Origin of the sequence: Streptomyces sp. NP-1717 (assembly GCF_022695985.1) — a bacterium.
Classification (GTDB): Bacteria; Actinomycetota; Actinomycetes; order Streptomycetales; family Streptomycetaceae; genus Streptomyces.
The window spans coordinates 1-57,671 of sequence record NZ_JAAPBF010000024.1; the positions used below are offsets into that span (position 1 = coordinate 1).

General features: G+C 71.8%; 47 protein-coding genes and 1 pseudogene (1 of these 48 running past the window's edge). 16 read left to right on the forward strand and 32 right to left on the reverse strand.

Annotated features, from left to right (window positions below):
• A partial coding sequence (locus GXP76_RS07895) for an SDR family NAD(P)-dependent oxidoreductase (RefSeq protein ID WP_242570716.1) occupies nt 1-735 on the forward strand: 735 nt, incomplete at its 5' end.
• Nucleotides 736-944: 209 nt separating this feature from the next.
• Here the strand turns inward: GXP76_RS07895 and GXP76_RS07900 are convergent.
• Nucleotides 945-2,504: a hypothetical protein gene (locus tag GXP76_RS07900; protein WP_242570717.1), complete on the reverse strand. Its 1,560-nt coding sequence runs from the start codon at nt 2,502-2,504 to the stop codon at nt 945-947.
• 221 nt (nt 2,505-2,725) lie between these two features.
• Here GXP76_RS07900 and GXP76_RS07905 point away from each other — a divergent pair, with 221 nt between their 5' ends.
• Entirely contained in the window at nt 2,726-4,552 is a 1,827-nt protein-coding gene (locus GXP76_RS07905; protein WP_242570718.1) for an endonuclease/exonuclease/phosphatase family protein, read from the forward strand.
• Between the two features lie 114 nt (nt 4,553-4,666).
• Here GXP76_RS07905 and GXP76_RS07910 read toward each other — a convergent pair whose 3' ends face one another.
• From GXP76_RS07910 to GXP76_RS07940, 7 genes are all read right to left on the reverse strand, one after another.
• A complete protein-coding gene (locus GXP76_RS07910) occupies nt 4,667-5,371 on the reverse strand; it encodes an antibiotic biosynthesis monooxygenase (protein ID WP_242570719.1) in 705 nt (234 codons plus the stop codon).
• Between the two features lie 75 nt (nt 5,372-5,446).
• Nucleotides 5,447-5,968 carry an SMI1/KNR4 family protein gene (locus GXP76_RS07915; protein WP_242570720.1) on the reverse strand — a complete coding sequence of 174 codons (522 nt, stop codon included), beginning with the start codon at nt 5,966-5,968 and terminating at the stop codon, nt 5,447-5,449.
• Nucleotides 5,969-5,981: 13 nt separating this feature from the next.
• Nucleotides 5,982-6,632 carry a DUF4232 domain-containing protein gene (locus tag GXP76_RS07920; protein ID WP_242570721.1) on the reverse strand — a complete coding sequence of 217 codons (651 nt, stop codon included), beginning with the start codon at nt 6,630-6,632 and terminating at the stop codon, nt 5,982-5,984.
• A 60-nt stretch (nt 6,633-6,692) separates the two neighbouring features.
• The gene (dapD, locus tag GXP76_RS07925; protein ID WP_242570722.1) at nt 6,693-7,682 is read right to left on the reverse strand and encodes a 2,3,4,5-tetrahydropyridine-2,6-dicarboxylate N-succinyltransferase; all 990 of its coding nucleotides are present in this window, start codon (nt 7,680-7,682) and stop codon (nt 6,693-6,695) included.
• Between the two features lie 92 nt (nt 7,683-7,774).
• Nucleotides 7,775-8,020 (reverse strand): hypothetical protein, encoded by a 246-nt coding sequence (locus GXP76_RS07930; RefSeq protein WP_242570723.1) that lies wholly within the window; start codon nt 8,018-8,020, stop codon nt 7,775-7,777.
• Nucleotides 8,021-8,024: 4 nt separating this feature from the next.
• The gene (locus GXP76_RS07935; protein WP_242570724.1) at nt 8,025-8,627 is read right to left on the reverse strand and encodes a TetR/AcrR family transcriptional regulator; all 603 of its coding nucleotides are present in this window, start codon (nt 8,625-8,627) and stop codon (nt 8,025-8,027) included.
• Nucleotides 8,627-8,953, reverse strand: coding sequence for a multidrug efflux SMR transporter (locus GXP76_RS07940; RefSeq protein ID WP_242570725.1), 327 nt, complete (start codon nt 8,951-8,953; stop codon nt 8,627-8,629). Before GXP76_RS07940 ends, GXP76_RS07935 begins: the two co-directional genes overlap by 1 nt.
• Before the next feature lie 311 nt (nt 8,954-9,264).
• Here GXP76_RS07940 and GXP76_RS07945 point away from each other — a divergent pair, with 311 nt between their 5' ends.
• Nucleotides 9,265-10,275 (forward strand): oxidoreductase, encoded by a 1,011-nt coding sequence (locus GXP76_RS07945; RefSeq protein ID WP_242570726.1) that lies wholly within the window; start codon nt 9,265-9,267, stop codon nt 10,273-10,275.
• 78 nt (nt 10,276-10,353) lie between these two features.
• Here the strand turns inward: GXP76_RS07945 and GXP76_RS07950 are convergent, their stop codons facing one another.
• The 8 genes from GXP76_RS07950 to GXP76_RS07985 form a co-directional block, all read right to left on the reverse strand.
• A complete protein-coding gene (locus GXP76_RS07950; protein WP_078077928.1) occupies nt 10,354-10,692 on the reverse strand; it encodes a metal-sulfur cluster assembly factor in 339 nt (112 codons plus the stop codon).
• Entirely contained in the window at nt 10,689-11,153 is a 465-nt protein-coding gene (gene sufU, locus GXP76_RS07955) for a Fe-S cluster assembly sulfur transfer protein SufU (RefSeq protein WP_023542536.1), read from the reverse strand. The genes GXP76_RS07950 and sufU overlap by 4 nt, the downstream gene beginning before the upstream one ends.
• Before the next feature lie 11 nt (nt 11,154-11,164).
• On the reverse strand, nt 11,165-12,439 hold the full coding sequence (locus GXP76_RS07960) for a cysteine desulfurase (protein WP_374360151.1): 1,275 nt from the start codon (nt 12,437-12,439) through the stop codon (nt 11,165-11,167).
• On the reverse strand, nt 12,436-13,200 hold the full coding sequence (sufC, locus tag GXP76_RS07965; protein WP_242570727.1) for a Fe-S cluster assembly ATPase SufC: 765 nt from the start codon (nt 13,198-13,200) through the stop codon (nt 12,436-12,438). The genes GXP76_RS07960 and sufC overlap by 4 nt, the downstream gene beginning before the upstream one ends.
• A gap of 4 nt (nt 13,201-13,204) precedes the next feature.
• Nucleotides 13,205-13,522 carry a bifunctional 3-phenylpropionate/cinnamic acid dioxygenase ferredoxin subunit gene (locus GXP76_RS07970; RefSeq protein WP_242570728.1) on the reverse strand — a complete coding sequence of 106 codons (318 nt, stop codon included), beginning with the start codon at nt 13,520-13,522 and terminating at the stop codon, nt 13,205-13,207.
• Complete coding sequence (gene sufD, locus GXP76_RS07975) at nt 13,522-14,700, reverse strand: Fe-S cluster assembly protein SufD (protein WP_242570729.1); 1,179 nt, start codon at nt 14,698-14,700, stop codon at nt 13,522-13,524. The genes GXP76_RS07970 and sufD overlap by 1 nt, the downstream gene beginning before the upstream one ends.
• A gap of 69 nt (nt 14,701-14,769) precedes the next feature.
• Nucleotides 14,770-16,191 (reverse strand): Fe-S cluster assembly protein SufB, encoded by a 1,422-nt coding sequence (sufB, locus tag GXP76_RS07980; RefSeq protein ID WP_147872166.1) that lies wholly within the window; start codon nt 16,189-16,191, stop codon nt 14,770-14,772.
• Nucleotides 16,188-17,015, reverse strand: a complete 828-nt coding sequence (locus tag GXP76_RS07985) for a metalloregulator ArsR/SmtB family transcription factor (protein WP_242570730.1) — start codon at nt 17,013-17,015, stop codon at nt 16,188-16,190. Before GXP76_RS07985 ends, sufB begins: the two co-directional genes overlap by 4 nt.
• A gap of 136 nt (nt 17,016-17,151) precedes the next feature.
• Here GXP76_RS07985 and GXP76_RS07990 point away from each other — a divergent pair, with 136 nt between their 5' ends.
• The 3 genes from GXP76_RS07990 to GXP76_RS08000 all read left to right on the forward strand — a co-directional run bounded on the left by GXP76_RS07990 (nt 17,152) and on the right by GXP76_RS08000 (nt 20,107).
• Nucleotides 17,152-18,087, forward strand: coding sequence for an ABC transporter ATP-binding protein (locus GXP76_RS07990; RefSeq protein ID WP_242570731.1), 936 nt, complete (start codon nt 17,152-17,154; stop codon nt 18,085-18,087).
• A complete protein-coding gene (locus tag GXP76_RS07995; protein ID WP_242570732.1) occupies nt 18,084-18,899 on the forward strand; it encodes an ABC transporter permease in 816 nt (271 codons plus the stop codon). Before GXP76_RS07990 ends, GXP76_RS07995 begins: the two co-directional genes overlap by 4 nt.
• Before the next feature lie 230 nt (nt 18,900-19,129).
• Complete coding sequence (locus tag GXP76_RS08000) at nt 19,130-20,107, forward strand: heme A synthase (protein ID WP_242570733.1); 978 nt, start codon at nt 19,130-19,132, stop codon at nt 20,105-20,107.
• Nucleotides 20,108-20,158: 51 nt separating this feature from the next.
• On the opposite strand, the gene GXP76_RS08005 is transcribed toward GXP76_RS08000, so the two are convergent.
• From GXP76_RS08005 to GXP76_RS08015, 3 genes are all read right to left on the reverse strand, one after another.
• A complete protein-coding gene (locus GXP76_RS08005; protein WP_242570734.1) occupies nt 20,159-21,274 on the reverse strand; it encodes an amidohydrolase family protein in 1,116 nt (371 codons plus the stop codon).
• A gap of 139 nt (nt 21,275-21,413) precedes the next feature.
• Complete coding sequence (locus GXP76_RS08010) at nt 21,414-21,803, reverse strand: hypothetical protein (RefSeq protein ID WP_242570735.1); 390 nt, start codon at nt 21,801-21,803, stop codon at nt 21,414-21,416.
• Between the two features lie 29 nt (nt 21,804-21,832).
• Entirely contained in the window at nt 21,833-22,780 is a 948-nt protein-coding gene (locus GXP76_RS08015) for a heme o synthase (RefSeq protein ID WP_242570736.1), read from the reverse strand.
• A gap of 348 nt (nt 22,781-23,128) precedes the next feature.
• Here GXP76_RS08015 and tkt point away from each other — a divergent pair, with 348 nt between their 5' ends.
• The 10 genes from tkt to GXP76_RS08065 all read left to right on the forward strand — a co-directional run bounded on the left by tkt (nt 23,129) and on the right by GXP76_RS08065 (nt 42,945).
• Nucleotides 23,129-25,207, forward strand: coding sequence for a transketolase (gene tkt / locus GXP76_RS08020; protein ID WP_242570737.1), 2,079 nt, complete (start codon nt 23,129-23,131; stop codon nt 25,205-25,207).
• A 34-nt stretch (nt 25,208-25,241) separates the two neighbouring features.
• Entirely contained in the window at nt 25,242-26,360 is a 1,119-nt protein-coding gene (gene tal / locus GXP76_RS08025; RefSeq protein WP_242570738.1) for a transaldolase, read from the forward strand.
• 4 nt (nt 26,361-26,364) lie between these two features.
• Entirely contained in the window at nt 26,365-27,897 is a 1,533-nt protein-coding gene (gene zwf, locus GXP76_RS08030; protein ID WP_242570739.1) for a glucose-6-phosphate dehydrogenase, read from the forward strand.
• Nucleotides 27,894-28,931 (forward strand): glucose-6-phosphate dehydrogenase assembly protein OpcA, encoded by a 1,038-nt coding sequence (gene opcA / locus GXP76_RS08035; RefSeq protein ID WP_242570740.1) that lies wholly within the window; start codon nt 27,894-27,896, stop codon nt 28,929-28,931. Before zwf ends, opcA begins: the two co-directional genes overlap by 4 nt.
• Complete coding sequence (gene pgl, locus GXP76_RS08040; protein WP_242570741.1) at nt 28,928-29,710, forward strand: 6-phosphogluconolactonase; 783 nt, start codon at nt 28,928-28,930, stop codon at nt 29,708-29,710. Before opcA ends, pgl begins: the two co-directional genes overlap by 4 nt.
• Before the next feature lie 209 nt (nt 29,711-29,919).
• The gene (locus GXP76_RS08045) at nt 29,920-30,786 is read left to right on the forward strand and encodes a DUF4132 domain-containing protein (protein WP_242570742.1); all 867 of its coding nucleotides are present in this window, start codon (nt 29,920-29,922) and stop codon (nt 30,784-30,786) included.
• Nucleotides 30,783-35,900 (forward strand): DNA-binding protein, encoded by a 5,118-nt coding sequence (locus GXP76_RS08050; RefSeq protein WP_308354110.1) that lies wholly within the window; start codon nt 30,783-30,785, stop codon nt 35,898-35,900. The genes GXP76_RS08045 and GXP76_RS08050 overlap by 4 nt, the downstream gene beginning before the upstream one ends.
• A gap of 186 nt (nt 35,901-36,086) precedes the next feature.
• Nucleotides 36,087-37,265 (forward strand): AAA family ATPase, encoded by a 1,179-nt coding sequence (locus GXP76_RS08055; protein WP_242570743.1) that lies wholly within the window; start codon nt 36,087-36,089, stop codon nt 37,263-37,265.
• Between the two features lie 14 nt (nt 37,266-37,279).
• On the forward strand, nt 37,280-41,020 hold the full coding sequence (locus GXP76_RS08060) for a DUF5682 family protein (protein WP_374360175.1): 3,741 nt from the start codon (nt 37,280-37,282) through the stop codon (nt 41,018-41,020).
• Entirely contained in the window at nt 41,017-42,945 is a 1,929-nt protein-coding gene (locus tag GXP76_RS08065; protein ID WP_242570744.1) for an SWIM zinc finger family protein, read from the forward strand. The genes GXP76_RS08060 and GXP76_RS08065 overlap by 4 nt, the downstream gene beginning before the upstream one ends.
• 71 nt (nt 42,946-43,016) lie before the next feature.
• On the opposite strand, the gene GXP76_RS08070 is transcribed toward GXP76_RS08065, so the two are convergent.
• The 13 genes and pseudogenes from GXP76_RS08070 to rapZ form a co-directional block, all read right to left on the reverse strand.
• Nucleotides 43,017-44,528, reverse strand: a complete 1,512-nt coding sequence (locus tag GXP76_RS08070; RefSeq protein WP_242570745.1) for a PH domain-containing protein — start codon at nt 44,526-44,528, stop codon at nt 43,017-43,019.
• On the reverse strand, nt 44,525-45,022 hold the full coding sequence (locus tag GXP76_RS08075; protein WP_242570746.1) for a PH domain-containing protein: 498 nt from the start codon (nt 45,020-45,022) through the stop codon (nt 44,525-44,527). The genes GXP76_RS08070 and GXP76_RS08075 overlap by 4 nt, the downstream gene beginning before the upstream one ends.
• Before the next feature lie 4 nt (nt 45,023-45,026).
• Nucleotides 45,027-46,706 (reverse strand): glucose-6-phosphate isomerase, encoded by a 1,680-nt coding sequence (gene pgi, locus GXP76_RS08080; protein ID WP_242570747.1) that lies wholly within the window; start codon nt 46,704-46,706, stop codon nt 45,027-45,029.
• Between the two features lie 68 nt (nt 46,707-46,774).
• Nucleotides 46,775-48,016 (reverse strand): MFS transporter, encoded by a 1,242-nt coding sequence (locus GXP76_RS08085; protein ID WP_374360178.1) that lies wholly within the window; start codon nt 48,014-48,016, stop codon nt 46,775-46,777.
• Between the two features lie 135 nt (nt 48,017-48,151).
• Nucleotides 48,152-48,487, reverse strand: coding sequence for an RNA polymerase-binding protein RbpA (locus GXP76_RS08090; protein WP_078077905.1), 336 nt, complete (start codon nt 48,485-48,487; stop codon nt 48,152-48,154).
• 180 nt (nt 48,488-48,667) lie between these two features.
• Nucleotides 48,668-48,904, reverse strand: a complete 237-nt coding sequence (secG, locus tag GXP76_RS08095; protein WP_063889525.1) for a preprotein translocase subunit SecG — start codon at nt 48,902-48,904, stop codon at nt 48,668-48,670.
• Nucleotides 48,905-49,059: 155 nt separating this feature from the next.
• Nucleotides 49,060-49,860 (reverse strand): triose-phosphate isomerase, encoded by an 801-nt coding sequence (gene tpiA / locus GXP76_RS08100; protein ID WP_242570748.1) that lies wholly within the window; start codon nt 49,858-49,860, stop codon nt 49,060-49,062.
• A 7-nt stretch (nt 49,861-49,867) separates the two neighbouring features.
• Entirely contained in the window at nt 49,868-51,079 is a 1,212-nt protein-coding gene (gene pgk / locus GXP76_RS08105) for a phosphoglycerate kinase (protein WP_242570749.1), read from the reverse strand.
• A gap of 158 nt (nt 51,080-51,237) precedes the next feature.
• Entirely contained in the window at nt 51,238-52,242 is a 1,005-nt protein-coding gene (gap, locus tag GXP76_RS08110) for a type I glyceraldehyde-3-phosphate dehydrogenase (RefSeq protein ID WP_242570750.1), read from the reverse strand.
• A gap of 306 nt (nt 52,243-52,548) precedes the next feature.
• Nucleotides 52,549-54,744, reverse strand: a pseudogene (locus GXP76_RS08115) (M14 family metallopeptidase); the annotation flags it as partial.
• Nucleotides 54,745-54,931: 187 nt separating this feature from the next.
• Entirely contained in the window at nt 54,932-55,921 is a 990-nt protein-coding gene (whiA, locus tag GXP76_RS08120; RefSeq protein WP_023542507.1) for a DNA-binding protein WhiA, read from the reverse strand.
• On the reverse strand, nt 55,912-56,946 hold the full coding sequence (gene yvcK / locus GXP76_RS08125; protein WP_242570751.1) for a uridine diphosphate-N-acetylglucosamine-binding protein YvcK: 1,035 nt from the start codon (nt 56,944-56,946) through the stop codon (nt 55,912-55,914). The genes whiA and yvcK overlap by 10 nt, the downstream gene beginning before the upstream one ends.
• Nucleotides 56,943-57,671, reverse strand: partial view of an RNase adapter RapZ gene (gene rapZ / locus GXP76_RS08130; RefSeq protein WP_374360171.1) — the 3' portion only. Its footprint extends 312 nt past the window's final position; 729 of the gene's 1,041 nt are visible here — the last part of the coding sequence; the start codon falls outside the window, past its right edge; it ends in the stop codon at nt 56,943-56,945. The genes yvcK and rapZ overlap by 4 nt, the downstream gene beginning before the upstream one ends.

The window sequence follows — 57,671 nt, forward strand, 5'->3', positions numbered from 1 at the left end:
GTCACCGGTGCCTCGCGCGGTCTCGGCCGCGCCGTCTCCCGCGCGTTCGCCGCAAACGGCGACCGTGTCGCCGTGCACTACGGCACCCGCGAGGACGACGCGCGCCACACGCTGGACTCGCTCGACGGCACCGGCCACGTACTGCTGGGCGGTGACCTGTCGGACCCCGAGGGCGCGGCACGGATCGCCGACGCGGCGCGGGAGACGCTGGGCGGTATCGACGTACTCGTGAACAACGCGGCGGTGAACGAGCGTCATCCGCTCGCCACCACCACGTACGAGGACTGGGCGGCGGCGTGGCAGCGCCATCTGTCGGTGAATGTGCTCGGCACGGCGCTGCTCAGCCATCGCGCGGCCCGGTCCATGATCGACCGCGGAATGGGCGGCCGCATCGTCAACATCGGTTCACGCGGCGCGTTCCGGGGCGAGCCGGACCACCCCGCGTACGGCGCCACGAAAGCGGCGGTGCACGCGCTGGGGCAGTCGCTGGCGGTGTCGCTCGCTCCGTACGGCATCGGTGTCGCCTCCGTCGCGCCGGGCTTCTTCGACACGGAACGGGTGGCGGCCCGGCTGGCCGGGGCGGAGGGAGAGGCGATCCGGGCGCAGAGCCCGTTCGGCCGGGTGGCGAGCGCGGAGGAGGTCGCGGCGGCCGTCCTGTGGCTGGCCTCGCCCGAGGCGCAGTGGTCGTCGGGCGCGGTGCTGGACCTCAACGGCGCTTCCCATCTGCGGAGTTGAGGCCCGGCACCGGGCAGACACCCGGGGACGGCTGGCCCTGTCCGGCAGATCTTCGCGGGCCCGGAACGCCTGGCACGGCACCTCGCCACGTCGTCGGACTCGTCCACGTAGGTCCAGTACGAGCACGAACTTCCGCCTAGCGACGCACCGCACCGAAGGCCCCGGACTTTCCACGAAGATCCGCCGGACAGGGCCCAGCCCCCGCTTCCTCAGCCCCCGTTGCGCGACCGCGCCTTGAACGCCGCCTTGCGGGCGTCCTTCGCCGCCTTGCGGTCCCGGTGCAGCCGGCCCATCGCCTCCAGCACGTCCGCCGTCGCCGGGTGGTCCACCCGCCACGCCGCGTCGAAGAAGCCGCTGTGCTGGCCGACCAGCCCCTCGACCAGCTCCTGGAGCTCCAGGGGCTCGCCCTCCGCGTCGAGTTGGGCCGCGATCGTGTCGATCGCCAACCAGAAGATCATCGACTCGGACGGCGGCGGCACGTCGGCGGCCCCCAGCTCCGCGAGCCACACGCGGGCGAGCCCGCCCAGCTCCGCGTCGTCCAGGACCTCGCGCACCGCGGGCTCGGCCTCGGCGCCGACGAGCGCGAGGGACTGCTGGCAGTGCAGCCGGCGCAGCGGGGCGCCGGGGTCGGTGCCCTTGGCAGCGGCGAGCAGTTCGCTTGCCGCCGCGGCTGGTTCGCGGCGGGCCAGCCACTGTTCGGTCTCGGCGCGCGCGGCCGGCTCTGGGAAGTGCGCGACGCCGTCGAGGAGCGCGTCGGCGCCCTTGTCGGCGAGGTCGCCGACGGCGGGCGCCTCGACGCCCGCGTCCCGCATCCGGGACCTGATCCCGTGCAGACCGAGCGGGGTCAGCGTGACCACGCCGTACCGGGACACGTCCTCGTCGTCGCCGGACGGTACGGATTCGGCCTCGGCGTCGTCGACCATCAGCGCCTCGTCCACGGGTACGTACGTGACGAGCCCGATCGGCTCCAGCAGGGCGAACTGGTCGTCCAGCCGCATCATCGCGTCCGACACCTGCTCCAGCACGTCGTCGGTGGGCTCGCCCATGTCGTCGGGCACGATCATCGACGCGGCGAGGACCGGCAGAGGTACGGGGACGGGGTCGGTCCCGCCCTCGCCGGCGGTGAGCAGATAGAGGTTCCCGAGGACGCCCTCCAGGAACTCGGCCTCCGCCTCGGGGTCCCAGTCCAGGGCGTCGAGGTCGATCTCCCCGTCGTCGCCGATGGCACCGGCCAGATCCTCCAGGACGGGCGCGGTCGCGTCGGCGAAGACGACGTCCAGGGCGTCCAGCCAGAGGGAGAGGACGTCCTGCGGGCTGCCGGACGCGATGAGTTGGAGGGCGGCTCCGGCGCTCACGGTGCCGTCTCCGTCGCCTCCGGCGCCCACGCCTCCCGCACCGCCCGCTCCGTCCGCCCCGTCCATGGATTTCGCGTCGTCGGAGGGGTCCTCGACCTCGACCAGCCCGGTGTCGACGGCCACCCGCCACGCCTCGCTCGCCGCGGCCTCGGCCTCCGCCCGGGCCTGCGCCGCCAGCGCCTCGTCGCTCTCCGTCGGTTCGGGGCTCTCGGTCCCGAGGAGTCCCAGCACCTCGGCCGCCGCGGGCAGTTGCTCCTCGACGAGCTCACCACCCGCACCGACGCGCGTCCCCGGCCCGGCCCAGCGGGCGAGACGCACGGCCCTGGCCAGCAGCGGTACGGCGAGCGCGTCCCGCGCCAGCTCCGCGTCCGAGGGCAGCCGCACCGGCGGCAGGGTGGGGCGGTCTCCGGACATCTGGTGATTCTCCTTGCGCCTTACGGGGTCCAGGGCGCCCAAGCGTAGACGTATTTCACCCCATCCCACCCGGTTCACTTGGCCGACAACGGGTGTACACCCGCACACCCTTGACAACACATGGGCCCACGCAAGAGATTGACGCGCGTAGAACTACACGTGGAACCACGTGTGGGACCACGTTCCACTCCGTCACCCTTTCTCACTTCCGGAGTCCCGTAATGCCTTCATCCGTACCGAGAACGGCCGCCGTCTCGGCCCTCGTCGCCACCGCACTGGCAGCCGGCCTGCTCGCCGGATCCTCCTCGGCGTCCGCCGCCGAGGTCAGGATCAGCGGCATCCAGGGCAGTGGCCGGATATCGCCGCTCGTGGGTACCCCCGTGGCCGACGTGCCCGGCATCGTCACCGGCGTACGGACCTACGGCTCCCGGGGCTTCTGGTTCCAGGACCCGAACCCCGACAGGGACGCGGCGACGAGCGAGGGCATCTTCGTCTTCACCAACGCCGTTCCGGCGGTCGCCGTGGGCGACTCGGTCAAGGTGTCCGGCACGGTCACCGAGTACGTCCCCGGCGGCGCCGCCTCCGGGAACCAGTCCCTCACCCAGATCTCGTCGCCGAAGATCACGGTCGTCTCCTCCGGCAACGAGCTCCCCGCGCCGGTGACGATCTCGGCGAAGTCCGTACCGGCCGCGTACGCCCCCAAGGGCACCGCCGCGACGGGCAACAGCATCAACGGCCTTCAGCTGAAGCCCCGCAGCTACGCGCTCGACTACTACGAGTCGCTGGAGGGCATGAACGTCCGCGTCGGCACCTCGCGCGTGGTCGGCGCCACCGACCCGTACTCGGAGCTGTGGGTGACGGTCAAGCCGAGCGAGAACGCCAACCGCCGCGGCGGCACGGTCTACGGCGGTTACGACGACCAGAACACCGGCAGGATCCAGATCCAGCAGCTGGCCCCGGTCGCCGAGCGGCCGTTCCCGAAGGCCGACGTCGGGGACGTGCTGTCGGGCAGCACCGAAGGCCCGCTGGACTTCAACCAGTTCGGCGGCTACACGCTGACCGCCCGCACTCTCGGCGAGGTCACCGGCGACGGCGCGAAGCCCGAGACGACCCGCGCGCAGCGCCGCGACGAGCTGGCCGTGGCGACGTACAACGTCGAGAACCTCGACCCGTCCGACCCGCAGGAGAAGTTCGACGCGCTCGCCGGCGCCGTCGTGAACAACCTGTCGTCGCCGGACATCCTGGCGCTGGAGGAGATCCAGGACGACAACGGCGCGACGGACGACGGCACCGTCTCCGCCGACGCGACCATCGCCAAGTTCACGGCGGCGATCGTGGCGGCCGGCGGCCCGGCGTACGAGGCGCGCACCGTCGACCCGGAGAACAAGACGGACGGCGGCGAGCCCGGCGGCAACATCCGCCAGGTCTTCCTCTTCAACCCCGAGCGGGTCTCCTTCACCGACCGCGCGGGCGGCGACGCCACGACGGCGACCGAGGCCGTGAGCGAGGGCGGCCACGCCGCGCTGAGCCTGTCCCCCGGCCGGATCGACCCGGCGAACGCCGCCTGGAAGGACAGCCGCAAGCCGCTGGCCGGTGAGTTCACCTTCCGCGGCGAGCCGGTCATCGTGATCGCCAACCACTTCGCCTCCAAGGGCGGCGACGAGAGCCTGGTCTCGCACCACCAGCCGCCGACCCGGATCTCCGAGGCGCAGCGGCACCTCCAGGCGAAGTCCGTCAACGCGTTCGTGAAGGACCTCCTGGCGGTCCAGAAGAAGGCCAACGTGCTGGTGGTGGGTGACATCAACGACTTCGAGTTCTCCACGACCACGAAGACGCTCACCGCGGGCGGCGCGCTGTACCCGGCGATCAAGTCCCTGCCTGCGCCGGAGCGTTACTCCTACGTCTACCAGGGCAACAGCCAGGTCCTCGACCAGATCCTGACGAGCCCGGCGGTCGACGACTTCGACTACGACAGCGTCCACATCAACGCCGAGTTCGCCGACCAGAACAGCGACCACGACCCGCAGGTGCTGCGTTTCCGGCCGTGACCGGGGCCGCGTCTGCCTGAACGGCGGTGGTCCGGCCGTACCCCACATACGGCCGGACCACCGCGCTCTCCGCCGCCACGGCGCCCCGCGCCCGGTCCGGCCGCCCTGTGCCCCTCAGGCCGCGCTGAGACTGATCGCGGGCGTGTACCGGTGCACCGTGCTGCCCGCGAGGCCGGGGAAGGTCCGCACCTTCTCCCACTGCTCCGAGCCCGAACCGACGCCGTCCCCCGGGGCGTTGAGCGCGACGATGTGGCCCTCCGCGTTCTCCCACTCCGCGTAGTTGAGCACCCGTGTCCCGTCCGTGCTGGCGTGGAAGTACGCGGCGATCCCGGCCGACTGCTCGTAGCGGTCGCTGTCGAGGGCCGCGAAGACGGTGTCGGTCCACTCCCGCTGTCGTGCGGGGTCCGGCCCGTCGAACTCGACGTCCACGATCACGACGCAGCCGGGCACCCGGGTGTCGCCCTCGGCCGGCTCCCCGCTCCGGTACAGCTCGTACGAGCCGAGGCCGAGCCGCTCGATCCCCGGCACGGCAGCGTCGATCTCCGCGTTGCGCTCGTCGCGCCCCGTGCGGACGAAGTCCTGGTAGGCGGCCTCGTCGCGCCACTGCGAGTAGTGCAGCAGCGTCCTGCCGTCCTCGCCGACCATGACGCTGTACGACAGGAGGCCGCCGTCCGGCCACTCCCGGCGCGCCCACGCCTCACCGATCGCCTCCACCGCCGCGCGCTGCCGCTCGGGCGTACCGACGCGCCAGGTGCTGACCTTGACGACGCCGACGCCGGGACGGCCGATCTCGGGGACGGTGGTGACTCGCACGGACATGGTGATACCTCCTCGTCGCCGCACCACCGTGGTGCGGCGTCGCTCACCATGCTCAAATATGAAGTGTGGTTGAGGTCAACGTGACTTCGCCCAGCGCGCCACCCAGTCGGCGAACCCGGGTTCCTCCTCGGCGGGCGCCGCGCCCACATCGCTGACGGCCCATATCCGGCCGCGCTGGGCGCCGGTGACGACCAGATGCCAGTACAGCCCGCAGCCGTCGGTGCCCAGCACGATGCTGCCGTCGTTGCCGACCTCGTCGATCAGCGGCTCCAGCTCCTCGTACGGCCTCGGGTCGTCCTCCCACACCCACGCCTCGGTGAGCGGGAACGGCTTCGCGGGCGCCCGCTGGCCGTTGTCGAGGCCCCAGTCCGCGGGCAGGCGCCTCAGCGGGATCAGCCCGTCGACGTCCGCGGGCCCCTCACCGCTGCCGTCGCATATCTCGGCGACCAGCGTGCGGTAGGGCTCCGGTAGCACGACGCCCTGCTCGGACTCGAAGGCGTGGACGGCGGCCCAGCCCAGCGGGGGTCTGCGCAGCTCGGGCGGGAAGGCGGCGCGCAGCGCGTCGAGGTCGGCGGGATCGGCGCGTTCGGTGTCCATACGGCCCATTGGATCACCGACCACTGACAGGGTCGGCGGCCCAGGAGGTCACGTCCAGGGTGCCGTCCGTGCCGAGGTCGACCGGGAGCGGCAGGGAGACGGGCTCCTCGCCGGGGGCGGGCGTGACGAGGACGTGCGCACCGGGGGTGGGCGCTCCGTCCAGGGAGGTGACGCGGTTGTTCCAGTGCAGTACCGCGCTCGCCGTGGCGTTGGGCGCGAGCGTCACCTGCCGGGGCCGGTCGTCGCGCCGGCCGGTGTAGGAGTAGTCGCTCTTGTGGGTGACCTCGACGTCGATCGGCTCACGGGCCTCGTCGAGGAGTTCGAGGCCCGGATGCCCCTTGACCCGGTAGGTCCTGTCGCCGCAGTTCCAGAGCTTGAGGGTGACCACGCGGTGGCCCATCGCGGCGTCCTCGCCGCCGATCACGACGTCCAGGCCCGACGCCGGGCACCCCGGCGGCGTCGCCCCGGTCGGCGAGGACGACGGCAGTGCCAGCGGCGAGGGCGGGACGGCGGACCCCGGAGGGGAGTGCGCCGGCGCGGTCGGCGCGGCGCCGGTGCCGGTCTCCGCCTCGATCTCACTCCTGAGGTCCGAACAGCCCGCCACCGTCAGCAGCAGGACGGACACCCCGGCCGACAGCACGGCCGGGCGGTGTCGCCTCGTCATCGGATCCCCGTTCCCCCGTGGTGTGCGCGGGGGCGTACGCGTGCGCGCCCCCGCGCGCCGTCAGTTGTGGCTGTGCAGGACGTCGTTCAGACCGCCCCAGACCGCGTTGTTCGGCCGGGCCTCGACCTTGCCGGTGACCGAGTTGCGGCGGAAGAGGATGTTCGAGGCGCCGGACAGGCCACGGGCCTTGACGATCTCCCCGTCGGGCAGCGTCACGCGCGTACCGGCCGTGATGTAGAGACCCGCCTCGACCACGCACTCGTCGCCGAGCGGGATGCCGACGCCCGCCTCGGCACCGATGAGGCAGCGCTCGCCGATGACGATGCGCTCCGTGCCGCCGCCGGAGAGGGTGCCCATGGTGGAGGCGCCGCCGCCGATGTCCGAGCCGTCGCCGACGACGACGCCGGCCGAGATCCGGCCCTCGACCATGGAGGTGCCGAGCGTGCCGGCGTTGAAGTTGACGAAGCCCTCGTGCATCACGGTGGTGCCCTCGGCGAGGTGCGCGCCGAGGCGGACCCGGTCGGCGTCGCCGATCCGGACGCCCTTGGGGGCGACGTAGTCCGTCATGCGCGGGAACTTGTCGACCGAGGTGACCTGGAGGTGCAGGCCCTCCGCGCGGGCGTTGAGGCGCACCGTCTCCAGCGCGTCGACGGCGACCGGGCCGAGCGAGGTCCAGGCGACGTTGGCGAGCAGGCCGAAGAGGCCGTCGAGGCTCTGCCCGTGCGGCTTCACCAGACGGTGGCTGAGCAGGTGCAGACGCAGGTACGCGTCATGGGCGTCCAGCGGCTTGTCGTCGAGCGAGGCGATGACCGTACGGACGGCGACGACCTCGACCCCGCGGCGCGGATCGGGTCCGACCGCCTTGCGCGCGGTGTCACCGAGCAGTTCGGCGGCGCGGTCGGCGCTCAGCCGCTCGGTACCGGCGGGGCCCGGCTCGTCGAAGAGCGCGGGGGCGGGGTACCAGGTGTCGAGGACGGTGCCGTCCTCGGTGAGGGTGGCGAGCCCGGCGGCGACGGCGCCGGTGGTGCGAGTAGCAGTCGTGTCGGTCATGAGCGAAACCTAACGGGCGCCCGTACGCGGAGGCCAACCGGTCTCGGCGTACGGGCACCGGGCCGTGGGAGCGGCGGCGGGTCCGCGGCGGTTCAGCCGAGCCGGTTACCGTCCGTGTCGCCCGCCGCCCGGTTGGTGTCGTCCTCGGCGCGCGGGAGGATCCGGTGTCCCTCGGAGTGGTGGTTCACCCAGCCGCAGACTCCGCAGCTGTAGCGGCCGTCGAGCCCGGCGATGAGCGTGCCGCACTGCCGGCACTCCGCGTAGGTGATCTCGGGGCCTATGACGGCCGCGTGCTGCGGTTCGGACTCCGGCGCGGGCGTGGCGGGCGGAATGCTCATGCGGTCAATCTACCGAAGCCCGCGCACCGCCCGCCGGCGTCGGACCGGACGGAGCCGACGACCCGGCGAGGATCCTGCCGAGCATCTCCCGTGCGTAGTCGATGTCGTACTCGCCGCCGGTGAGCAGCACTTGGAGGCAGATGCCGTCGAGGAGCGCGACCAGCGCGCAGGCGGTGACCGTGTCGACCCGGCCGGCGAGGATCTTCATGACCCCGTCGCACCACTCGGCGGCCACCGGGCGCAGCGCGGGGCGGCGCAGGGCGGCGAGGTAGAGCTCGTACTCCAGCTCGACGCCGGTGCCGCCGGTGCGGTCCCCCGTCAGCCACCGCCCGGTGATGCGGGCCAGCTCGTCCGCGATGTCGCAGTCGGGGCGGGCAAGGGCGCCGCTCTCCCTGACGGCGGAGGCGAAGCCCTCGTTGGCCTGCCGCAGCGCGGCGACCAACAGCTCGTCCAGGGAGGCGAAGTGGTACGTCGTGGAGCCGAGCGGCACATCGGCCTCGGCGGCGACGGTGCGGTGGCTCAGCCCCGCGATCCCGTTCCGCCCGACGACCCGGATCGCCGCGTCGATGATGCGCTGCCGCCTCTCGGGGTCGTACCGCCTGACCATCAGTGGGCCCCGCCGACGTTGAGAAGCACGACACCGGCGATGACGAGCGCGATGCCGGCGAGCTTCGCCGGGGTGGCCGCCTCGCTCAGGAACACCATGCCGATGGCGGCGACGGCGGCGGTGCCGACGCCGGCCCAGATCGCGTACGCGGTGCCGACGGAGAGGGTCTTCAGCGTCTGGGCGAGCAGCGCGAAGGCCAGCACGTACCCGATGACGGCCGCCAGTGAGGGCCAGAGCCGGGTGAAGCCGTCGCTGTACTTCATGGCCGTCGTGGCGGCCACCTCCGCCGCGATCGCGACGGCGAGCATTCCGTATCCGAGTCCCATGTGTACGAGTGTACGTATGGTTGCGTACGCCCGTACACAGAATTGCTGGAGTCCTGGTGGAGCCCTGGAGCGGCTACCGTGTCCCGGCCGGAGTCGGCGACACACATCGGAGCTGAGCAGTGACGCAGGACCAGGGGTGGGGCGGCGGCGCGCGGGACGGCGGACCGCCGGGCGGACACGGCCCGTACGGCGGTGGTGGTCCGCCTCCGTACGGAGGTCAGCCGCCACCCGGCTGGGGTCCGCCTCCGTACGGAAACGGTCCGCCGCCCGGCTGGGGCGGCCGGCCGCGCCCCCGGGGGCCGAAGCCGGGCGTGATACCGCTCAGCCCCCTCGATCTCGGCGAGATACTCGGGGGCGCGTTCGCCACGCTGGGCCGCTACTGGCGGCAACTGCTCGGCACAGCCGTGACCGTGTACGGCGTCGCGCTCCTGGTGGCCGGCGGGGCGCTGACCGTCGCGTACGCCGCCGTCGGCGACCATCTGTCCTCCGTCGTCGACACTCCCGCGCGTTCCTCACCCTCCTGGGACGACATACGGCCGCTGATCATCACCTTCGCCGTCGTGTGGGTCGTGGTGACGGCCGTGCTGCTGCTGGCCAACGCGATGATGAAGGCCTGCTGCCCGGCGATCGTCCAGGAGGCGGTGCTCGGCAGGCCGGTCAGGGTCGGCACGGTCCTGCTGCGGGCGCTGTCCCGGGTACCCGCCGTCATCGGAACGGCCTTCCTGAGCGGGCTGATCATGATCGTTCCGGTGCTGCTGTTCATCACCGGCATCGTGTCCACGATGGTCACGGTCGTCGCCACGGGCGGCTGGGACCCGGCCGGATGGCTGATCCCGCTCGCCTTCGCGGGAGCTCTGGTCCTCGGGCCCCTGGCGGTCTGGCTGTGGGTGCTGTTCAGTCTCGCCCCGGCGGCCGTCGTCATCGAGTCGCGGGGACCGGTCGGCGCGCTGCGCCGCTCGGCCGAGCTGGTCCGCGGCTCGTGGTGGCGGATCTGCGGCATCTCGCTGCTGGCCTTCGTGATCGCCTCCGTCGCCGGCCTGGCGCTCCAGCAGCTGTTCAGCGTGACGAGGCTCTTCCCCGGCGCGTTCGACGCGGGAGAGTTCGGTTACGAGCCGACCCTCGGCCAGATCTTCGTCGCCGTGAGCGGCTATCTGGTCCTGGCCCTCGTCGGCCAGCTGGTCGGCCAGATCTTCTCCACGACCTTCCCCCAGCTGGTGCTGGGCCTCCTCTACATCGATCAGCGCATCCGTAAGGAGGATCTGGCCCCGGCACTGATCTCGGCGGCGTCGGCCGCGCCCGCCGCTCCTCCCGCCGGCCCCTGAAGCCCCGCACACGACGAGCGGGCCCCACGATCGCCAGGATCGTGGGGCCCGCTCGCGCCGTCCGGTGAGGCAGTCGCCTCAGACGTTGAAGCCCAGCGCGCGCAGCTGCTCGCGGCCGTCGTCCGTGATCTTGTCGGGACCCCACGGGGGCATCCAGACCCAGTTGATCTTCAGCTCGTTGACGATGCCCTCCGTCGCCGACTTCGCCTGGTCCTCGATCACGTCGGTCAGCGGACAGGCCGCCGACGTCAGTGTCATGTCGAGGGTGGCGACGTTGGACTCGTCGATGTGGACGCCGTAGATCAGGCCCAGATTGACGACGTCAATCCCCAGCTCGGGGTCGACGACGTCGTACAGCGCCTCGCGGACCTCCTCCTCGGAGGCCGGCTTCATCGTCACGGTCTCGTTCTCGCTCATGCCGTCTCCTTCTGCGCGGTGTCGCCCAAAGCCTGGGCCGTCGCGTCCTTCCACGCCATCCAGCTCAGCAGCGCGCACTTCACACGGGCGGGGTACTTGGAAACGCCGGCGAACGCCACGGCGTCCTCCAGCACCTCCTCCATGGCATCGTCCGGCTCGATCTTGCCCTTGGACTGCATCAGTTCCAGGAAGGTGCTCTGGATCTTCTGCGCGTCCGCCAGCTCCTTGCCGACCAGAAGGTCGTTCAGCACGGACGCGCTGGCCTGGCTGATGGAGCAGCCCTGGCCCTCGTACGACACGTCGGCGACACGCGAGCCGTCGTACTTCACGCGCAGCGTGATCTCGTCACCGCACGTCGGATTGACGTGGTGCACCTCCGCGTCGCCGTCCCGCAGACCGCGCCCGTGGGGGTGCTTGTAGTGATCCAGGATGACTTCCTGGTACATGGAATCCAGCTTCACCGGTCAATCCCTCATCCGAAGAAATTACGGACGTGCTCCAGCCCGTCGACCAGTGCGTCGACCTCCGACTGCGTGGAGTACAGATAGAACGACGCTCGCGTGGTCGCCGGAATTCCGTACCGCAGGCAGACCGGCCGCGCGCAGTGGTGACCGACCCGGACGGCGATGCCCTGCTCGTCCAGCACCTGCCCCACGTCGTGCGGGTGGATGTCTCCGAGTGTGAAGGAGATCGTGGCACCGCGCTCCTCGGCCGTGGACGGGCCGATGATCCGCAGGGAGGGGACCTCCAGCAGCCGCCGCACCGCGTACTCGGTGATGGCGTGCTCGTGCGCGGCGATCTTGTCCATGCCGATCGCGCTCAGATAGTCCACGGCCGCGCCGAGGCCGACGGCCTGGGCGATCGGGGGCGTACCCGCCTCGAACTTGTGCGGCGCCGGGGCGTACGTGGAGGAGTGCATCGACACGGTCTCGATCATCTCGCCGCCGCCGAGGAACGGCGGCAGGTCCTCCAGCAGCTCCTGGCGGCCCCACAGGACGCCGATACCGGTCGGGCCGCACATCTTGTGGCCCGTGAAGGCCACGAAGTCGGCCTGGAGCGCCTGCACGTCGACCGCGACGTGCGGTGCCGCCTGCGAGGCGTCGATCAGCACCAGCGCGCCGACCTCCTGCGCGCGGCGGACGATCGCCTCGACCGGGTTGACCGTGCCCAGGATGTTCGAGATCAGCACGAAGGAGACGATCTTCGTCTTCTCGGTGATGACCTCGTTGATGTTCGACAGGTCGAGCCGGCCGTCGTCGGTGAGACCGAACCACTTCAGCTTCGCCCCGGTCCGCTGCGCGAGCAGCTGCCACGGCACGATGTTGGAGTGGTGCTCCATCTCCGTGATGACGATCTCGGTCTCGTGGTCCACCCGGTAGGGCTCGTCGGCCCAGCCCAGCATGTTCGCCACGAGGTTGAGCGACTCGGAGGCGTTCTTGGTGAAGATCACCTCGTCGCGGCTCGGCGCGTTGATGAAGGCGGCGACCTTGTCGCGCGCCCCTTCGTAGAGCGCCGTGGCCTCCTCGGCGAGCACGTGGACGCCGCGGTGCACGTTGGCGTTGTGCTGCTCGTAGTACTCGCTGAGGGCGTCGAGGACCTGGCGCGGTTTCTGCGACGTCGCCGCGTTGTCCAGGTACACGATCTTCTTCCCGTCGTGGACCAGCCGGTCCAGCAGCGGGAAGTCCTTGCGAACCGCCTCGTCGAGCAGTCGGTCCGGCCCGGTGAGGAGGCCTGACGGCTGTGTCACGCGGATACGCCACCCTTCACGTACGCCTCGTAGCCCTCGTTCTCCAGCTTGTCCGCGAGCTCGGCACCGCCGGACTCGGCGATACGGCCCTGAGCGAAAACATGCACGAAGTCGGGCTTGATGTAGCGGAGGATCCGCGTGTAGTGCGTGATCAGCAGCGTGCCGACCTCTCCGCTCTCCCGGACGCGGTTGACGCCCTCGGAGACCACCCGCAGCGCGTCGACGTCCAGACCGGAGTCCGTCTCGTCGAGGATCGCGACCTTGGGCTTGAGCAGTTCGAGCTGAAGGATCTCGTGGCGCTTCTTCTCACCGCCGGAGAAGCCTTCGTTGACGTTGCGCTCCGCGAACGCGGGGTCCATCTGGAGCTGTTCCATCGCGCCCTTGACCTCCTTCACCCACGTACGCAGCTTGGGTGCCTCGCCGCGCATGGCGGTGGCGGAGGTGCGCAGGAAGTTGGAGACCGAGACGCCGGGGACCTCGACGGGGTACTGCATCGCGAGGAAGAGCCCGGCGCGGGCGCGCTCGTCGACGGTCATGTCCAGGACGTCCTCGCCGTCCAGCGTCACGGTGCCACCGGTGATCGTGTACTTGGGGTGGCCCGCGATGGAGTACGCGAGGGTCGACTTGCCGGAGCCGTTGGGGCCCATGATGGCGTGCGTCTCGCCCTGCTTGACGGTCAGGTCGACGCCCCTGAGGATCTCGCGGGCACCGCCCTCCGCCTCGACAGTGACGTGCAGGTCGTTGATTTCAAGGGTTGCCATGGACTCAGGACTCCTGGGTGACGGAGACGAGCACATCGTCCCCTTGGATCTGTACGGGGTATACGGGGACGGGGCGCGTCGCGGGCAGGGCGTTCGGCTTGCCGGTACGCAGGTCGAAGCTGGAGCCGTGCAGCCAGCACTCGATCGAGCAGTCCTCGACCTCGCCCTCGGAGAGGGAGACGTTGGCGTGCGAGCAGATGTCGTTGATCGCGAACACCTCGCCCTCGGTACGGACGACGGAGACCGGTACGCCGTCGAGCTCCACCCGCTTGGGGGTGCCGTCCTCCAGCTCGGCCAGTCCACAGACTCGGACGAAGTTCATCAAACCGATGCCTCCAGCTCCGCCTCGATCTTGGCGATCAGGCGCTCCTCGACATCGGGCAGTCCGATCTGCTGGACCAGCTCGGCGAAGAAGCCGCGGATGACCAGGCGGCGGGCCTCGACCTGCGGGATACCGCGCGACATCAGGTAGAAGAGCTGCTCGTCGTCGAACCGGCCGGTGGCCGAGGCGTGACCGGCGCCGGCGATCTCGCCGGTCTCGATCTCCAGGTTCGGCACGGAGTCGACCCGGGCGCCGTCCGTGAGGACCAGGTTCCGGTTCATCTCGTAGGTGTCGGTGCCCTCGGCGACGGCGCGGATGATCACGTCACCGATCCAGACGGCGTGCGCGTCGTCGCCCTGGAGCGCGCCCTTGTAGACGGCGTTGGACTTGCAGTGCGGGGCGTTGTGGTCGACCAGGAGGCGGTGCTCCTGGTGCTGGCCCTTGTCGGTGAAGTACAGGCCGAACAGCTCGGCCTCGCCGCCGGGGCCCGCGTACCGCACGCGCGGGTGGAGCCGTACGACGTCGCCGCCGAAGGTCACCACGATCGACTTGAACGAGGCGTCCCGGCCGACCAGCGCGTTGTGCTGGGAGACGTGGACGGCCTCGTCGTCCCAGTCCTGCACGGACACCACGGTCAGCTTGGCGCCGTCACCGACGAGGAAGTCGACATTGGAGGCGACCACCGCGTCACCGGTGTGGTCGATGACCACGACCGCCTCGGCGAAGGCGCCCAGTTCGATCACCTGGTGCACGAACGCGGTACCGCCCTGGCCGTGCACGGTGATCCGGATCGGCTCGGTGAGCACGGCCTCCTTGGGAACGGAGACGACCGACGCCTTCTCGAACGAGGTGAACGCCTGCGCGGCGACCCGGTCCACCGGCGTACCGGCCCTGCCCACGCGCGGGTCGTCGCGGCCGACTGTCTCCTGGACGACGCCCGCGGGGGCGGACACCTCCGTACGGATACGGCCGTCGGCGACGGCCGTACCGTCCTGGAGACCGCGCAGCCGCTCCAGCGGCGTGAACCGCCACTCCTCCTCGCGACCGTGCGGAACGGGGAAGTCCGCGACGTCGTAGGACGGCGGCGCGCTCATGCGCGTGGCGACGGTCGACTCGGCGGCCACCGCGATCGAACCGGCGGTGGTGGAACCCACCGGAATGTTCTGAGCCTCAGCCATGGCTGTCGTCGTGCTCTCTCTCTGCCTCTTGGGGAATCGGTCGCTGCTGCGGACTGGCGCTCGGAAGCGTCAGCCGACGGAGCCTTCCATCTGGAGCTCGATGAGCCGGTTGAGCTCCAGGGCGTACTCCATGGGCAGTTCCTTGGCGATCGGCTCCACGAAGCCGCGCACGATCATCGCCATCGCCTCGAACTCGGTCATACCGCGGCTCATCAGGTAGAAGAGCTGGTCCTCGGAGACCTTGGAGACGGTCGCCTCGTGCCCCATCGACACGTCGTCCTCACGGACGTCGACGTACGGGTAGGTGTCGGAACGCGAGACGGTGTCGACCAGCAGCGCGTCACAGAGCACGTTGGACTTCGATCCGGGCGCGCCCTCACCGATCTCGATGAGACCTCGGTAGGAGGTACGGCCGCCGCCTCGCGCCACCGACTTGGAGACGATGTTGGACGAGGTGTTCGGAGCCATGTGGACCATCTTGGCGCCGGCGTCCTGGTGCTGGCCCTCGCCCGCGAAGGCGATGGACAGGGTCTCGCCCTTGGCGTGCTCGCCCATCAGGTAGACGGCCGGGTACTTCATGGTGACCTTGGAGCCGATGTTGCCGTCGACCCACTCCATGGTCGCGCCCTCGTAGGCCACGGCACGCTTGGTGACGAGGTTGTAGACGTTGTTCGACCAGTTCTGGATGGTCGTGTAACGGCAGCGGCCACCCTTCTTGACGATGATCTCGACGACGGCGCTGTGCAGCGAGTCCGAGGAGTAGATCGGGGCGGTGCAGCCCTCGACGTAGTGGACGTAGGCGTCCTCGTCGACGATGATCAGCGTCCGCTCGAACTGGCCCATGTTCTCCGTGTTGATACGGAAGTACGCCTGGAGCGGGATCTCGACGTGCACGCCCTTCGGCACGTAGATGAACGAACCGCCGGACCACACGGCCGAGTTCAGCGAGGCGAACTTGTTGTCGCCGACCGGGATGACCGTGCCGAAGTACTCCTGGAAGAGCTCCGGGTGCTCCTTGAGCGCGGTGTCGGTGTCCTGGAAGATGACGCCCTGCTCCTCCAGGTCCTCGCGGATCTGGTGGTAGACGACCTCGGACTCGTACTGGGCCGCGACACCGGCGACGAGGCGCTGCTTCTCCGCCTCGGGGATGCCGAGCTTGTCGTAGGTGTTCTTGATGTCCTCGGGCAGGTCCTCCCAGGACTCCGCCTGCTTCTCCGTCGACCGGACGAAGTACTTGATGTTGTCGAAGTCGATGCCCGACAGGTCGGAGCCCCAGCTCGGCATGGGCTTCTTGCCGAAGAGCTTGAGTCCCTTGAGGCGGAGCTTCAGCATCCACTCGGGCTCGTTCTTCTTCGACGAGATGTCGCGCACGACCTCTTCGGAGAGACCGCGCTTCGCGGTGGCGCCTGCCGTGTCGGAGTCGGCCCAGCCGTATTCGTACTTGCCCAGTCCGTCGAGCTCAGGATGGGCGGTCTCCGTGGGGAGCGTCATGCGGGGTTCCTCCCGGCCGTGCTTTCGGATGCGTGATGTTCGGTCTGCTGGTTGATCTGCGGTGGATCGGTCTGTGTGGTGCCGGCCCCCGGCGTTCCGCCGGCGCGCGGCGTCCCCGGTGGCGCGCCGTGCCCGGCGCCGTGGGGGATGAACGTGGTGCACACCCCGTCACCGTGGGCGATGGTCGCCAGCCGCTGCACATGGGTGCCCAGCAGCTCGGAGAAGAACTCCGTCTCCGCCTCGCACAACTGCGGATACTTCTCGGCCACGTGGGCCACCGGGCAGTGGTGCTGGCACAGCTGCTCGCCCTGCTGGTTCGGAGCGCTACGAGCCGTAGCAGCGTACCCGTCGGCGCTCAGCGCCTTGGCGAGTGCCTCCGTGCGCTTCTCGGGGGCGGCGTCCTCGACCGCTTCCCGGTACGCCCCCGCCTGGGTGGCGATCCGGTCGCGCGCGAAGGCGGTGACGGCCGCGTCGCCCCGGGCGCCGCCGCCCGCGCCGCGGGCGATCCACTCGATGGCGTCGGCGGCGAGCTTGTCGTACGACTGGTCGAAGGCGTCCCGGCCGCAGTCGGTCAGGGCGAACACCTTGGCGGGCCTGCCACGCCCTCGCGAGCCGTAGACTCGCTGGTCACGCGGTTCCACGACGGCGTCGGCGACCAGCGCGTCGAGATGGCGGCGGACGGCGGCCTGGGTGAGCTTCAGGCGCCCCGCGAGGTCGGAGACGGTGGACGGGCCGTGGTCCAGGATGGAGCGCGCGACCCGGTTGCGCGTCGAGCGCTCACCGGTCGCGAGTTCCTCCTGCGGAGCCTCGCCAACGTATTTCACAACGCCATTGTTGCGTAATTCCTTCGGGAGTGACAACAGCCGTCCGGTACGACGAGTGGTGCCCTACGTCACTTAGGGTCACCTAAGAAGCGGCCCCGGACCCGGGGCGCGCGGGGCCGCTGCCTAGACTCACGGCATGCGCAGCGTCGTCGGAGAGCCGGTGGTCCAGGTCCGGGGCCTGGTCAAGCGGTACGGGGCCAGGGCCGCGGTGAACGGCCTGGATCTGACGTTCCGGGCGGGCACGGTCTCCGCCCTCCTCGGCCCCAACGGAGCCGGCAAGACCACCACGATCGAGACCTGCGAGGGCTATCGCAGGCCGGACGAGGGCACGGTGCGCGTTCTCGGACTCGACCCCGTGGCCGACGCGGCGCGGCTGCGCCCCCGCGTCGGGGTGATGCTCCAGTCCGGCGGCGTGTACTCCGGCGCCCGCGCCGAGGAGATGCTGCGCCACATGGCCACCCTGCACGCGAACCCGCTGGACGTGACCGGACTGATCGAGCGTCTCGGGCTCGGCGGCTGCGGACGTACGGCCTACCGGCGGCTCTCCGGCGGCCAGCAGCAGCGGCTGTCGCTCGCCATGGCCGTCGTGGGCCGGCCCGAGCTGGTGTTCCTGGACGAGCCGACGGCCGGGCTCGACCCGCAGGCCCGCCGGTCCACCTGGGACCTGGTGCGCGAGCTGCGCGCCGACGGAGTGACCACCGTGCTGACCACGCACTTCATGGACGAGGCCGAGGAGCTGGCCGACGACGTCGCCATCGTCGACGCGGGCCGGGTGGTGGCGCACGGCACCACCGAGGAGCTGTGCCGGGGCGGCGCCGAGAACACCCTGCGCTTCACCGGCCGCCCCGGACTCGACCTCGGCTCGCTGCTCAAGGCACTGCCCGACGGGTCGGCCGCCGACGAGCCGGCGCCGGGCGCCTACCGGATCGGCGGCACGATCGACCCGCAGCTGCTCGCGACGGTGACGTCCTGGTGCGCGCAGCACGGCGTGATGCCCGACAAGATCTCGGTCGAGCGGCACACGCTGGAGGACGTCTTCCTGGAACTGACCGGCAAGGAGCTGCGGCCATGAGCGCCGGTACGGACACGGGTACGGGCGCCATCCAGGGCGAGGGCACGAGTGCCGGCAGGTACACGCCCGCGCCGGGCGCGGCGCCGCTGCCGCGGATGATCGCCGCGCAGACCGTCTTCGAGACGAAGATGCTGCTGCGCAACAGCGAGCAACTGCTGCTGACCGTGATCATCCCGAGTCTGCTGCTGGTGCTGTTCTCGACGGTCGACATCATCGACACGGGCTCGGGCGCGTCGGTCGACTTCCTGACGCCCGGCGTCCTCGCGCTGGCCGTGATGTCGACGGCCTTCACCGGGCAGGCCATCGCGACCGGCTTCGAGCGCCGTTACGGGGTGCTGAAGCGGCTCGGCGCCTCGCCGCTGCCGCGCTGGGCGCTGATGACCGCCAAGACGCTCTCAGTCCTGGTCACCGAAGTGCTCCAGATCGTGCTGCTGACGGTCATCGCGTTCGCGCTGGGCTGGTCGCCGGAGGGCAGCCCCCTCGCCGTACTCCTGCTGCTCGTCCTCGGTACGGCGGCGTTCTCCGGGCTCGGCCTGCTGATGGCGGGCACGCTCAAGGCCGAGGCGACGCTGGCTGCGGCGAATCTCGTCTTCGTACTGCTGCTGGTGGGCGGCGGCGTGATCGTGCCGCTGGACAAGTTCCCGGACGCGGCGCAGACGCTGCTCGGCCTGCTGCCGATCTCGGCCCTCTCCGACGGGCTGCGGGAGGTCCTTCAGCACGGTGCGGGGATGCCCTGGGCCGATCTCGGGGTGCTGACCGCCTGGGCGGCACTCGGGCTCGGCGCCGCGGCCCGTCTCTTCCGCTGGGAGTAGGACACCGGGCACCGCCCGTCGGGCACCGGCCCGTCCAACCCTCGGACGGCAGTCGGGCCGCCGGCACGACATCGCGGACACCGGCGTCCGCCGGCGCCCGGCCACCGGCGGGGCGCCACCGGCCCCGTTTGGCGTCTCTCGGACCTGAGTGGACCTCCGACCGCGGAGCGGGTGCCTCGGGGCGGCCTTGGCCACCCCCTCGTGACTGCGTTCACAAACGCCCGCCTACCATGGTTGCCGTGTGGAACCCCCTCGACTACATCGCCCAGCGCTGGACGCCCTCCCCCCGTGTCCTGCGCCGCGCCGCGCTCTCCGCCGTCGTGATGACCGTCGTCATCATCGTCACCGGCGGCGCCGTCCGGCTCACGGGCTCCGGGCTCGGCTGCGACACCTGGCCGAAGTGCACCGACGACAGCCTCTTCGCGACGCCCGAGCAGGGGCTGCACGGCGCGATCGAGTTCGGCAACCGGATGCTGACGTACGTGCTGTCGGCCGCCGTCGGCTGGGCGATCGTCGCCGCCCGGTCGGTCAAGCCCCGGCGCCGCGGCCTCACCCGGCTCGCCTGGAGCATGTTCTGGCTGGTGGTGGTGAACGCCGTCATGGGCGGCATCACGGTCCACATGGAGCTCAACCCCTGGACGGTGGCCGTCCACTTCCTGCTCGCCAACGCCCTGCTCACGGTCACGGTGCTCGTGTGGCACCGCACCGGCGAGGGCGACACGACACCCCGGCCGCGGGTCCCCCGTCCTGTACGGAAGCTGTCCTGGGCGCTGGTCGTCACGACGGTGCTCCTGGTCACCCTGGGAACGACCGTGACCGGTTCCGGCAAGCACGCGGGCGACAGCAGCGAGGTGCCGCGCATGCCCTGGGACTGGATCGACGCGGCGCACGTGCACGCGGCGGCGGCCTGGGCGATCTGCGCCCTGGCGATCGCGATGTGGCTGGTGCTGCGCGTGGTGGACGCCCCGGACGACATCCGCGCGCGGGCGCGTGACCTGCTGATCGTGCTGCTCGCGCAGGGCGGTATCGGTTACGTCCAGTTCTTCACCGACGTCCCCGAGTTCCTGGTCGGCGTCCATATGCTCGGCTCCGCGCTGACCTGGATCGTGGTGCTGCGCCTCGCCCTGAGTCTGCGTGAGCGGCCCGTGGCGGACCCGGAGATCCCGGCACAGGCGGACCCGGCCGACCCGGCGCTGTCCACCGCCTGAGCGCCCCAGCCGCTCCGGCCGAGCCGACAGAGCCGACCGGCCTGACGGCCGTCACACGCCGTCGAGGCCGTACACCCGGCGGGCGTTGCCCGAGGCGATCATCTCCGCCACGCGCCGCGCGTCGGCGAGCGCCCACGAGCCGTCCGCCACCCAGCCGCCGAGCACCCGCGCCAGCGACTGTCTGAACACCCGCGCGCCGACCACGTGCAGTTCGGGCAGCCCGCGCGCGCCGCTGGAGTAGAGCAGTTTCCCGAACGGCGCCAGCTCCAGCACCTCCGCGAGTACGTCCGCGGCGCGGGCGCCGGTGTGGGCGAGGGCCGGGCCGAGATCCACATAGACATGCGGATGGGCCGCGGCGAGCCGGGCCGCCTGCCGGTGGTGGGGCAGGCCGTGCAGCAGGACCAGATCGGTGCCGAGCCCGGCGGTGGCCGCCGCGAAGCCCGCGATCCGGGCCGGACCGCCGCCGGGACAATCGGCCCGGCACCCCTCGCCGCCGCCCGCGTGAAGCTGGAGCGGCAGCCCGGTGGCGACGGCGGTCCACAGCAGATGGCGCAGCAGTACGGGGTCGGTCAGCCGGCCGCCCACCCGCCGCCGCGCGAGCCAGCGTCCGGCGGCCGTGCGCACCTCTCCGGGGCCGGGTGGTTCGGTGGCCGGGGCGGGGCCGTGGCGCAGGGCGGCGACGGACACGAAGGCGACGGCCGATCCGGCCGCCGTGTGCACGGCGTGGGCGAGGTTGGCGAGCAGCGAGTCGACGGTGCCCGAGGTGTCGGCGACCTGCTGGGCGAGGAGTTCGAGCCGTACGATCTCGCGTGCCTCGGCGGCGCCGGCCGCGGCGATCTCCTCGGGCCCGGTCAGATCGCCGGGCAGACCGGTGTCGACCAGATAGGTGGTGACACCGGTGCCCCGCAGCAGCCGGCGCCCGGCCTCCAGGACGCCGAGTTCCCGCCGTCTGGCGAGATAGCCGGCGGGTGAGGTGTGCGGTTCCAGTCCGAGGAGCGGCGGGCACCAGCGCCGTACGGCGAATCCGGTCTGGGTGTCGAAGAAGGTGGTGCCCGCTGCGGGCGGTCCGGCGCTCCGGCCGAGCTGGGCCTCGAAGGTGCCGAGTCCCAGCTCCGTACGGAGGACGCCGTGGCAGTTCTGGTCCACCAGAGTCGTTGTCTCGATCATGGCGCTTCCCGTCGTGGACCGTATCCCTACAGTCCTAACGGGAAAAGCGCGCCCGGGTGTTGGCCGACCCCGCGCCGAAACCGCCCCGGGGCCCGGCCCGGGCCGTGTCCGACAAGTCCCGCCCTGCGGGCGGATGGCGCTATGTGGCGGACACGGCCTCGTCGTTGTCCGGGCCGCCGATCTGGATGCCCGCCATGCGCGTCCACTCGTACGGGCCGGTGCGGACCTTCGCGGCGAACTCGCCGTCGAAGGACTCGTGCACCGTGATCCCGGCCTTCTCGACGGCCTTCAGCGCCACGTCGTGCGTGGGGGCGACCAGGTCGCCCCAGTCGCCGTCCTGCGCCACCAGCACGATGCGGGTGCCGGCCTGGCCCAGATAGGAGAGCTGGCCCTCGGCGGCCCCGCCGTGCCGTCGCGCGAACGCGCCGATCTGCTTGGCCAGTCGGGCCGCGCGCCGTTCGTCCCGTACGGCCTGCCGGCTCGCACGCGCGCCGTCGCCGGTCTGCTCGTCAACCTCGGTCTCTGCCATGACCAACATGCTACCGACGGGTAGTCGTCCTATCGAAGGAAGGGGTCGACCGCGACGGCCACGAAGAGCAGCGACACATAGGTGATCGACCAGTGGAACAGCCGCATCTCCTTCAGCTTGCCGCCCGTCGCACCGGACTTGGCGCGCGACTGGAGCCCGTGCGCCTCCCAGAGCCACCAGCCGCCGGCCACGACGGCCACCGACGTGTAGAACCAGCCGGTGTAGCCGAGCGGCGTCAGCAGCAGCGACACCCCCACCATCACCCAGCTGTAGAGCACGATCTGGCGGGCCACGGTCCGGTTGGACGCGACGACGGGGAGCATGGGCACGCCCACGCGCGCGTAGTCCTCGCGCACCTTCATCGACAGCGGCCAGTAGTGCGGCGGCGTCCAGAAGAACATCACCAGGAAGAGGATGACGGCGGCCCAGGACAGCGAGTTGGTGACGGACGACCAGCCGATGAAGACCGGCATGCAGCCGGCGATGCCGCCCCAGACGATGTTCTGCGAGGTGCGCCTCTTGAGGATCATCGTGTAGACGACGACGTAGAAGAGGAGCGCGCCCAGCGCCAGCGCCGCGGAGAGCCAGTTGACCAGCAGGCCGAACCAGAGCGTCGAGATCACGGCCAGCGAGAGCCCGAAGACGAGACTCTCACGGGGCGAGACCATGCCGGTGACCAGCGGACGCTGCGACGTACGGTCCATCATCGCGTCGATGTCGCGGTCGATGTACATGTTCAGCGCGTTGGCGCCGCCGGCGGACAGATAGCCGCCGACGCAGGTGACGAGCACCAGCCACATGTCCGGCACGCTCTGGGCGGCCAGGAACATCACCGGGACCGTGGTGATGAGCAGCAGTTCGATGATCCGTGGTTTCGTCAGCGCCACGAACGCTTTGACGCGGGCCCCGAACGGCCGATGGCCCCCCGGGCTCGGAGTCAGGACGACCCCAGCGGGTCGGGACTCGACGGCCGTCACGCACACCCCAGACAGAGAAATCCCAGCAAGCTCCGGGCGTGAAGGCCCGGTAAAGACTTGCGCGTACCACGCCACTCTAGACGTTGCCCTTACGCCGTTCTTCTCGGGGGTGGGCTCGTGTTGACGCCTGCCGGGAGCCTCCTGTGAAGGGGTGGATGTCACCGCGGGATCGTCCGCGCGAGGTGTGCCCGACATCCGCCCGGCACCCTGATGACGGCTCTTCTTTACAGAGGTCTTCACCCACGTGGACGGAAATGGTCGCGCGGCGTCACAAGGGTAGGCTCGGCAGCGAACCGGTGCGCCCTCAGACACCGGGATTCGACATGTGGAGAGGAGCCCTGACTCAGGGTGAGCACCAAGCCGACCACCACAGATCTCGAAGAGTGGACCGACCTGGACCGCAAGGCGGTCGATACCGTCCGCGTCCTGGCCATGGACGCCGTACAGAAGGTCGGCAACGGCCATCCCGGTACGGCGATGAGCCTGGCCCCCGCCGCCTACGTGCTCTTCCAGAAGCTGATGCGGCACGACCCGGCCGACGCACAGTGGACCGGGCGCGACCGGTTCGTACTCTCCGCGGGCCACTCGTCGCTGACTCTCTACATCCAGCTGTACCTCGCGGGCTACGGCCTGGAGCTGGACGACCTGAAGGCGTTCCGCACGTGGGGTTCGAAGACCCCCGGGCACCCGGAGTACGGCCACACGACCGGTGTCGAGACGACCACCGGACCGCTCGGCCAGGGTGTCGCCAACGCCGTGGGCATGGCGATGGCCGCGCGCTACGAGCGCGGTCTCTACGACCCGGACGCGGCCGCGGGCACCTCTCCCTTCGACCACACCATCTGGGTGATCGCGGGTGACGGCTGCCTCCAGGAGGGCGTCTCCGCCGAGGCGTCCTCGCTGGCCGGTCACCAGAAGCTCGGCAACCTCGTCCTGCTCTGGGACGACAACCACATCTCCATCGAGGGTGACACCGAGACGGCCGTGTCCGAGGACACGCTGAAGCGGTACGAGTCGTACGGCTGGCACGTCCAGCGCGTCGACCAGCTGCCCGACGGCGACCTCGACCCGGCGGGTCTGGCGCGCGCGCTGAAGGCCGCGCAGGCGGAGACCGAGCGGCCCTCGTTCATCGCCGCCCGCTCGATCATCGCCTGGCCCGCCCCGCACGCGCAGAACACCGAGGCCGCGCACGGCTCGGCGCTGGGCGACGAGGAGGTGGCCGCCACCAAGCGGGTGCTGGGCTTCGACCCCGAGCAGACCTTCGAGGTCGGCGACGAGGTCCTGGCGCACACGCGTGAGGCGCTCGACCGCGGCCGTGAGACGCGCGCCGAGTGGGAGAAGACGTTCGCCGCGTGGCGCACGGCCAACCCGGAGCGCGCGGCGACCTTCGACCGGGTCCGCGCGGGCGAACTGCCCGACGGCTGGGAGCGAAAGCTGCCGGTCTTCGAGACCGGCAAGGCCGTCGCCACCCGTGCCGCGTCCGGCAAGGTGCTCCAGGCGCTCGGCGCGGTCATTCCCGAGCTGTGGGGCGGCTCCGCCGACCTCGCGGGCTCCAACAACACCACGATCGACAAGACGTCGTCGTTCCTCCCGGCGGACAACCCGCTGCCGGAGGCCGACCCGTACGGCCGCACGGTGCACTACGGCATCCGTGAGCACGCCATGGGTTCGACGATGAACGGCATCGCGCTGCACGGCAACACCCGTATCTACGGCGGCACTTTCCTGGTGTTCTCCGACTACATGCGGCCGGCCGTGCGGCTCGCCGCGCTGATGCAGGTGCCCGTCACCTACGTCTGGACGCACGACTCGATCGGTCTCGGCGAGGACGGTCCGACGCACCAGCCCGTCGAGCACCTGTCCGTACTGCGTGCCATTCCCGGTCTGAACATCGTGCGCCCCGCCGACGCCAACGAGACGGCGATCGCCTGGCGCGAGATCCTCAAGAGGCACGCCAAGGGCGCGCCGCACGGCCTGGCGCTCACGCGTCAGGGTGTGCCGACGTACGAGGCCAACGAGGGCGCGGCCAAGGGCGGTTACGTCCTGTTCGAGGCCGAGGGCGGTGAGCCCCAGGTGGTGCTGATCGGTACGGGCTCCGAGGTGCAGCTCGCCGTCGAGGCGCGCGAGCGGCTCCAGGCCGAGGGGATCGCGACCCGCGTGGTGTCGATGCCGTCGGTGGAGTGGTTCGAGGAGCAGGACCAGGCGTACCGGGACAGCGTCCTGCCGCCCTCCGTGAAGGCGCGGGTGGCGGTGGAGGCCGGTATCGGGCTCACCTGGCACCGTTTCGTGGGTGACGCCGGTCGCGTCGTCTCGCTGGAGCACTTCGGCGCTTCGGCCGACGGCAAGGTCCTCTTCCGGGAGTTCGGCTTCACCGCGGACGCGGTCGCGTCCGCGGCCCGGGAATCTCTGGCAGCCGCAGCGCGCTGACGCCGGTACACGATAAGTAGGAGATGCAACTCTCATGACAGACGCACTCAAGCGCCTCTCCGACGAAGGCGTCGCGATCTGGCTCGACGACCTGTCGCGCAAGCGCATCACATCCGGCAACCTCGCCGAACTGATGGACCAGCAGCACGTCGTGGGCGTGACCACCAACCCCTCGATCTTCCAGAAGGCGATCTCCGAGGGCGACGGTTACGAGACCCAGCTCACCGACCTCGCCACCCGCCGGGTGACCGTCGAGGAAGCCGTCCGCATGATCACGACGGCGGACGTCCGCGACGCCGCGGACATCCTGCGACCGGTCTTCGACGAGACGCAGGGCCAGGACGGCCGTGTCTCCATCGAGGTCGACCCCCGGCTGGCGCACAACACGCGGGCGACCATCGCCGAGGCCAAGCAGCTGGCCTGGCTGGTGGACCGCCCGAACACCCTCATCAAGATCCCGGCCACCGAGGCGGGGCTGCCGGCGATCACCGAGACGATCGCCCGGGGCATCAGTGTCAATGTGACGCTGATCTTCTCGCTGGAGCGCTACCGCAAGGTCATGGACGCGTACATCGCCGGTCTGGAGAAGGCGAAGGACGCGGGTCTCGACCTCTCCAAGATCTACTCGGTGGCGTCCTTCTTCGTCTCCCGCGTGGACACCGAGATCGACAAGCGGCTCGACGCGCTGGGCACCGACGAGGCGAAGGCCGCGCGCGGCAAGGCGGCCGTCGCCAACGCCCGGCTGGCCTACGAGGCGTACGAGGACGTTTTCGGCGGCGACCGCTGGGCGGCGCTGGACCGTGTCCAGGCCAACAAGCAGCGCCCGCTGTGGGCCTCGACGGGCGTCAAGGACCCCGCGTACCGGGACACGATGTACGTCGACGACCTGGTCGCCCCGCACACGGTGAACACCATGCCGGAGGCCACGCTGGAAGCGGTCGCCGAGCACGGAGCGGTCACCGGTGACACGGTGAAGGGTACGTACGACCAGGCGCGCGCCGATCTCGAAGCCATCGAGAAGCTGGGCATCTCCTACGACGACGTCGTCCAGGTGCTGGAGGACGAGGGCGTGGAGAAGTTCGAGAAGTCCTGGACCGACCTGCTCAAGTCGACCGAGGCGGAGCTCGAGCGCCTCGCCCCTTCGGAGGACTGAACCCTTGACCGCAACCCACGGAGCGAATCCGCTTCGTGACGCCGCGGACCGACGGCTCCCGCGTATCGCGGGGCCGTCGGGCCTGGTCATCTTCGGCGTCACGGGCGATTTGTCCCGTAAAAAGTTGATGCCCGCCGTCTATGACCTGGCCAACCGCGGGCTGCTGCCGCCGGGCTTCTCGCTCGTCGGCTACGCCCGTCGCGAGTGGCAGGACGAGGATTTCGCGCAGGAGGTCCACGACGCAGTCAAGGCACACGCCCGTACGCCGTTCCGGGAGGAGGTCTGGCAGCAGCTCATCCAGGGGATGCGCTTCGTCCAGGGCGACTTCGACGACGACCAGGCGTTCGAGAACCTGAAGTCCACGATCGAGGACCTCGACAAGGTGCAGGGCACGGGCGGCAACTTCGCCTTCTACCTGTCCGTACCGCCGAAGTTCTTCCCCAAGGTCGTCAAGCAGCTCAAGAAGCACGGGCTGGCCGACCAGAAGGAGGGCTCCTGGCGGCGCGCCGTCATCGAGAAGCCGTTCGGCCACGACCTGGCCTCCGCGCAGGAGCTCAACAAGGTCGTGCACGAGGTCTTCCCGTCCAACGAGGTCTTCCGGATCGACCACTACCTGGGCAAGGAGACCGTCCAGAACATCCTGGCGCTGCGCTTCGCGAACACCCTCTTCGAGCCGATCTGGAACCGGTCGTACGTCGACCACGTGCAGATCACCATGGCCGAGGACATCGGCATCGGCGGCCGGGCCGGCTACTACGACGGCATCGGCGCGGCGCGTGACGTCATCCAGAACCACCTCCTGCAGCTCCTCGCCCTCACCGCGATGGAGGAGCCCGCCTCCTTCGACGCGGACGCCCTGGCCGCCGAGAAGACCAAGGTCCTCGGCGCCGTACGGCTGCCGCACGACCTCGGCAAGGACACGGTCCGCGGGCAGTACGCCGCGGGCTGGCAGGGCGGCGAGAAGGCCGTCGGCTATCTGGAGGAAGACGGCATCGACCCCAAGTCGAAGACCGACACCTACGCCGCGGTGAAGGTGGAGATCGACAACCGCCGCTGGGCGGGCGTCCCGTTCTACCTGCGCACCGGCAAGCGGCTGGGCCGCCGGGTCACCGAGATCGCGGTCGTGTTCCAGCGGGCCCCGCACTCCCCCTTCGACCACACGGCCACCGAGGAGCTGGGGCAGAACGCCCTGGTCATCCGGGTCCAGCCGGACGAGGGCGTGACCATGCGGTTCGGTTCGAAGGTGCCGGGCACGGCGATGGAGGTGCGGGACGTCTCGATGGACTTCGCCTACGGCGAGTCCTTCACGGAGTCCAGCCCCGAGGCGTACGAGCGGCTGCTGCTCGACGTGCTGCTCGGCGACTCCAACCTCTTCCCCCGTACGGAGGAGGTCGAGCTCTCCTGGAAGATCCTCGACCCGATCGAGCACTACTGGGACAAGCACGGCAAGCCCGCGCAGTACGAGTCCGGGACCTGGGGTCCGGTCGAGGCGGACGAAATGCTCGCACGACACGGACGGAGCTGGCGTCGGCCATGAAGATCGACCTTACGGACACCACGTCCAGCAAGATCAACAAGGCGCTGGTCGAGGGACGCCGGGCGATCGGCACCCCGGCCGTCGGCATGGTCCTCACCCTGGTCCTGGTCACCGACGAGGAGAACGCGTACGACGCGCTCAAGGCCGCCAACGAGGCGTCCCGCGAGCACCCGTCGCGCAAGCTGGTCGTCGTCAAGCGGTTCTCCCGCTCGGCACGCGACCGGTCCAAGGCGCGCCTCGACGCCGAGGTGCGGGTGGGTGTGGAGGCCGGCACCGGTGAGACGGTCGTACTGAGGCTGTACGGCGAGGTCATCGAGCACGCCCAGTCGGTCGTCCTGCCGCTGCTGCTGCCCGACGCGCCCGTCGTGGTGTGGTGGGCGGCCAACGCGCCCGACAACCCCGCGAAGGACCCGCTGGGCACGCTGGCCCAGCGCCGGGTGACGGACACCTACGCCGCCGAGAACCCGATCGCGGAGCTGAAGGCGCGCGCCGACGTCTACACGCCCGGCGACACGGACCTGGCCTGGAGCCGGATCACCCCGTGGCGTTCGATGCTGGCCGCCGCGCTGGACCAGGTCGACTGCAAGGTCACCTCGGTCCGGGTGGAGGGCGAGGAGCTGAACGCGAGCTGCGAGCTGCTCGGCATGTGGCTCGCGGAGCGGCTGCACGTCCCGGTCACCCGGGCGGTCTCGGGCGGCCCCGGTCTCACCTCCGTACGGATGGAGACCGACTGCGGGCCGATCGAGCTGCGCCGGACGGACGGCTCGCTGGCGACGCTGGCGATCGAGGGCCAGCCGGACCGGGCGGTGGCGCTCAACCGGCGGGAGACCTCGGAGCTGATCGCCGAGGAGCTGCGCAGACTGGACCCGGACGACACGTACGCGGCGACGCTGCGGTTCGGCGTGGACCGGCTGGATCCGGCGAAAGCCGACACCTCCGGTGACGACGGCGACAGCGACGGCGACGGCGCTCCGGCGGCGAAGAAGGCGGCTCCCGCGCGTGGGTCGGCCGCCAAGAAGGCGGCGTCGAAGTGAGCGTTCCGCAACTCGTCGTGCACCGCGACAAGGAGCTGATGGCGCAGGCCGCGGCGGCCCGGCTGATCACGAGGATCGTGGACGCCCAGGCCGCGCGCGGCAGCGCGTCGATCGTCCTGACCGGCGGGCGCAACGGCAACGGGCTGCTGGCCGCGCTGTCCGGGGCACCCGCGCGCGACGCGGTCGACTGGACCCGGCTCGACCTGTGGTGGGGCGACGAGCGCTTCCTGCCCGGCGGCGATCCGGAGCGCAACGACACGCAGGCCAGGGCCGCGCTGCTCGACTCGGTGCCGCTGGACCCCGCGCGGGTGCACACGATGCCGGCGTCGGACGGGGCGTACGGCTCCGACATCGAGGCGGCGGCCGCCGCGTACGCGACCGAACTGGCGGCGGCGGCACTGCCGGAGGACCACGCGCGGGTCCCGTCCTTCGACGTGCTGATGCTCGGCGTGGGGCCGGACACGCATGTGGCCTCGCTCTTCCCCGAGCTGCCGGGCGTCCGCGAGAGCGAGTGCACGGTGGTCGCGGTGCGCGGTGCGCCGAAGCCGCCGCCGCTGCGGATCTCGCTGACGCTCCCGGCGATCCGGGCGGCGCACGAGGTGTGGCTGCTGGCGGCGGGCGAGGACAAGGCCGAGGCCGCCGAAATCGCGCTCTCGGGGGCGGGCGAGGTCCAGGCTCCGGCGGCGGGCGCGTACGGGCGGGCGCGGACGCTGTGGCTGCTGGACGAGCCGGCGGCGTCGAAGCTGCCGCGCGCGCTGTACCCCACGGGTTCCGCCTGAATCCTGGGGCAGTTCTTCTGATGGAGCGTCATATCGCTGATACGGCGGCCCGGTTCGTGCACACGGACCGGGCCGCCGCGCGTCGCGCCCCGGTGCCTTCTCCCGGCCGGGCTGTCAGTGGGGGCCGGTAGCGTTCTTTCCCTACCGCAGTGCGGGGTTCGTTCCCCTGCGGGATTCATGATGCGTGGACGGGGAGAGGTGCGTGCGCAATGGGCTGGCTGTCGGCGGGCGAGGGGTATGAAGTCGCCTTGGTGGAAGGCCGGGTGACGGCGAGGTCCACCTCGGGGCGGGCCGCGGGGCGGCAGTTGAAGACGCTGCCCAAGGGTGTGAAGACACATCCCGAGGTGGACCGGCTGCGCAAGCTCGCCGAATGGCTGGACCGGCACGCGACGGAATGTGTGGCGCGGGTGGACGACTGGATGGTGTCGTCCCTGCCCGTTCCCACCGGTCTGCTGGCCCGGGTGTGGCCGGACGAGGCCTGGCGGGCCGGGCTGCGCGACATGGTGGTGATGGGCGAGGGTCCGGACGAGGTCGGCTTCCTCCGGGACGCGGGGGGCTCCGGTGAACTGCGCGTGGTCGATCCGGACGGCGAGACCGTACGGCTGTCACCGCGGACGGTGACGCTGCCGCACCCCGTCCTGCTGCCCGATCTCGACGATCTGCGGGAGTTCGCCGCCGAGTTGGGCCTGACCCAGGGCGTGGAGCAGATCCACCGGGCCACCTGGCGCAAGCCGGCGGACCTCGCCCGGAAGGCGACGTCGGTGTCGGACTTCGCGGGCGGCACCTTCGACTCGCGGTTCGGTCTGGCGGCGCGGGCGACCTCGCTCGGCTACCGGGTGTCGGGCGGCTACGCCACCTGCCGGGTCCGGGAGGCCGGGACGATCACCGAGGCGTCGGTGTGGATCGGGGAGCCGTACTGGTACGGGGAGTCCGAGACCGGCGATCTGACCTGGAGCGTGGCGGACGGACGCGCGCTGCGACTGCCGGAGGTCGGACCGGTCGCCTGGTCCGAGGGGATGCGCATGGCCGCGGCGCTGTACGCCGGCCGCACGGTCAGGCAGGGGGAGAACACGTGAGTGACACGGGGGCGACGGTGACGGCGGGAACAGGGACACGGGCGGGGACCGAAGTGGCGGGGAGCGAAGTGCGGGCCACGGCCGAGCAGTTGTTGCGGGCCGGAGCGGTGCTGCCGCCCGGCACTCGGGACGCGGGCGAGCGGGCGGTCCCGCTGACCACCCGCGCCTACCGGCATCCGGTGCTCGACGACCGGGTCGTGGTGCGGCTGGTGGCCGGGGAGCTGGGAGCGGCGGAGGACCTGGCCGCCGGGTTCCTGGGTCTGGAGCCGGACGGCGAGCCGGCCGAGGTCGGGCTGGGGATGCGGCAGTCGCTGAGCTTCCCGGAGTGGGTGCTGGTGCACCACCCGGGGGACGGCCGGCAGGCACTGGGGCTGATGCCGGAGCTGGACAGGATCGCCCGGCAGGCGAAGACGAAGCCGAAGGTGGCGCTGGCCTCCTACCAGCAGATCGCGGGGCGGCTGGCCGACTCCGTACCGCACTTCCTGCCGACGTTCTACGAGCGGGCCGGACGGGTCTTCACCGAGGTGGAGAACCCCGGTTTCGCGGGGCAGATGTTCCTGCGGGCCCGCGACGCGGAGAGGCAGTACGGCCTGGCGGTGGACGAGGAGCGGCTGCACGCGGTGTTCCTGGAATTCGCGCTGGCCGGGGCGCTGCCGGTGAAGGCGCTGACCGGGCACGCGAGGGGCCTCGCGTCACGGGTGCCCGCCGACGAGGCGTACCGCCGGTTCCGTGAGGTGTGTGTGCGTCGTACGGCCGGGGGGTTCGAGCCGTCGATCCAGATGTCGGCCGATCTGCGCAAGCTGGCGAAGGCCGCCGGGGCGGACCCGGTGGTGGCGGAGGGCGCGTATCTGACCGAGCTGCTCGCCCTCCCCGCGACGCGGCGGGCGGCGCCCGGCTGGTGGAAGGGGCAGCGTTCGGCGCTGGTGGCACTGGCGCGGCGGGAGCCCGCGACCTGCGGGACCCTGCTCAACCTGCTGCCCGAGGACGACGAATGCGCCGGGTTCTGGCTGGAGTTGCTGGAGGAGTGCGGGGCCGCCGAAGGGCTCTGGGACGCCACGCTGCCGGCCGAGCGGCGGCCGGACGACGGTACGGTCGGCTGGTATCTGCGGTTCTCGAAGTACCGGTCCTCCTCGCACAGGACGGCCGCCCGGATGCCGGCGCTGCTCTCTCTCGTCGAGCGGTCGGCCGGGCGGCTGCGGGCGGAGCTGGCCGCGGCCGGCGCCGGGTCGCAGGCCCTGCCCGTGCCGTACGAGGATGTGGATCTCCTCGACCTGCTGCTGTCCCTGGATGTACCGGTCGCGGATCCCCGGAGTGAGAACCGGGTCCGGCGTCTGCATCTGGACAGGTGGGCCGCCGACCCGGACGCGGACCGCCGCGATCTGCTCGCGCTGGCGGCGGACGGGCGTTTCCGGTCCTCGTTCGGGGCGGGGATGGACGATGTCGGCGGCGAGGTCGCGCCCTACCGGCTGCTGGCCGCCTCCCCCGGCGGGCGACCGATGCTCACCGAGTGGATGACGGCGACCGCGCGGGACTTCTCCGCCGACGCGCTGCCCGGCCTGCCGGGCGCTCTGCAGCGGCTGCGCCGGATTCCGGGTGTGGCCCTGGCCCTCGCCGAGGAGGACGTGCGGGCCGTGGCCGCCACCGATCTGGCCCCGCTGCTGGTCCGGACGCTGCGGACGGGGATCTTCGACGAACTGGGCTGGCCCGCCTGGGAGGAGGCGGTCGCGGCGTTCGCTCCGAAGGACGAGGACCGGGACAAGATCGTCCTCGCCGACGCCTGGCCTCATCTGATCGTGGCGGGCGCCTCGCAGGCACGGGTGCTCGACGCCGACGGCGCCGTACTGACGCACGACCTGCGTATCCCGCACGATGCCTACGGCTGGTACCGGCACCCGGGATTCCACTACGTGGACGGGCAGTTGCTCGTGCAGTGGCAGGCCTACTCCGACGGTGACGAGCTGAAGGGGTACTGGCACACCGCCGCCGACAGCCCGGCCCCCCTGGAGTCCGCCGAGGGCATCCGGGGCGTCCAGGTCGGTCGACTCGGCAACGGGCTGGGGGCGTTCACCCTGCCGAGGCCCGGTGGCGGGCGGTTCACGGGCGGCGGTGTGCTGTACGCGGGGGACACCTCCCTGCCCGTCGAGCGGGCGGTGCACTCGGACGGGACGCGGTACTGGGCGAAGGTCGCGGACGCCGAAGGCACCGTACGCCTGCACGAGCTGGACCCGGAGTCAGGGAAGCCCCTCGCCGCCGGCCGGCCCGCGTTCTTCACCGAGGCGACGGCCGACGCGCCGCAGGACAGCGTCTTCACCGGTGGCGCGCTGCTGCCCGCCCCGTCGGCCGGGACCGGTCCCGGCTCCCATCCCGTGGACGGTCTGCTGGGCTGGCGGGTGGTGCGGCTGCCCGACGGCTCGCGGCGCTGCGAGGACCTGGCCGGGCACACCACCACACTGGCCCGTGACGCCGGCTGGCCTGCCCGCCCCCTGCTGTTCCCCGGCGACGACCGGCCCAGGGGTGTCGGTGGTGCGGGCTCCGAGATCAGGCTGATCGACCCGGAGGGCACGGTCACGGCGTACGCGCAGGTGGACGGGGCGCCGGGGCCGTTCGCCGCGGGCACCCGGCTGCTGCCGCCGGAGAACTACTGGCACTGTCTCAGGGCCAGGGACCCGCGGGGCTCCGAGGCACTGCGCGCAATCGACCGGGACACGGCGGCGGCGCTGCTGTCGGCGGCGGTCGCGCAGGCCGAGAAGGCGAAGGAGGAGGCCCGCCCGGGGAGGGGCGCGAACACGGGGACGGATCCGGAGACGGACGAACTCCTGTCCCTGGTACGCGAGTTGCTGCCCTCCGTCAGCCATGACGCGCTGGTGGCAGGGACCGCCGGGGTGGTGCGGTTCGCCGCCGGACAGCAGGCCGAGCTGGCCGCGATCGTGGCGCGCCTCGAAGAGAAGGAGGTGACCGAGCGGCCGAAGGCGGAAGCCGTCGGCCCCGACAACGCGGTGATCGGCGAGGCTCTCGACGGACTCGCGGACGAATACTCCCCTTCGTCGTACGGCGGGAGGGACACTCACAGCTTCTTCGGTCAGCTCCGTGCGCTGAGCGAGGTACTGGCAGGCCCCGCCGAGGCCCCGACCGAGCCCGGGAAGGCCGTCCGGCTCCACCTCGACGGACCGCCGCTGCCCACGGACAGGACCGACTGGGAGACGCTTCTCGGCGCCCCCGCCGCGCTGGCGTACCGGGCCGCTTCGGTCACCACCGGGCAGGAGCACCGCGAGGCGCTGGACGAACTGCTGGCGGAGCTGGACACACTCGGCCTCACCACGGCCGGGGGCGCCGACCGCTGGCGCGTCTGCCGGCTCCACCTCGACGAGAGCGCCCTCGTCGACGCGGACGGCACCCCCAGGCGGGGGAACTGGTCGGGAGTGCTGCCGCTGGCCGGCGGCGCCTTCCTCGCCTTCCTCCGCGCGGGGTACTGGGACGGCTCCCGCCGCGAGTTCACCGCTCTGTTCCACGATCCGGCGGGCCTCTTCGAGGTTCCCGCGCCGTACACCGTCAGCTCCGCGCCGCGCGGGATCGGTGCCGGCCGTGGCCGGGAGGACGACTGGTTCGGGGCCTTCCGGGCGGAGCTGGCCGAGCGCGGGCCCGTGCCCTGGTTCCCGGCCGCCGCCGAGGAGTTCGCCCGGCTCACCGGTGTGACGCCGTCCGCGGCCGCGCTGATCGTGGCCGGCCTGCCCCGTGTGTGCACGCACCAGCAGGACTTCCTGCCCACGGACGTACGGAACACCCTCGGGCTGAAGACCCCGAACGCCGCTCTCGCCAGGGACGAGTTGCAGCGCGTGGACGCCGCCGTCCGCCGGGCCGTCGTCGCGGCGCTGCTGCCGGCCGAGCCCGCCCGGCTGTGGACGCGGGGGCCCGACGTGGCCGCCGCCGCCGAGGTCTGGAACCGCGAGCTGGGCGTGCGGACACCCGTCCCGGAGGAGCTGCTGCTGCTCGTGGCGAAGGCCGTCCGGGCCGTGCGGTCGGACTGGACGCCGGAGCGGACCCTGCGGGCTCTCCTCGATCCGGCCGGCGAACCGCGGCTGACGGCCGACGCGGTCTGGCGGGTCCACCAGGACACCGTCGCTCCCGTCGCCACCGGCCACGCGGTGTTCGACGCGGGCACGCTGAAGTCCCTTGTCGCGACGGCCGCGTGGCTGGCCCACCAGCTCCCGGCCGGTCACCCCGTCCGCGCCCTGCTTCCCGGCGTGCTGCCCGCCCTCCGGGAGCGGCTGGCCAACCCGGAGCTGATGCTCCCCCTGGGCAGCGGGTACGCGAGCCTGACCGCGTTCCGCAAGGCGGCCGGCGCCCCGACCGAGACCGGCGAGGGGTACGAACGCTACGGCGCGGTGATCATGAGCACCCACGACAGCCAGCCGTATCCCGCCGTTCGCCCGGCCCTGCTCGACGAGGCCGGCGACGACCCGTATCTGCCGGTCCTGCGCGGCATCGGCGACGGCTACGGCCGCACCGGCGCGCAGGACACCCAGAAGCTGTACCCCGTCGAGATCGGTCTGCGCCTCGCCCGCGATCCCGGCTTCGCGGCGCTCCTCGGTGACCCGGGTGACCCGGCGGCCGGCGAACGGGACAAGGACGGCACCTGGTATCCACAGGACCCCGCCCGGTCGGTCCCCGATCTGGTCACCGAGGTCGCCAAGGAGTACGGCATCGGTGAGGACGCCGCCGTGCTCTATCTGATGCTGCTGGCGATGCCCGATCCGACCGACACCAACGTCGCCAGGTGGACGGGCTGGAAGCGGCGGCGCGGCGGAGCCGCCCGTATCGAGGCGGCGCGCGAGGAACTGGCCGCGACCGACCTGGTGGTCAGGGCGGCCCGCACCGGGGCCAGGCGCTCGCTCTTCCTGCCGGGCGGCTGGACGGACGTCGATTCGGCGGCCATGTCGCTGGAGCGGTGGAAGCTGCCGCTGTTCGCTCTGGTCAGCGGGGGAAGCGCCCCGCTGGACGCGATCGCGCCCACCGAACCGGTGGCCGACCTCTACCGCCGGGCCTGGCAGCGGGTCAGGGAGGGCGACGCCCCTCGCTTCGACGAGCTCAAGGCCCGGCGGACCGGGCGGGGCTGACCGTACGTCCGGCCGGGGCGGGGTGCAGGTCGCCCCTCCCCCGCCGGCCGCCCGGCGGACCGCACCGCCGGTCACCACATCGCACGACACCCAGGCCCGGCGCTCCCGCCCGGCCGTACCCGAACCCCCGCGGGACGCGGCGCCATGCCGCGCGACCCGCCCCGCACCGAACAAGGACTCCTGCGCATGACGACCCGGACAGACACCCTGACAGAGAGCCGGGAGACCGCCCCCGCGACCCGGCAGTCGCTGCCGGCCGAGGAGCGGTACGCCACCGAACTCGCCTTTCTCGCCGCGTACGACGACGGCCCGCGCCCACCCGGCTGGGCGCTCACCCCACGCGCGGTGGTCACCTTCATCTGCGGCAGCGGCGGCGAGGCCCTGCGGCTGTCCGGGACCCACGCCGGGCTGCCCGCGCGGCTGACCGTCCCCGCCAAGTTCATCGGCGAACGCGCCCTGGTGGAACGGTGCGTGGTCACCCTCGTCGGCGAACGCGGCCTGCTGCTCGTCGGCGAGCCGGGCACCGCGAAGTCGATGCTCTCCGAGCTGCTCGCCGCCGCCGTCAGCGGCACCAGCGCCCTCACCGTGCAAGGCACCGCCGGCACCACCGAGGACGCCTTCCGCTACGGCTGGAACTACGCGCTGCTGCTCGCCCAGGGCCCCACACCGCAGGCACTGGTCGCCTCCCCCGTGCTCACGGCCATGCGGACCGGCCGGGTCGCCCGGATCGAGGAGATCACCCGCTGTCTGCCGGAGGTGCAGGACGCGCTCGTGTCGATCCTGTCCGACCGGCGGCTCAGTGTGCCCGAACTCGCGGGCACGGACGACGCACAGACCTCGGCAGTCCCCGGGTTCAGCGTGATCGCGACGGCCAACCTCCGCGACCGGGGCGTCTCGGAGATGTCGGCCGCGCTCAAGCGGCGCTTCAACTTCGAGACAATCCACCCCATCGCCGACGCGGACGCGGAGACCGCGCTCGTACGGGGCCAGGCCACGGCCGCCGTGGAGCGCGCGGGCACGGCGTACGCGGTGGACGACGCCGTGCTGGACGTGCTCGTCACCGTCTTCCGCGATCTGCGCAACGGCCGCTCCGCCGAGGGCTGGGACGTGGAGCGGCCCGGCACGGTGATGTCGACCGCCGAGGCCGTGCAGGTCGCCGCCTCGCTCGGGGTGGCGGCGGCGTATCTGCCCGGCGGGGACCTGCTCGACCTGGTGCCCGGCCATCTGCTCGGTGTGGTCCTCAAGGACGACCAGGCCGACCACGGGCGACTGCTGGGTTACTGGGACGGTCCGGTACGCCGCCGCGCCGAGGACGGCGCGGAAATGTGGCGCCGGCTCTGGGACCTCCGGGAGAACCTGCGTTGAGCGGCGCGACGGCGGTGGACACCACCGCACACGACCGTGCCGCCGACGAGCCCGGCCAGGGGCCCGGCGACGACCCCCGCGACGCGGTGGACGCGCTCGCGGCCTCCGTGGCGCCGTACCTGCTCGGAATACGACACCACAGCCCGGCGCTGGCCGCCGCGCTCCCCGCGTTGCTGGACGCCTCGGGCGCCGACGTGGTCTGCGTCGAGTTGCCGGCCGACTTCCAGCCGTGGCTGACCCATCTCGCCGACCGGGGCACCGTGGCGCCGGTGGCGCTCGCCGGAGCCGATCCGGACGGGCGGCTCGGCTTCTACCCGTTCGCCGACTTCTCACCGGAGCTCGCGGCCGTCCGCTGGGCCAGGGACCGCGGCGTCGAAGTGCGCTGCTGCGACCTGCCGTTGTCGGACCCGGGCTGGACGGCGACGGGACCGTCCGCCGACCCCGACCACGACGCCGGTCCGGACGCCGGTCCGGGCCGCGGGCTGCCCGGACCGGCCTTCGCCGCCGCGCTCGGCTCCTCCGGCACCGGCCGCGAGGGCGACGACCTGTGGGACCGCACGGTCGAGGTCCGCGCTCCCGGCTGCGAGCCGGAGGCCGTACGGCGCGCCGCGCTCGGCGTGGGCTGGGCGCTGCGCCGCGACGCGTCGGTGCGGGGCGGGGTGGCCCCCTCCGACCTCGCCCGTGAGGAGCACATGCGCCGTGTGATCGCCGAGGCGGCGGGCGGTGAGCGCCGGGTGGCGGCGGTCGTCGGCGCGTTCCACGCACCGGCGCTCACGGCGCCGCGCGGAGAGCCGGGGGCCGGGACCGGGGTCAGCGGATCCGGTGGTGCCGACGCGGCCCCCGCGCCCGGTCCGCTCGCCGCTGCCGGGCGTGGCGCCACGCCCGGCCCCTCGTCCAAGGCCGGTGACGCCGGTACCGCGCCCGTCACCTCTCTCGTGCCGTACACCTTCGCCCTGCTCGACTCCCGCTCCGGCTACCCCGCCGGGATCCGGGACCCGCGCTGGCAGCAGGCCGTCTTCGCGGCCGGTGGGGTGCCCGAGCGGGTACGTGACGCCGCGGCGGCCGCCATCACCGGACTGTGCCGGACGATGCGGTCCGCCGGGCACACCGCCGGCACCGGCGAGGCGGTCGAGACACTGCGGCTCGCCGACGACCTCGCACGGCTGAGGTCGCTGCCCGCCCCGGGCCGCGGTGAACTGCTCGAAGCGGTCACGACCGTTCTCGGCCAGGGCGAACCCCTGGGCCGGGGACGGGCCCTGGCGCGGGCTCTCGAAACGGTCCTGGTGGGCACGGACCGGGGACGCGTCGCACCCGGCACACCGCGGTCCGGGCTCGGCCCGGCCGTCGAGGCCGAACTCACGGCGCTGCGGCTCCCCGGCCCGGAGAGCCCCGAGCCCCGGGAGGTACGTCTCGACCCGCTCAGGTCGGAGCTGGACGGGCGCCGCGAGGTTCTGCTGAACCGTCTGGAGGTCTGCGACGTCGGCTACTGCACCCCCGGCGAGGTGGCCCGTACCGGCGATTCCGCCGGTCTGAGCACCCGGTGGCAGGCCGCGTGGACCCCGGTCGTCCCCGCCCGGCTCGATCTGGTGGGCGTCCGCGGTGTCACCGCGGCCGTCGCGGCGGCCGGAAAGCTGCGCGAGACCGCGCACGCGCGGTACGCGGAGGGCGGGCCCACCGCCGGGTCGATACTCACCGGGCTGCGTGACGCGGCGCGGTGCGATCTGCCGGAGCTGGTCGCCGACCGGCTCGCCGAGGCCGCCGACGTGCTGCCGTCGTCGGCCGCCCTGCCCGAACTCCTCGACGCCCTGGACCTGTTGCAGTCCCTGCGGCAGGGACATCTGCCGGGCACCACCGCCGACACCCGGCGTGCGGCTGCCGAACTGGCCGTGGTCCTGCTGGAGGCGGCCGTACGCGGACTCCCCGGTCTCGCGGGCAGTGACGACCCCCAGGACGCCGTCGCGCTGGTCGCTCTCGCCACCCGGGCCGGCGAGCACCGACTGGGTCTGCGGATGGACGACACGCTGACCACCCTCGCGACGACCGGCTCACCGGTCATCCAGGGCGCCGCGGCGGCGACACGGGTCCTGCTCGACCTCGACGCACCGACGGCCATGGGCGACCGGGTCGCGAGCTGGATCGACAGGGCCACCGGACCGGACGAACGGCGCCGCCTCTCCGGGCTGCTCACCGGCCTGCTGACGGCCGCCGGACCGCTGCTCCAGTCCGCCGAGGCCGCTCTCACTCCGCTTCTGGACCGGATCGACGCCCTTCCCGACCAGGGATTCCTCGACCGGCTCCCGGCGCTGCGCGGTGGGTTCGACATCCTCACACCCGCCGACCGGGGGCGGCTGCTGCGTACGGTCACCGAACGGCTCGGCGACCGCCCCGACCTGACGCTGAGCGCGCCGCCGGAACTGGTCGCGCTCTGGACGGCGGCGGACGCCGCCGGACTCGCGGCGCTGACCGCGCTGAAACTGCCCGCCATGGGGCTGCCCGAGCACGTGGCGTCCGAGCTGCCATCGGACGTGTCCGGGCCGGGGTCCGGGCCCGTGGGCGTACCGAACGGCACACACGGTTCGCGGACCGCGGCGGGCGGCCCGCCCACCGGCCCCGTGGACTCCCGGCGTCTCGCGCCCGCCGACCGCTGGCGGCTGCTCCTCGGCCGGGAGAGCGAACAACTCCCCGACGAGGCCCGCCGCTACGCGTACGCGCTGGACGAGCTGTACGGCACCGGGCGCGGCGAAGGCTCCGCCGACCTCGCGTCGGGACCGCCCGGCGCGACCGGCGACGGCGGCGGACGGGAGAGGTCATTCCCCACCGCCCGCGAATGGGCGGAGGAACTCGACGCCCTGTTCGCGGCGGACGTGCGCGAGGAGGTTCTCGGCAGGGCGGCGCACGCCGGCCGTACGGAGGTCATCGCCGAACTGGACCCCGCGCACGTCAGACCGTCGATCGAACTGCTCAGCTCGGTCCTCTCGCTGGCCGGGGGCATGCCCGAACAGCAACTCGCCAGGCTGCGACCACTCGTGCGGCGACTCGTCGACGAACTGGCGCGGGAGCTGGCCACCCGGCTGCGCCCGACCCTCACCGGGCTCGCGCACCCCCGCCCGACCCGCCGTTCCGGCGGAAAGCTCGATCTGCCGCGCACTTTGCGGGCCAACCTGGCCCACACGCGCCGCCTGGACGACGGACGGACCGTCGTCCTCCCGGAACATCCGGTGTTCAGCACCCGCACGAGCCGTGAGTCGGACTGGCGGCTGATCCTCGTGGTCGACGTGTCCGGATCGATGGAGGCGTCGGTCATCTGGTCGGCGCTGACCGCCGCCGTCCTGGGCGGCGTACCCACCCTCTCGACCCACTTCCTCACCTTCTCCACCGAGGTGATCGACCTGACGGACCGGGTCGCCGATCCGCTGTCGCTGCTGCTCGAAGTACGTGTCGGCGGCGGTACGCACATCGCCGCCGGACTCGCCCACGCCCGGTCCCTGGTGACCGTGCCGACCCGCACCCTCGTCGTGGTCGTCAGCGACTTCGAGGAGGGCTACGGCCTGGGCGGACTGCTCGGTGAGGTGCGAGCGCTCGCCGCGTCCGGCGTCCATCTCATGGGCTGCGCGGCCCTGGACGACGCCGGCGCACCGCGCTACTCGGTGCCGGTCGCGCAGCAGCTCGTGGCGGCCGGAATGCCGGTCGCCGCCCTCAGCCCTCTCGCCCTCGCCCGCTGGGTGGGCGACCGACTCCGCGGGGAGAACCGATGACGCCGTCCGTCCAGGCCGTCCCGCTGCCACCGGTCGCCGCGGAGGTGGTCGCCGGCGCGGTGGAGGGGCTGACCTCCCGGCTGAGCAAGAAGCTCGACGCGGCGATCGAGAAGTACGGCGCCGTGGCCCCGACCCCCGTCGCCCCCGACGACGGGGGCGAAGCGGGCATCGGTGTGAGGTGCGGCGAGGACGCGGTGGTCGTCCTCTCCCCCGGCCCGTCCGGTACGGTCACGGACCCCGCCCAGGCACGCTGCACCTGCCTGCTCGCGCCGCGCTGTCTGCACCTGGCGGCGGTCCTCGGGGCATGCCCGGTGGCCGGCCCGGAGAGCGCACCCGAATCGGCCGCCGAAGCCACCGACTCCACCGAAGCCGCCGGAGAGAACGCTGCTCCGGCGCCGCCCACCACCGAATCCGCGACACCCGCATCCGTCACGCCCGCCGCATCCGCCGCGCCCGCCAGGCCCCCGGCTCCTCTCAGCCCTGTCCGGATCGCGGCCGCGTCAGGTCTGTGGTCCGCCGCCACGGCCGTGCTCGCGGCCGGCGTGCCCGCAGCCGGTGCGATACCGCAGGCGGAGCTGTTGCGCGCCGCCCACACCGCCCGGCTGGCCGGACTGCACCGCGCCGAGGCCGCCGCCCTGCGCGTGGTGCGCGGCCTGCGCGAGGCACGGGTGGGCCACGCCGGTCACCGGCTGGCCGACCTGGTCGCGGCGCTGCGTGAACTGCTGCTCACCACCGGTCTGCTGGCGGCGGGCGACGGCGCCCCCGAACTGATCGGCACCGCCCGGCGCGGTTACCGGCCGGGGGGCGCGTTGCGCGTCCACGGCGTCTGCCGGGAGCCCGTGATCAGCGCCACCGGTTACGGAGGTGTGGTCACCCATCTCGTCAGCGACGACAACCGCTGGTTCTCCGTGGCCGATGTCAGGCCCGGCGGCTCGGCACGGGCGCGAGGCGCGGCGACGGCCCCGGTCACCGTCGGCGCCACGGTCCTCGACCACGCCCAGCTCTCGCGCGGTGGTCTGCTGATCAACGGCGCGACGGTCTCCCCGGACGGCCGGCTCGGTTCCGGCAAGGGCGTCCGGTCCAGTCCGGTCGCCGGTCTGCCCTGGTCGTCCGCACCGATCGCCGCCCTGTTCGCCCGCCGGCCGGCCGAGGCGGTGGCCGACCTGCTCTCGACGGGGGCCGGCGCGGCGGAGGAGGGGACCGCGCGGACCGGCGAGCCGATCGGCTGCGACCTGGTGATCACGGGCGCCGTGGGCGACCAGCTCCTCGCCCGTGAACTCCCGCACCCGGACGCCGAGTTGCCGACCGGGCCACTGATCCGGCTGATGGCGGCCCACCCGCATCCGGACCTCGCCCACACGGCCAATCTGCGGCGACTGGCCACCCGCCCCGGCCTCCGGGTCCGGGTGGTGGGCCGGATCGACCCCGATCGCGCCGCCACCCTGCGGCCCTTGGCCGTCGGACCGGTGCCGGGTGTCGAGGCGAGCCTGCGGCTGCCGCCGGAGTGGCTGGACCGTGCCGACCTCGGCTACGACCGTCTCCAGGGGGCGCATCTCCCGCCGCCGGACGTCTGTCCCCCGACCGCGCCCGAGCACACCGGGCCCGACCTGCTGACCGACTCCCCCGTCTGGCGCGTGCGCCGTCTGACGGAGCTGGCTGTCGCCGGCGGGCGCCGGGCGGTCGCCGAGTCCGCGCGCAACGGCGGGTCGCGCGGCGACGCCGCCGCGCTGCGGGCCACCGGGTTCCACACCGCCGCCGAGCTGACCGGCGCTCTCAGCTTCGAGGCGGACCGCCGCACCCGTGACACCTTCGGCCGGATCCGCGACGACGGGACGGACCGCTACGCGTCGGCCTGGCTCGCCGCGGCGTTCCATCTCACCAGTACGGAAAGGGCGTTGGTCCGGGCGAGCTGGGCCGCGGAGTAGGACCGCCGGGCGGGCCCCCGAGGGGGTCCGCCCGGCGATCGAGCGCACTCCCCCGGCGGCCGCGCCTTGCGTTACTTCTCCAGGAAGGGCTCCAGCAGCCCCGGCACCGCCTGTGCCGCGAACGCCAGCCCCTCGCCCTCCGCCGCGTCGTGCACGTCGTACGCCCCTTCTCCGGCGGCCGTCGTCGCCGTGAGCGTCAACAGCCCGGCGCGGCGCTGGAAGTACGACTGCTTGACCGTCCACCCGATGACACCGCCCCGCTGAAGCGCGACGGTGGAGCGGCGGACCGTACCCGAGCGGGCGACCAGATAATCACCGCTGAGGCCGTGACCGAGGTTGCGGTACGCGTCGAGCGCGAGCAGCACCGCGACCGGCAGCAGCACCGCGGCGCAGACGGCGGCGACGCTGAACAGCACATCGCTGACGACCGGGCCGAGAACCAGCAGGACCAGCACGGGCGTCAGCGCGGAGCCCACGGCCCGGCGCAGCCGTCTGCCGCGCGCGGCGAGCGGGTGCGGGGTCAGTCCGGGGGTACCGGTCGGGGACGACGTCTCGCGCAGGACCTGCGCGGCCACCTCGTCCGCGGCGGCCCTCGGCGCCGCCGGCAGCAGTGTCCTGAGGTCGGTGTGCTTGTCGTCGTCGTCCTGGGCGAGCCCCGTGGCGACGGCGTCGACCCGTGCGGCGCCGACCAGCCGCACGCCCAGCGGCTCGACCAGCTCAACTCCCCGCAGGCGGCGCTCCTCTATGGAGACGGACCGAGCGGTGAACAGGCCGCGGCGCACGCGCAGGGTGCCGCCGGGTTCGCGCTCCAGCCGGTAGTTCCACCACATCTCGACCCAGAGGCCGAGGGAGCCGACTATGCCCGCGAGGAGCGCCGCGACCACGAGAACCACGACCATCGTGAGGACGGAGGTGTCCCGGAACCGGTCGCCGATCCAGTCGAGCACCTCGTGCTGGACCCCGAACCACTCGCTGACCTGCATCACACCGCCCGCGGCCGCCCCGCCCAGCACGGGCGCGACGAAGGAGAGGGGCGCGTACCGGATCCAGCGGGGGTCGAGAACGGCCAGCATGCCGTCCCGGTGCGTTCCCTTGCCGGAGGGCGTGCGGTCCAGCAGTTCCGTACGGAGCCGCTCGCCCTCCGCGCGGGTGACGGGGTCGAGTTCCAGGGTGGATTCGCCGCCGGTGTGCTCCCCCGTACCGATCCGGACCTTCACCAGGCCGAGGATCCGCAGCAGGGGATTGGCCGTCAGGTCGACGCTCCTGATCCGTTCACGGCCCAGTGAGCGGCGTTTGACCAGGAACAGTCCGGTGTGGAGTTCGGCCCGGTCGGGGCCGATCCGGTAGCGGGTACGGCGCCAGCGGACGTAGTCGCCGCCCGTGCCGCAGACGATCAGCAGCAGGGCCGCGGGCAGCACCCAGGCGAGCGCGCGGCCCGCGCCCATACCGCCGGACAGACCGACGGCGGTGGGCACTCCCGCGCCCGTCGCGACGCCGGTCATGACGGCGGCGGTGACCAGCAGGGTGCGCCGGTCGAGCTTGCGCCACTCCTCGCCGGGCGCGGGGACGGCGGCCGTGCTCACGTCGCGTCCCCGGGCGTCGTCTGCGTGATGTGGGTCAGCCGCTCGGCCAGCTCGGCGGCCAGCTCATGGCCGAGCCCTTCGATCCGTACCGCTCCTTTGGAGGAGGCGGTGGTGACGATGACGGTCGAGAGCCTGAACAGCTGCTCCAGCGGCCCCCGTACGGTGTCCACGGTCTGGATCCGGGACATCGGCGCGATCCGCCACTCCTGCCGGAAGTAGCCGGTGCGGACGTAGACCGCTTCGTCCGTCACCTCCCAGCGGTGCACCCGGAACCACCACATCGGCATCAGCACCGCGCAGGCCAGACCGAGTACCGCCAGGACGGCGGCGGGCGCCAGCAGCCAGACGCGGGCCGGGGCTATGAGCGCGCCCAGCACCGCGAGGACGGCCACCGGCGCCAGGGTGAGCAGCAGCCACTGCGCCCGCCACCAGGTGACCGCCCGCTCGTTCAGCGTGTTGCGGGGCGGCCTGAGCCGCCGCTCCCCCTCCGTCATCGGCTCAACGCCCCCGCAGCGCCCGGTACTTCGCGACCAGCTCCGCCGTCGAGGCGTCCAGCGGCTTGTCGGCCGGGCTCTCGCGCCCGCCGTCGATCTGGGTGAGGATCGGCTCGATCTCCTTGGCCAGGACCTTGCCCAGCTCCACGCCCCACTGGTCGAAGGAGTCGATGTTCCACACCGCGCCCTGGACGAAGACCTTGTGCTCGTAGAGCGCGATGAGCTGGCCGAGTACGGAGGGGGTCAGCGACTCGGCGAGGATGGTGGTGGTCGGGTGGTTGCCCCGGAACGTCTTGTGCGGCACGAGGCCGGCGGGGACGCCCTCGGCCCGGACCTCTTCGGGTGTCCTGCCGAAGGCGAGCGCCTGCGTCTGGGCGAAGAAGTTGGCCATGAGCAGGTCGTGCTGGGCGATCAGCTGGTGCGGGAGGTCGTCGACGGGCCGGCCGAAGCCGATGAAGTCGGCGGGGATGACCTTCGTGCCCTGGTGGATCAACTGGTAGTACGCGTGCTGGCCGTTGGTGCCGGGGGTGCCCCAGACGACCGGTCCCGTCTGCCACTGCACCGGCTCGCCGTCGCGGTCCACGGACTTGCCGTTGGACTCCATGTCGAGCTGCTGGAGATACGCGGTGAACCGGGACAGGTAGTGGCTGTAGGGGAGGACGGCGTGCGACTGGGCGTCGAAGAACGCCCCGTACCAGACCCCCAACAGGCCAAGCAGAAGGGGTGCGTTGGACTCGGCGGGCGCGGTGCGGAAGTGCTCGTCCACGAGGTGGAAGCCGTCGAGCATCTCGCGGAAGCGGTCGGGTCCGATCGCGATCATCAGGGAGAGCCCGATGGCGGAGTCGAACGAGTACCTGCCGCCGACCCAGTCCCAGAACTCGAACATGTTGTCCGTGTCGATACCGAAGTCGTCGACCTTCTCACCGTTCGTGGACAGCGCCACGAAGTGTTTGGCCACCGCGCCCTGGTCGGTCTTCAGCTCGGTCAGCAGCCAGTTGCGGGCAGAGGTGGCGTTGGTGATGGTCTCGATGGTGGTGAAGGTCTTGGACGCGATGACGAACAGCGTTTCGGCGGCGTCCAGATCGCGTACGGCCTCGTGCAGGTCGGCGCCGTCGACGTTGGACACGAAACGGACCGTCAGTTCGCGGTCGGTGAAGGACCTCAGGGCCTCGTAGGCCATCGCGGGGCCGAGGTCCGAGCCGCCGATGCCGATGTTGACGACGTTACGGATGGGCCGGCCCGTGTGGCCGAGCCATTCACCCGCCCTGACCTTGTCGGCGAAGGCGGCCATCTTGTCGAGGACGGCGTGCACCGCGGGCACGACGTTCTCGCCGTCGACCTCGACGACCGCGTCGCGCGGGGCGCGCAGCGCGGTGTGCAGCACCGCCCGGTCCTCGGTGGTGTTGATCTTCTCGCCGCGGAACATCGCGTCCCGCAGCTCGGCGACGCCGGTGGCCGCCGCCAGTTCACGCAGGCGCGTGAGCGTCTCGTCCGTCACCAGATGCTTGGAGTAGTCCAGGTAGAGGTCACCGACCTGGAGGGTGTAGCCGGTGCCGCGCGCCGGGTCCTCGGCGAACAGCTCCCGCAGTGTCGTCTCCCCCAGCTGCTCACGATGCTCGGCCAGCGCGCTCCACTGGGGCATCCGGTTGAGCCTGACGCGGCCTTCTGCCTTGTTCTCGGACATCTTGCTTCAGCCCACTTCTTCTCGTACGTGACTGCCTGCGGAGTGCGGTGCCCAGCTGCCCTCCCAACCTAATTGATCAGAGCGCCGAGCGACGCGACGGCGAGCGTGAACGTACCGGCCGCGAGCAGCGCGGGCGTGTTGAGCCCCCAGGCTCCCGCGGCCAGCCCGCCGAGGAGCGCGCCGAGCGGTGCCCCGGCGACGGCGAGTGTACGGAAGGCGGAGCTGATCCGGCCCAGCATCTCGGCGGGGGCGCGCTCCTGGACCAGCGTCGCCTGGTTCACGTTCCAGACCATGCTCATGACCCCGAACACCGCCATGGCGGCGACGGCCGCCCACAGTTCACGGACGGTCCCGAGCGCCACCAGTGCGCAGGTCTGCACAATTCCGGCGGCGAGGATGCTCCGTATCCGCCCGATCCGGACCGCGAGCCGCGGGGCGACCAGGCCCCCGGCGACGGCGGCGACGCTGAACGCGGTGATGGCCGCCGCGAAGCCGCTGTTGCCGGCGTCCAGCCAGCCGGTGACGTGCAGGACCAGGGTCGCGATCAGGGCGCCCATACCGACGTTCGTCAGGGCTGTCGCCACGGACAGGCCGCGCAGCGCGCTGTCCCCCCACAGGGCGCGCATCCCCTCGGCCATCTCGGCGCGCAGGGTGCTGCCCGCGGACTTCGGGGGCCCGGCCGGTGCTTCGGTGCGCAGTGAGGCGATGAGCAGCGCGCCGACGACATAGGTGGCGGCGTTGACCGCGAACGGCGCCGAGGCGCCGAGGATCAGGAGCGCGGGCACCAGCGGCGCCGCCAGGAAGCCGCTCGCGACCTGCTGGCCGGTCATGAGGCGGGCGTTGGCCCCGGCCAGCGCGTCGCGGGGGACCACGGCGGGCAGCAGGGCCGTGGCCGCGTTGTCGAAGAGTGTCTGGAACGTGGTCAGCAGGAAGGCGAGCACGAGCAGCAGCGCGATCGTGCCGTGGCCCAGCGCGACGGCGAGGGCGAAGCCCGCCATCAGCACACCGCGCACCACGTCGACGGCCCACATCGCGCGCCGCTGGTCGACCCGGTCGGCGACGGCGCCGCCGAGCAGTCCGAAGAGCAGCCAGGGCAGATAGCCGCAGGCGGTCACGGAGGCGATGAGCAGCGGATCGTCGGTCAACGAGGCGGCGAGCAGCGGGAGTGCGGCGGTGCGCAGCGAGTCACCGAACCGGGAGACGACGGCGGCGCCCCACAGCCGCCCGAACCCGCCGCGCCACGCGGGCACCCGCGCCCGCGCCGGGGTCTCCTCGGCCGGCGCCCCCTCCTCGGTGGCCGGCCCGCTCACCGCCGCCGCTTCGTCCGTCGTCACAACTCTCCCTTTCGGTCATCCTGTTCGGACCGTAGGGGATGCCACTGACAATGGGCCGTCCGCGAAAGCGGCTCCGGCCGGACACCTTCGGGTGTCCGGCCGGATCAATGTTCAGATTTCGCCCCGCAGTTTGGCGAGGGCTTCGGCGAGGATCGCCTCGCCGTCCGCGTCGCTGCGCCGTTCTCGTACGTAGGCGAGATGTGTCTTGTACGGCTCGGTGCGCGGTGGGTCCGGCGGATTGTCCCGGTCCTGGCCGGCCGGGAATCCGCACCGTGGGCAGTCCCACGTGTCCGGAACCTGCGCGTCGCTGGCGAAGCTCGGCACCGTCTCGTGCCCGTTGGAGCACCAGAAGGAGATGCGCAGGCGTGGCGCGGACTCGCCACGCTCGGCCTCGCCCATCGGCCCCGCTCCGACCCGGCTTCCCCGGATCGCGTTGCCACTTGCCACGGTCGTAACTCCCTGCGTGAATGGTGCCGCAAGCATCAAGCGTCGAGAGGCAGCTCCGCTGTCGAGCGCCCCAGTCTACGTATGGCCCAACGCGCGTCCAGTGAGTGGAGTTACACCCCCACCGCCGGGACGCAGGGCCTCATGATAGGCCGCGCCCCCGGCGCCGTACCGTACGACGGGTCAGTTGTCCAGCTTCATCAGCAGACCGAGCACGACAATGCAGGCGAACCATCCCATACCGACCACGATGGTGATGCGGTCGAGGTTGCGCTCGGCGACCGAGGAACCACCGACGGACGACTGCATACCGCCACCGAACATGTCGGAGAGACCGCCGCCCTTCCCCTTGTGCATCAGCACCAGCAGCATCAGCAGCAGGCTGAAGACGATCAGGGCGATCGAGAACCCCATAATCACGGCTGGACCCTACTTTCCGGAATTCTCTCGAAATGAATGTGATTCGGTATTGAACCGAATTGAACAGGACCGTAATGGACAACGGGGGCCGGCGGCATGTGTGAGATGCCGACTCGGCCCCCGTCAGGGTACGACGGATCCGCGCCGTCGCATACTTACTGGTCGCGGAACCTGACGATCTTGACGAACTCCTCGGCGTCCAGCGCCGCACCGCCGACAAGGGCGCCGTCCACATCGGGCTGCGCCATGATCGCGGCGACATTCCCGGACTTCACCGAGCCGCCGTACTGAATGCGCACCTGGTCGGCCACCTCCTGGGAGTACAGCTCCGCGAGCCGGGCGCGGATCGCTCCGCACACCTCCTGCGCGTCCTCGGGGGTGGCGACCTCGCCGGTGCCGATGGCCCACACCGGCTCGTACGCGATCACGACGGACTCGGCCTGGTCTGCCGGGACGTCCTTGAGGCCGCCGTCGAGCTGCGCGAGCGTGTACGGGACCTGCTCGCCGGCCTTGCGGACGTCCAGGCCCTCGCCGACACACAGGATCGGGGTCAGCCCGTGCTTGTACGCGGCGCGCACCTTCTCGTTGCACTGCGCGTCGGTCTCGGCGTGGTACTGGCGGCGCTCGCTGTGACCGACGGCCACGTACGTGCACTTCAGCTTGGCCAGCATCGGCCCGGAGACCTCGCCGGTGTACGCGCCGGAGTCGTGCGAGGAGATGTCCTGGGCGCCGTACTTGATCTTGAGCTTGTCGCCGTCGACCAGCGTCTGTACGGAGCGCAGATCGGTGAACGGCACCAGGACGGCCGTCTCGACCGCGTCGTGGTCCTTGTCACTCAGGGCGAAGGCGAGCTTCTGGACGTGCGCGATGGCCTCGAGGTGGTTGAGGTTCATCTTCCAGTTGCCCGCCATCAGCGGGGTACGGGCGTTCTTCTCGGTCGGGGTTGCAGCTGCCATCAGTAGGTCAGTCCTCCAGTGCGGCGAGGCCGGGAAGCGTCTTGCCTTCGAGGTATTCGAGGCTCGCGCCGCCACCGGTCGAAATGTGGCCGAATGCGTTTTCGTCGAATCCGAGGATCCGGACGGCGGCGGCGGAGTCGCCGCCACCGACGACCGTGAAGGCGTCGGAGTCGATCAGGGCCTGGGCGACGGCCCGGGTGCCCTCGGCGTAGTCGGGGTGCTCGAAGACACCCATGGGGCCGTTCCAGAAGACGGTCGCCGCGTCGGCGAGCTTGGACGCGTACAGCCGGTTGGTCTCCGGGCCGTTGTCCAGGCCCATCGCGTCCGCCGGGATGGCGTCGACGGTGACCGTCTCCGGGTTGGCCGGCGCCTTCGTCTTGAGGTCCGGGAAGGAGGGCGCGACGAGTACGTCGACCGGCAGGACGAACTCCACGCCCCGCTCGCCGGCGCGCTTCAGATACTCCTGGACCGCCGGGATCTGGTCCTCCTGGAGCAGCGAGGCACCGACCTCGTGGCCCTGGGCCTTGAGGAAGGTGTACGCCATGCCGCCGCCGATCAGGATGCGGTCGGCCTTCTCCAGGAGGTGGTCGATGACCCCGAGCTTGTCGGAGACCTTGGCGCCGCCGAGGACGACCGCGTACGGCCGCTTCACGTCCTCGGTGAGCTTCTTGAGCACGCCGACCTCGGTGGCGATCAGACCGCCCGCCGCGTGCGGCAGCCGGGCGGGCAGGTCGAAGACCGAGGCGTGCTTGCGGTGGACGGCGCCGAAGCCGTCGCCGACGTACAGGTCGGCGAGTCCGGCGAGCCGGTCGGCGAAGGTACCGCGCTCGGCGTCGTCCTTCGACGTCTCACCGGCGTTGAAGCGCAGGTTCTCGATGACGGCGACCTGTCCGTCACCGAGCCCGGCGACGACGGCCTTCGCCGAGTCGCCCACGGTGTCGGTCGCGAACGCGACGTCGGCGCCGAGGAGTTCACCCAGCCGAGCGGCGGCGGGGGCCAACGAGAAGGCGGGGTCGGGCGCGCCCTTCGGGCGGCCGAGGTGGGACGCCACGATCACGCGGGCGCCGGCCTCGGCGAGTCTGGCGACGGTCGGCAGCACGGCGCGGATCCGGCCGTCGTCGGTGATGGTGGTGCCGTCGAGCGGCACGTTGAGGTCGGCCCGGACGAAGACGCGCTTGCCGGCGACCCCTTCGTCGAGAAGTTCGTCGATCGTCTTCATGTATCAGTGACTCCTTGAGAGCGGCTCCACGTCCCGCGACGCGGCGAGCACACAGCAGGGCGAGCACACACGGCACACAGACGACAGGGCCCGGTCAGCGCCACGTCGCGCCGCACGAGCCCTGTCGTTCACATCGGGAGTTGTCTACCGGACCGGCGTCAGAGCTGACCGCCGACGAAGGTGGTCAGGTCGACCAGCCGGTTGGAGTAGCCCCACTCGTTGTCGTACCAGCCGATGACCTTCACGCTCTTGCCCTGGACCATGGTCAGGGAGGAGTCGAAGGTGCAGGACGCCGGCCAGTTGACGATGTCCGAGGAGACGATCGGGTCCTCGGTGTACTCCAGGAGGCCCTTGAGCTGGCCCTCGGCGGCCTTCTGGAACGCGGCGTTGACCTCGTCCCGGGTCACCTCGCGCTCCAGCTCGACGACCAGGTCGGTGACGGAGCCCGTCGGCACCGGGACGCGCATCGCGATGCCGTCGAGCTTGCCCTCGAGCTCCGGGATCACCAGGGCGGTCGCCTTGGCGGCACCCGTGGTGGTCGGAATGATGTTCTCGGCGGCGGCACGGGCGCGGCGCAGGTCCTTGTGCGGGAAGTCCAGGATGCGCTGGTCGTTGGTGTACGCGTGGACCGTCGTCATCAGGCCCTTGACGATGCCGAAGTTCTCCAGGAGGACCTTGGCCATCGGCGCCACACAGTTGGTGGTGCAGGAGGCGTTGGAGATGACGTGGTGGCTGGCCGCGTCGTACTTGTCCTGGTTGACGCCCATCACGATGGTGATGTCCTCGTCCTTGGCCGGAGCCGAGATGAGGACCTTCTTGGCGCCGCCCGCGAGGTGCTTCTCGGCGTCGGCCTTCTTGGTGAAGATGCCGGTCGACTCGACGACGATGTCGACGCCCAGCTCACCCCAGGGGATGTCGGCCGGGTTGCGCTCGGAGAGCACCTTGAACGTCTTGCCGTCGACCGTGATCGTGTCGGCGGTGTGGCTCACCTCTGCCTTGAGGCGACCCATGATCGTGTCGTACTTCAGCAGATGAGCGGTGGTCGCGGTGTCACCCAGGTCGTTGACAGCCACGATCTCGATGTCGGCACCCTGCTCCAGCAGCGCGCGGAAGTAGCTGCGACCGATGCGGCCAAAGCCGTTGATGCCTACGCGGATCGTCACGAACCGATCTCCTCGTTGGTACGCCGGGTTTCGACGCCGGCGAGTGCGTATGGGATGTCCCCGACCACTTATGACCCTACCTCCCCCCGGACTCCTCGGTGACATCGACCGGGGCGGTACGCGACGGCGCCGCCCCGTACCGCCCGGTAGGGGTACGGGGCGGCGCCGCCGGGGTCAGCCGCGCAGGGCCCGCAGCGCCTTGCCGAGCAGCGCCGCGCGCCGCTCGGCGTCCGTGATCTGCTCCAGCCCGAAGCCGAGCAGGACGGTGTCCTTCGTGGTGACGGCCGCCGCGCCGGTCCCGGTGTCGTACGTCCCCGCCGCCGCGCTGGTGAAGCGCGGGAAGAGGTCCGGGGCGAGGACGGAGGAGGTGACGGTGTACGTACCGGCCTGGTCGAGCGGGTTTCCGGGCGCCGCGCCGAGCGGTCCCGACGTTCCCAGGAGGGCGCCCGCCCCGGTGAAGGCGGTGGCGCCGGCCGTGGAGGTCCGCCCGTACGCGCCGAGGTAGTACTGGCTGAAGTCGTTCGTACGGGTACGGCCGACCTGCGCGTTGCCGCCCGCCTGTTCGCCCGCCTCGATCAGCTTTCCGCCCTCGTTGAGGTAGTCGCGGACGGCCAGCTGGGTGTCACCGCCCGGGGCGACGGCGCCGGTGTGGTGGACGACGGTGGAGAAGTGGTTCAGGACGCCGAGGTGGTGCGGTGCGCCCTGTGCGGCGACGTCCCAGACGGCGGCGTCGCGGCCGTTGGCCCGCAGCGCGTCGACGTAGGCCTGCGCGTGCTGCGCGGGCGCGCCCTCCTCGGCGACGACGAGGGTGTCGGCCCGGGGGCGCTCGGCGACGGTGTAGGTGAAGCGGTCACTGGTGGTGGGCTTGCCGCCGCGGGTACGGCCGGTGAACCAGACCTCGACGCGGTCGCCCGGGTCGGCGTCCTCCACCTCGGCGCGGTACTCGTCGAAGTGGAGGTTGTCCTCGCCGCCGTAGGTCTCGCCGCCCTTCCAGGCGCGGAGCTTCTCGTCGTGCGTCCGGCCGCCGTTGACGCGGTAGTTCAGCTCCTTGTCCCGTACCGACTTGCGCGCTGTGACGGCGACTTCCTGGTCGGCGCCGCGCGCGTAGGAGGTGGTGAAGGTGTCGGGGGTGAAGTCGGGGGCGCTCAGTCCGACCGGGGACGACGGCTGGTCGGGGTGGGCGGCGGTCTCTGCGACGGAGAGCGCGAAGGGGATGTTCTTGGCGAACTCCGCCTGGATCAGCTTCTCGTCGTCGGGGAAGTTGAAGCCGGACCGGCAGTCGTCCGCCTCCCAGGCGTCGCCGGGGATGCTGTCGGACACCGTCTCGCAGGTGGTCATCTCCGGGGTGAACATCATGATCCCGTTGACGTTGGCGCCGTGTCCGTCGGCCTCGCCGTTGGTGGTGTACAGCTCGGAGGAGACCTGCGGGTAGTAGCCGGGGACCGCGGAGTTCTCGGGGGTGCCGGCGAGCGACCGGTAGAGGATGTCGTCGGGCGTCGGGGTGGCGACCTGCCAGCCCACACCGTAGAGGATCAGTTCGGCGGCGGAGTGGTAGTTGATGCCGTAGTCGAACTTGACGCGCTTCTGGAGGCTGTCGATCGCACGGGTCTCGGGCTCGGAGCCGGGCGAGGCGCCCCGGTAGGTCTCACCGGTGGACTGCGGGGACGAACCCTCGTTGTCGTAGCCCCACTTGTAGGTGAAGTTCCGGTTGAGGTCGATGCCGTCGCCGCGGGCGATGACGCCGTCGCCGTTGACGTCGCGGAGGTTCTTGCGCCACAGGCGGTTGGCGTCGGCGGCGTGGGTGAAGTCGTAGCCGTCGGGGTTGGCCGACAGGACGAACCACAGCTCGGTGGAGTCGACGATCTTCGTGATCCGCCGGTCCTCGCCGTAGTTGTCGAGGTAGTGGTGCATCAGCCGCCGCGTCATCTCGGGAGTGATCCACTCCCTGGCGTGCTGGTTGGACATGTAGAGCACGGAGGGCTTGGCGCCGTCCTTGCTCCTGGCCGCGCCCTTGGTGAGCTTGAGCGCGAGGATGTCCTTGCCCTGGACCGTCTTGCCTATGGAGACGACCTTGGTGAGTCCGGGGTGGGCCGCGGCGGTCTCCCGGATCTCCTCCTGGAGGTTGCCGGGACCGCTGTACGGGCGGTAGACACCGTCCCCGGCCGCCTTGAGCCGGGATTTCGCCTGCGGGGAGACCGTCCGCTCGGTGAGCTCGACGCCCTGGGACCCGAGATCGCGCGCCTGGTCACCGGTGAGGAACAGCTGGACCTTCGCCCTGCCGCCGGGCGGGACGGATTCGCCGAGTTCGTGGGCGTCCTGGCCGGCCGCGAGGAGCAGGGGCACCTGCTCGGCGGTGACCCGGGCGTCGAAGACCTTCAGGGTGTCCGCGGCCGAGGCCGGGGACCTTTCGGCGGCGGTCCCGGCCTGGGCGCCGGGTGCCACCGTCATTCCGCTCAGCAACAGTGCGCCCGCCGCGAGTACCGCTCTCGCTCCGCGTCTCATGTGCCCCCCTCGCCGTGGTCCGTCACAGGCGTGACGGAACGCCGTCAGAGTCGCCAACCCGCATGATCATGTCAAGAGTGCGTCGAGGGCATGAGAAATGCCGCTGTCGGCCCCCGTGGGGTACCGGCAGCGGCACATCGGCGTACCGCGTCCGAGCGCGGCGCACGCTCCCTACGAAGGAGCCCGGTCAGCCGACGAGGCCGTCCGCCATCTCCTCCGACAGCGTCGACTCGGTCCCCGGAATGCCCAGGTCCTGCGCCTTCTTGTCCGCCATGGCCAGCAGCCGACGGATCCGTCCCGCCACCGCGTCCTTGGTGAGCGCCGGATCGGCGAGCGCGCCCAGCTCCTCCAGCGACGCCTGCTTGTGCTCCATCCGCAGACGGCCGGCGGCCGCGAGGTGCTCCGGCACCTCCTCGCCCAGGATCTCCAGCGCCCGCTGCACCCGGGCCCCGGCCGCCACGGCCGCGCGGGCCGAGCGGCGCAGGTTGGCGTCGTCGAAGTTGGCGAGCCGGTTGGCCGTCGCGCGGACCTCGCGGCGCATCCGCCGCTCCTCCCACGCCAGCACCGACTCGTGCGCGCCGAGCCGCGTCAGCAGCGCCCCGATCGCGTCCCCGTCCCGTACGACGACCCGGTCCACACCGCGCACCTCGCGCGCCTTGGACGGGATCTGGAGCCTGCGGGCCGCTCCGACGAGCGCGAGGGCCGCCTCCGGACCCGGGCAGGTCACCTCCAGCGAGGAGGAGCGCCCCGGCTCGGTGAGCGAGCCGTGCGCGAGGAACGCGCCCCGCCAGGCCGCCTCGGCGTCGCAGGTCGCGCCGGAGACCACCTGGGGAGGCAGTCCGCGGATCGGACGGCCGCGGCCGTCGACCAGACCGGTCTGACGGGCGAGCTGGTCACCGCCGGTGATCACCCGGACGACGTAGCGGCTGCCGCGGCGGAGCCCGCCGGGGGCCATCACCACGAGTTCCGAGTTGTGCCCGAAGATCTCCAGGATGTCCTTGCGGAGCCGGCGCGCGGCGATGCTGGTGTCCAGCTCCGCCTCGATCACAATGCGTCCGCTCACGAGGTGCAGACCACCCGCGAACCGGAGGATCGCCGAGACTTCAGCCTTCCTGCAGCACGTACGGGTGACGGGGAGCCGGGCGATCTCGTCCTTCACCGCTGCCGTCATCGCCATGGGCCGATCCTTCCATGCATCCGAAAAATACGGTCGTACGCGGCGGCCAACAGCTCCGGGTCGTGCTTCGGAACCCCGTCCGGCCGGGCCACGGGAGCCAGCTCGACCGCGGCACCGAGCCGCTTCGCGGCATCGGAGAGTGATTCGCTGTCGGGCACGGCGGCCTCGTCGGCAAGCACCACGTCCAGGGCGAGTTTAGGGGCGTGTCGTCCCAAAACCTCCAAATGACGCTGCGGTGAGAAGCCATCGGTTTCACCGGGTTGCGGCGCGAGGTTCAGTGACAGGACCCGGCGGGCCTTCGTCTCGACGAGCGCGTCGAGCAGTTCGGGCACGAGCAGATGGGGGATCACGGAGGAGAACCAGGAGCCCGGGCCGAGCACCACCCAGTCGGCGTCGAGGACGGCGGCGACGGCTTCGGGGACCGCCGGCGGGTCGTTCGGCACGAGATGCACGGACTGCACCTCGCCGCGGGTCAGGGCGACCGTGGCCTGTCCCCGTACGGTCTCTATGTCGTCCGGGCGCGCCGGATCGTGCCCCCGTACGAGCGCCTGGAGCTCCAGCGGCACCGCCGACATCGGCAGCACCCTGCCGTGGGCGCCGAGGAGCTTGCCGACCAGGTCCAGGGCCAGGACGTGGTCGCCGAGCTGTTCCCAGAGGGCGACGATCAGCAGATTGCCCACGGCGTGCTCGTGCAGGTCGCCCTTGGACTGGAAGCGGTGCTGGATGACCCGGGCCCAGGTCTGGCCCCAGTCGTCGTCGCCGCACAGCGCGGCCAGCGCCTTGCGCAGATCACCGGGGGGCAGCACGCCCAGCTCCTCGCGGAGCCGCCCGCTGGAGCCGCCGTCGTCGGCGACCGTGACGACCGCCGTGAGGTCGCCGGTGATCCGGCGCAGCGCCGTCAGGGACGCGGACAGCCCCATGCCGCCGCCGAGCGCGACGACCTTGGGCTGGGCACCACGCCCACGCCCGGCCGCCGCCGGTGCGGCCCTGCGCAGCCGACGCAGCCGGAAGTTGCGTCCGGTCACTCGCGCCCCATGTCCCGGTGGACGACCACGGTCTCCATCCCCTCGGCGGCCAGCCGGGCGCCGAGCTTCTCCGACATGGCGACCGAGCGGTGCTTGCCGCCGGTGCAGCCGACGGCGACGGTCACATAGCGCTTTCCCTCGCGGCGGTAGCCGGTGGCGATCAGCTCCAGCAGCTCCGTGTAGCGGTCGAGGAACTCCTTGGCGCCCGGCTGGTTGAAGACGTAGCCGGACACCTCCTCGTTGAGGCCGGTGAAGGGGCGCAGCTCGGGGACCCAGTGCGGGTTGGGCAGGAAGCGGCAGTCGACCACGAGGTCGGCGTCGACCGGCAGGCCGTACTTGTAGCCGAACGACATGACGGTGGCCCGCAGCTCCGGCTCCTCGTCGCCGGCGAACTGGGCGTCCATCTTGGCGCGCAGCTCGTGGACGTTGAGGCTGGAGGTGTCGATCACCAGGTCGGCGTCGCCGCGCAGCTCGCGCAGCAGGTCGCGCTCGGCCTCGATGCCGTCGACGATCCGGCCGTCGCCCTGGAGGGGGTGCGGACGGCGTACGGACTCGAAGCGGCGGACCAGGGCCTCGTCGGAGGACTCCAGGAAGACGATCCGCCGGGTCACCTGCTTGGCGTCGAGATCGGCCAGCGACTCCCGGAGGTTGTCGAAGAAGCGGCGGCCCCGGACGTCGACGACCACGGCGATCCGCGCCACGTTGCCCTGCGAGCGGGCGCCGAG

Bases quoted from the DNA above. Each gene is read 5' to 3' on its own strand.
- GXP76_RS07900 (WP_242570717.1), bottom strand. From the start codon at position 2,504: ATGTCCGGAGACCGCCCCACCCTGCCGCCGGTGCGGCTGCCCTCGGAC.
- GXP76_RS07905 (WP_242570718.1), top strand. From the start codon at position 2,726: ATGCCTTCATCCGTACCGAGAACGGCCGCCGTCTCGGCCCTCGTCGCC.
- GXP76_RS07910 (WP_242570719.1), bottom strand. From the start codon at position 5,371: ATGTCCGTGCGAGTCACCACCGTCCCCGAGATCGGCCGTCCCGGCGTC.
- GXP76_RS07915 (WP_242570720.1), bottom strand. From the start codon at position 5,968: ATGGACACCGAACGCGCCGATCCCGCCGACCTCGACGCGCTGCGCGCC.
- GXP76_RS07920 (WP_242570721.1), bottom strand. From the start codon at position 6,632: ATGACGAGGCGACACCGCCCGGCCGTGCTGTCGGCCGGGGTGTCCGTC.
- dapD (WP_242570722.1), bottom strand. From the start codon at position 7,682: ATGACCGACACGACTGCTACTCGCACCACCGGCGCCGTCGCCGCCGGG.
- GXP76_RS07930 (WP_242570723.1), bottom strand. From the start codon at position 8,020: ATGAGCATTCCGCCCGCCACGCCCGCGCCGGAGTCCGAACCGCAGCAC.
- GXP76_RS07935 (WP_242570724.1), bottom strand. From the start codon at position 8,627: ATGGTCAGGCGGTACGACCCCGAGAGGCGGCAGCGCATCATCGACGCG.
- GXP76_RS07940 (WP_242570725.1), bottom strand. From the start codon at position 8,953: ATGGGACTCGGATACGGAATGCTCGCCGTCGCGATCGCGGCGGAGGTG.
- GXP76_RS07950 (WP_078077928.1), bottom strand. From the start codon at position 10,692: ATGAGCGAGAACGAGACCGTGACGATGAAGCCGGCCTCCGAGGAGGAG.
- sufC (WP_242570727.1), bottom strand. From the start codon at position 13,200: ATGGCAACCCTTGAAATCAACGACCTGCACGTCACTGTCGAGGCGGAG.
- GXP76_RS07970 (WP_242570728.1), bottom strand. From the start codon at position 13,522: ATGAACTTCGTCCGAGTCTGTGGACTGGCCGAGCTGGAGGACGGCACC.
- sufD (WP_242570729.1), bottom strand. From the start codon at position 14,700: ATGGCTGAGGCTCAGAACATTCCGGTGGGTTCCACCACCGCCGGTTCG.
- sufB (WP_147872166.1), bottom strand. From the start codon at position 16,191: ATGACGCTCCCCACGGAGACCGCCCATCCTGAGCTCGACGGACTGGGC.
- GXP76_RS07990 (WP_242570731.1), top strand. From the start codon at position 17,152: ATGCGCAGCGTCGTCGGAGAGCCGGTGGTCCAGGTCCGGGGCCTGGTC.
- GXP76_RS07995 (WP_242570732.1), top strand. From the start codon at position 18,084: ATGAGCGCCGGTACGGACACGGGTACGGGCGCCATCCAGGGCGAGGGC.
- GXP76_RS08000 (WP_242570733.1), top strand. From the start codon at position 19,130: ATGGTTGCCGTGTGGAACCCCCTCGACTACATCGCCCAGCGCTGGACG.
- GXP76_RS08005 (WP_242570734.1), bottom strand. From the start codon at position 21,274: ATGATCGAGACAACGACTCTGGTGGACCAGAACTGCCACGGCGTCCTC.
- GXP76_RS08010 (WP_242570735.1), bottom strand. From the start codon at position 21,803: ATGGCAGAGACCGAGGTTGACGAGCAGACCGGCGACGGCGCGCGTGCG.
- tal (WP_242570738.1), top strand. From the start codon at position 25,242: ATGACAGACGCACTCAAGCGCCTCTCCGACGAAGGCGTCGCGATCTGG.
- opcA (WP_242570740.1), top strand. From the start codon at position 27,894: ATGAAGATCGACCTTACGGACACCACGTCCAGCAAGATCAACAAGGCG.
- GXP76_RS08045 (WP_242570742.1), top strand. From the start codon at position 29,920: ATGGGCTGGCTGTCGGCGGGCGAGGGGTATGAAGTCGCCTTGGTGGAA.
- GXP76_RS08055 (WP_242570743.1), top strand. From the start codon at position 36,087: ATGACGACCCGGACAGACACCCTGACAGAGAGCCGGGAGACCGCCCCC.
- GXP76_RS08065 (WP_242570744.1), top strand. From the start codon at position 41,017: ATGACGCCGTCCGTCCAGGCCGTCCCGCTGCCACCGGTCGCCGCGGAG.
- GXP76_RS08075 (WP_242570746.1), bottom strand. From the start codon at position 45,022: ATGACGGAGGGGGAGCGGCGGCTCAGGCCGCCCCGCAACACGCTGAAC.
- pgi (WP_242570747.1), bottom strand. From the start codon at position 46,706: ATGTCCGAGAACAAGGCAGAAGGCCGCGTCAGGCTCAACCGGATGCCC.
- tpiA (WP_242570748.1), bottom strand. From the start codon at position 49,860: ATGGCAGCTGCAACCCCGACCGAGAAGAACGCCCGTACCCCGCTGATG.
- pgk (WP_242570749.1), bottom strand. From the start codon at position 51,079: ATGAAGACGATCGACGAACTTCTCGACGAAGGGGTCGCCGGCAAGCGC.
- whiA (WP_023542507.1), bottom strand. From the start codon at position 55,921: ATGGCGATGACGGCAGCGGTGAAGGACGAGATCGCCCGGCTCCCCGTC.